Origin of the sequence: Pseudomonas sp. JUb52, from assembly GCF_004341115.1 — a bacterium.
Taxonomy (GTDB): domain Bacteria; phylum Pseudomonadota; class Gammaproteobacteria; order Pseudomonadales; family Pseudomonadaceae; genus Chryseomonas; species Chryseomonas oryzihabitans.
Genome location: NZ_SLYS01000004.1, coordinates 339324 through 395233, shown reverse-complemented (window position 1 = coordinate 395233; position 55910 = coordinate 339324). Strand labels below are relative to the sequence as shown.

At 66.7% G+C, this 55910-nt stretch carries 50 protein-coding genes and 1 pseudogene (2 of these 51 cut by a window edge); 23 read left to right on the top strand and 28 right to left on the bottom strand.

Annotated features, from left to right (window positions below; translation table 11 throughout):
• Window positions 1–561 carry the 5' portion of an MFS transporter gene (locus EC839_RS09700; protein WP_007161457.1) on the bottom strand. Its footprint begins 588 nt before the window's first position, so 561 of the gene's 1149 nt are visible here — the first part of the coding sequence; its start codon is at window positions 559–561; the stop codon falls past the left edge of the window.
• A 174-nt stretch (window positions 562–735) separates the two neighbouring features.
• Between EC839_RS09700 and EC839_RS09695 the strand changes: the two genes are divergently transcribed.
• Window positions 736–903 carry a rubredoxin gene (locus tag EC839_RS09695; RefSeq protein WP_007161456.1) on the top strand — a complete coding sequence of 56 codons (168 nt, stop codon included), beginning with the start codon at window positions 736–738 and terminating at the stop codon, window positions 901–903.
• 92 nt (window positions 904–995) lie between these two features.
• On the opposite strand, the gene EC839_RS09690 is transcribed toward EC839_RS09695, so the two are convergent.
• From EC839_RS09690 to EC839_RS09680, 3 genes are all read right to left on the bottom strand, one after another.
• Window positions 996–1271 carry an HU family DNA-binding protein gene (locus tag EC839_RS09690; protein ID WP_058791151.1) on the bottom strand — a complete coding sequence of 92 codons (276 nt, stop codon included), beginning with the start codon at window positions 1269–1271 and terminating at the stop codon, window positions 996–998.
• A gap of 406 nt (window positions 1272–1677) precedes the next feature.
• Window positions 1678–3237, bottom strand: coding sequence for a SulP family inorganic anion transporter (locus EC839_RS09685; RefSeq protein WP_132832523.1), 1560 nt, complete (start codon window positions 3235–3237; stop codon window positions 1678–1680).
• A gap of 211 nt (window positions 3238–3448) precedes the next feature.
• Window positions 3449–4156, bottom strand: coding sequence for a carbonic anhydrase (locus tag EC839_RS09680; RefSeq protein WP_007161453.1), 708 nt, complete (start codon window positions 4154–4156; stop codon window positions 3449–3451).
• A gap of 670 nt (window positions 4157–4826) precedes the next feature.
• Between EC839_RS09680 and EC839_RS24910 the strand changes: the two are divergent.
• Both EC839_RS24910 and EC839_RS24905 read left to right on the top strand, forming a co-directional pair.
• A pseudogene (locus EC839_RS24910) lies at window positions 4827–5597 on the top strand (MCP four helix bundle domain-containing protein); the annotation flags it as partial.
• Window positions 5580–6452 carry a methyl-accepting chemotaxis protein gene (locus EC839_RS24905; RefSeq protein WP_372237651.1) on the top strand — a complete coding sequence of 291 codons (873 nt, stop codon included), beginning with the start codon at window positions 5580–5582 and terminating at the stop codon, window positions 6450–6452. The pseudogene EC839_RS24910 and the gene EC839_RS24905, both read left to right, overlap by 18 nt.
• Before the next feature lie 42 nt (window positions 6453–6494).
• On the opposite strand, the gene EC839_RS24495 is transcribed toward EC839_RS24905, so the two are convergent.
• The 3 genes from EC839_RS24495 to gloA all read right to left on the bottom strand — a co-directional run bounded on the left by EC839_RS24495 (window position 6495) and on the right by gloA (window position 9125).
• The gene (locus EC839_RS24495; RefSeq protein ID WP_007161451.1) at window positions 6495–6617 is read right to left on the bottom strand and encodes a hypothetical protein; all 123 of its coding nucleotides are present in this window, start codon (window positions 6615–6617) and stop codon (window positions 6495–6497) included.
• Between the two features lie 158 nt (window positions 6618–6775).
• Window positions 6776–8404 (bottom strand): methyl-accepting chemotaxis protein, encoded by a 1629-nt coding sequence (locus tag EC839_RS09670; RefSeq protein WP_080568394.1) that lies wholly within the window; start codon window positions 8402–8404, stop codon window positions 6776–6778.
• Between the two features lie 196 nt (window positions 8405–8600).
• A complete protein-coding gene (gene gloA / locus EC839_RS09665; RefSeq protein ID WP_007161449.1) occupies window positions 8601–9125 on the bottom strand; it encodes a lactoylglutathione lyase in 525 nt (174 codons plus the stop codon).
• A gap of 246 nt (window positions 9126–9371) precedes the next feature.
• On the opposite strand from gloA, the gene EC839_RS09660 reads away from it, so the two are divergent.
• Window positions 9372–9563 (top strand): CsbD family protein, encoded by a 192-nt coding sequence (locus EC839_RS09660; protein WP_007161448.1) that lies wholly within the window; start codon window positions 9372–9374, stop codon window positions 9561–9563.
• Between the two features lie 50 nt (window positions 9564–9613).
• On the opposite strand, the gene EC839_RS09655 is transcribed toward EC839_RS09660, so the two are convergent.
• On the bottom strand, window positions 9614–10345 hold the full coding sequence (locus tag EC839_RS09655; protein ID WP_007161447.1) for a glutathione S-transferase: 732 nt from the start codon (window positions 10343–10345) through the stop codon (window positions 9614–9616).
• Window positions 10346–10529: 184 nt separating this feature from the next.
• On the opposite strand from EC839_RS09655, the gene EC839_RS09650 reads away from it, so the two are divergent.
• The 4 genes from EC839_RS09650 to EC839_RS09635 all read left to right on the top strand — a co-directional run bounded on the left by EC839_RS09650 (window position 10530) and on the right by EC839_RS09635 (window position 14597).
• Entirely contained in the window at window positions 10530–11606 is a 1077-nt protein-coding gene (locus EC839_RS09650; RefSeq protein WP_132832522.1) for a glycosyltransferase, read from the top strand.
• A complete protein-coding gene (locus tag EC839_RS09645) occupies window positions 11599–12651 on the top strand; it encodes a hypothetical protein (protein WP_237709564.1) in 1053 nt (350 codons plus the stop codon). The genes EC839_RS09650 and EC839_RS09645 overlap by 8 nt, the downstream gene beginning before the upstream one ends.
• Entirely contained in the window at window positions 12648–13490 is an 843-nt protein-coding gene (locus EC839_RS09640) for a galactosyltransferase-related protein (protein ID WP_007161444.1), read from the top strand. The genes EC839_RS09645 and EC839_RS09640 overlap by 4 nt, the downstream gene beginning before the upstream one ends.
• A gap of 126 nt (window positions 13491–13616) precedes the next feature.
• Window positions 13617–14597 carry a YihY/virulence factor BrkB family protein gene (locus EC839_RS09635; protein WP_007161443.1) on the top strand — a complete coding sequence of 327 codons (981 nt, stop codon included), beginning with the start codon at window positions 13617–13619 and terminating at the stop codon, window positions 14595–14597.
• Window positions 14598–14798: 201 nt separating this feature from the next.
• On the opposite strand, the gene gpmA is transcribed toward EC839_RS09635, so the two are convergent.
• The 3 genes from gpmA to EC839_RS09620 all read right to left on the bottom strand — a co-directional run bounded on the left by gpmA (window position 14799) and on the right by EC839_RS09620 (window position 17251).
• Window positions 14799–15545 (bottom strand): 2,3-diphosphoglycerate-dependent phosphoglycerate mutase, encoded by a 747-nt coding sequence (gpmA, locus tag EC839_RS09630; protein WP_007161442.1) that lies wholly within the window; start codon window positions 15543–15545, stop codon window positions 14799–14801.
• Between the two features lie 128 nt (window positions 15546–15673).
• Window positions 15674–15901 carry a hypothetical protein gene (locus EC839_RS09625; RefSeq protein ID WP_007161441.1) on the bottom strand — a complete coding sequence of 76 codons (228 nt, stop codon included), beginning with the start codon at window positions 15899–15901 and terminating at the stop codon, window positions 15674–15676.
• Window positions 15902–16261: 360 nt separating this feature from the next.
• Window positions 16262–17251, bottom strand: a complete 990-nt coding sequence (locus EC839_RS09620) for an aldo/keto reductase (protein ID WP_007161440.1) — start codon at window positions 17249–17251, stop codon at window positions 16262–16264.
• A 96-nt stretch (window positions 17252–17347) separates the two neighbouring features.
• Between EC839_RS09620 and EC839_RS09615 the strand changes: the two genes are divergently transcribed.
• Window positions 17348–18268, top strand: coding sequence for a LysR family transcriptional regulator (locus EC839_RS09615; RefSeq protein WP_007161439.1), 921 nt, complete (start codon window positions 17348–17350; stop codon window positions 18266–18268).
• Between the two features lie 2 nt (window positions 18269–18270).
• Here the strand turns inward: EC839_RS09615 and EC839_RS09610 are convergent, their stop codons facing one another.
• The 4 genes from EC839_RS09610 to EC839_RS09595 are packed head-to-tail and all read right to left on the bottom strand — an operon-like array spanning window position 18271 to window position 22822.
• Window positions 18271–18891 carry a DUF2268 domain-containing putative Zn-dependent protease gene (locus tag EC839_RS09610; protein WP_007161438.1) on the bottom strand — a complete coding sequence of 207 codons (621 nt, stop codon included), beginning with the start codon at window positions 18889–18891 and terminating at the stop codon, window positions 18271–18273.
• A 57-nt stretch (window positions 18892–18948) separates the two neighbouring features.
• A complete protein-coding gene (locus EC839_RS09605) occupies window positions 18949–20292 on the bottom strand; it encodes a cytochrome c (protein WP_007161437.1) in 1344 nt (447 codons plus the stop codon).
• Between the two features lie 11 nt (window positions 20293–20303).
• Complete coding sequence (locus tag EC839_RS09600; RefSeq protein WP_007161436.1) at window positions 20304–22091, bottom strand: GMC family oxidoreductase; 1788 nt, start codon at window positions 22089–22091, stop codon at window positions 20304–20306.
• A complete protein-coding gene (locus EC839_RS09595) occupies window positions 22091–22822 on the bottom strand; it encodes a gluconate 2-dehydrogenase subunit 3 family protein (RefSeq protein WP_132832521.1) in 732 nt (243 codons plus the stop codon). Before EC839_RS09595 ends, EC839_RS09600 begins: the two co-directional genes overlap by 1 nt.
• Window positions 22823–23390: 568 nt before the next feature.
• On the opposite strand from EC839_RS09595, the gene gabP reads away from it, so the two are divergent.
• The gene (gene gabP / locus EC839_RS09590) at window positions 23391–24779 is read left to right on the top strand and encodes a GABA permease (protein WP_007161434.1); all 1389 of its coding nucleotides are present in this window, start codon (window positions 23391–23393) and stop codon (window positions 24777–24779) included.
• 354 nt (window positions 24780–25133) lie between these two features.
• Window positions 25134–25343, top strand: a complete 210-nt coding sequence (locus tag EC839_RS09585; protein ID WP_007161433.1) for a DUF1127 domain-containing protein — start codon at window positions 25134–25136, stop codon at window positions 25341–25343.
• 125 nt (window positions 25344–25468) lie between these two features.
• Here EC839_RS09585 and EC839_RS09580 read toward each other — a convergent pair whose 3' ends face one another.
• On the bottom strand, window positions 25469–25696 hold the full coding sequence (locus EC839_RS09580; RefSeq protein WP_007161432.1) for a hypothetical protein: 228 nt from the start codon (window positions 25694–25696) through the stop codon (window positions 25469–25471).
• 306 nt (window positions 25697–26002) lie between these two features.
• Between EC839_RS09580 and EC839_RS09575 the strand changes: the two genes are divergently transcribed.
• The 10 genes from EC839_RS09575 to garD all read left to right on the top strand — a co-directional run bounded on the left by EC839_RS09575 (window position 26003) and on the right by garD (window position 40267).
• The gene (locus EC839_RS09575) at window positions 26003–27106 is read left to right on the top strand and encodes an efflux RND transporter periplasmic adaptor subunit (protein ID WP_132832520.1); all 1104 of its coding nucleotides are present in this window, start codon (window positions 26003–26005) and stop codon (window positions 27104–27106) included.
• Window positions 27103–28173, top strand: a complete 1071-nt coding sequence (locus EC839_RS09570; RefSeq protein ID WP_007161430.1) for an efflux RND transporter periplasmic adaptor subunit — start codon at window positions 27103–27105, stop codon at window positions 28171–28173. The genes EC839_RS09575 and EC839_RS09570 overlap by 4 nt, the downstream gene beginning before the upstream one ends.
• The gene (locus tag EC839_RS09565) at window positions 28170–31220 is read left to right on the top strand and encodes an efflux RND transporter permease subunit (RefSeq protein ID WP_007161429.1); all 3051 of its coding nucleotides are present in this window, start codon (window positions 28170–28172) and stop codon (window positions 31218–31220) included. The genes EC839_RS09570 and EC839_RS09565 overlap by 4 nt, the downstream gene beginning before the upstream one ends.
• A 231-nt stretch (window positions 31221–31451) precedes the next feature.
• Entirely contained in the window at window positions 31452–32393 is a 942-nt protein-coding gene (locus EC839_RS09560; RefSeq protein ID WP_039976008.1) for a LysR family transcriptional regulator, read from the top strand.
• Between the two features lie 118 nt (window positions 32394–32511).
• Window positions 32512–32682 (top strand): hypothetical protein, encoded by a 171-nt coding sequence (locus EC839_RS24145; RefSeq protein WP_007161427.1) that lies wholly within the window; start codon window positions 32512–32514, stop codon window positions 32680–32682.
• 120 nt (window positions 32683–32802) lie between these two features.
• Window positions 32803–34614, top strand: coding sequence for an aminopeptidase P family protein (locus EC839_RS09555; protein WP_007161426.1), 1812 nt, complete (start codon window positions 32803–32805; stop codon window positions 34612–34614).
• Window positions 34611–35651, top strand: a complete 1041-nt coding sequence (locus EC839_RS09550) for a low specificity L-threonine aldolase (protein ID WP_007161425.1) — start codon at window positions 34611–34613, stop codon at window positions 35649–35651. The genes EC839_RS09555 and EC839_RS09550 overlap by 4 nt, the downstream gene beginning before the upstream one ends.
• A gap of 476 nt (window positions 35652–36127) precedes the next feature.
• Complete coding sequence (locus tag EC839_RS09545) at window positions 36128–37165, top strand: LacI family DNA-binding transcriptional regulator (protein WP_007161424.1); 1038 nt, start codon at window positions 36128–36130, stop codon at window positions 37163–37165.
• A 165-nt stretch (window positions 37166–37330) separates the two neighbouring features.
• Window positions 37331–38689, top strand: a complete 1359-nt coding sequence (locus tag EC839_RS09540) for an MFS transporter (protein ID WP_007161423.1) — start codon at window positions 37331–37333, stop codon at window positions 38687–38689.
• Between the two features lie 21 nt (window positions 38690–38710).
• Window positions 38711–40267, top strand: a complete 1557-nt coding sequence (gene garD, locus EC839_RS09535) for a galactarate dehydratase (protein WP_007161422.1) — start codon at window positions 38711–38713, stop codon at window positions 40265–40267.
• A gap of 84 nt (window positions 40268–40351) precedes the next feature.
• Here the strand turns inward: garD and EC839_RS09530 are convergent, their stop codons facing one another.
• The 4 genes from EC839_RS09530 to rph form a co-directional block, all read right to left on the bottom strand.
• Complete coding sequence (locus EC839_RS09530; RefSeq protein ID WP_007161421.1) at window positions 40352–42256, bottom strand: acyltransferase family protein; 1905 nt, start codon at window positions 42254–42256, stop codon at window positions 40352–40354.
• 48 nt (window positions 42257–42304) lie between these two features.
• The gene (locus EC839_RS09525) at window positions 42305–43603 is read right to left on the bottom strand and encodes a hypothetical protein (protein ID WP_051119474.1); all 1299 of its coding nucleotides are present in this window, start codon (window positions 43601–43603) and stop codon (window positions 42305–42307) included.
• A gap of 306 nt (window positions 43604–43909) precedes the next feature.
• On the bottom strand, window positions 43910–44272 hold the full coding sequence (locus EC839_RS09520; RefSeq protein ID WP_007161419.1) for a DUF4870 domain-containing protein: 363 nt from the start codon (window positions 44270–44272) through the stop codon (window positions 43910–43912).
• 12 nt (window positions 44273–44284) lie between these two features.
• Complete coding sequence (gene rph, locus EC839_RS09515) at window positions 44285–45007, bottom strand: ribonuclease PH (protein WP_007161418.1); 723 nt, start codon at window positions 45005–45007, stop codon at window positions 44285–44287.
• A 172-nt stretch (window positions 45008–45179) separates the two neighbouring features.
• On the opposite strand from rph, the gene EC839_RS09510 reads away from it, so the two are divergent.
• A complete protein-coding gene (locus tag EC839_RS09510; protein WP_007161417.1) occupies window positions 45180–46040 on the top strand; it encodes a YicC/YloC family endoribonuclease in 861 nt (286 codons plus the stop codon).
• Window positions 46041–46050: 10 nt separating this feature from the next.
• On the top strand, window positions 46051–46671 hold the full coding sequence (gmk, locus tag EC839_RS09505; protein ID WP_007161416.1) for a guanylate kinase: 621 nt from the start codon (window positions 46051–46053) through the stop codon (window positions 46669–46671).
• Window positions 46672–46719: 48 nt separating this feature from the next.
• On the opposite strand, the gene EC839_RS09500 is transcribed toward gmk, so the two are convergent.
• The 8 genes from EC839_RS09500 to EC839_RS09465 form a co-directional block, all read right to left on the bottom strand.
• The gene (locus tag EC839_RS09500) at window positions 46720–48213 is read right to left on the bottom strand and encodes an aldehyde dehydrogenase (RefSeq protein ID WP_007161415.1); all 1494 of its coding nucleotides are present in this window, start codon (window positions 48211–48213) and stop codon (window positions 46720–46722) included.
• A 103-nt stretch (window positions 48214–48316) separates the two neighbouring features.
• Entirely contained in the window at window positions 48317–48928 is a 612-nt protein-coding gene (locus EC839_RS09495; RefSeq protein ID WP_007161414.1) for a hypothetical protein, read from the bottom strand.
• A gap of 80 nt (window positions 48929–49008) precedes the next feature.
• Complete coding sequence (gene pelG, locus EC839_RS09490; RefSeq protein WP_007161413.1) at window positions 49009–50379, bottom strand: exopolysaccharide Pel transporter PelG; 1371 nt, start codon at window positions 50377–50379, stop codon at window positions 49009–49011.
• A 1-nt stretch (window position 50380) separates the two neighbouring features.
• Window positions 50381–51904: a GT4 family glycosyltransferase PelF gene (pelF, locus tag EC839_RS09485; RefSeq protein ID WP_007161412.1), complete on the bottom strand. Its 1524-nt coding sequence runs from the start codon at window positions 51902–51904 to the stop codon at window positions 50381–50383.
• On the bottom strand, window positions 51901–52890 hold the full coding sequence (locus tag EC839_RS09480; RefSeq protein WP_007161411.1) for a hypothetical protein: 990 nt from the start codon (window positions 52888–52890) through the stop codon (window positions 51901–51903). Before EC839_RS09480 ends, pelF begins: the two co-directional genes overlap by 4 nt.
• A complete protein-coding gene (locus EC839_RS09475; RefSeq protein WP_007161410.1) occupies window positions 52868–54241 on the bottom strand; it encodes a PelD GGDEF domain-containing protein in 1374 nt (457 codons plus the stop codon). The genes EC839_RS09480 and EC839_RS09475 overlap by 23 nt, the downstream gene beginning before the upstream one ends.
• A complete protein-coding gene (locus tag EC839_RS09470) occupies window positions 54241–54756 on the bottom strand; it encodes a penicillin-binding protein activator LpoB (protein WP_132832519.1) in 516 nt (171 codons plus the stop codon). Before EC839_RS09470 ends, EC839_RS09475 begins: the two co-directional genes overlap by 1 nt.
• Window positions 54757–54778: 22 nt before the next feature.
• Window positions 54779–55910: the 3' end of a tetratricopeptide repeat protein gene (locus tag EC839_RS09465; protein WP_039976001.1), read on the bottom strand. The gene runs 2465 nt beyond the window's last position; only the last 1132 of its 3597 coding nucleotides appear in the window; its start codon lies off the right edge, out of view; the stop codon is at window positions 54779–54781.

The following is a 55910-nucleotide window of genomic DNA, read 5'->3' as shown; positions in this document are numbered from 1 at the left end:
CGCGGTGTGGCCGCCGGCGGCCGGCGCGCCCTGGCGACCGAGCAGCAGCGTGGCGCCGCCGAGCATGAGCAGGGCGCCGAGCCAGAAGCCCTGGTCGCCCTCGGTGCCCAGCACCCCCAGCAGCAGCGGACCGGCCAGCTGGCTCAGCGCATAGCTGCTGCCATAGAGGGCCACCAGGCGACCGCGCCAGCGATCGGTGATGACCTGGTTCATCCAGCTTTCGCCGAGCACGAAGACCAGGGTGAGGATGGCGCCCAGGGCCAGGCGCAGGAGCAGCCACAGGGGATAGCTGGGCAGCAGCGAGAGCAGGATCAGCGAGGCGGCGCCACTGATCAGGCACAGCCGCATCAGCCGTGGCGTGCCGATGCGCGCGGCCAGGCGCCCGGCCAGGCTGGCGCCGGTGAGGATACCGAGGGCCGGCGAGGCGGCCATGACGCCGATGGCGAAGCTGCCATAGCCCCAGCCTTCCAGGCGCAGCGAGACCAGCGGCATCGACAGGCCGATGGCCAGGCCCACGCTGATGACACTGCCCAGCACGGCGAAATAGATGGCCCAGGGCATGGGCGACGGCGAGGAATTCATGGACTCAGCCTAGCTGATAGGGGGGATGACGGGCAGTCGCCACGCGCAGCTTATGGAGCCCGCGGCATCCGTCGGGGTTCCGGCACGGTTGGCCTTTGCCGGGCTTTCGCGTAGCGTGCGCGCTACCTGAAGCCGGTTGAGAGATAACAGAAAATGCGGAAATGGCAGTGCATCGTGTGCGGCTATATCTACGACGAAGCCCTGGGCTGGCCGGATGACGGCATCGCGCCGGGAACGCGCTGGGAGGATGTGCCCGAGGATTGGCTGTGCCCGGACTGCGGTGTGGGCAAGGGCGACTTCGAGATGATCGCCATCGGCTGATCACCCCGCTCCGCGCCTTCCGCGCGGACACAAAAAAGGCATCGCACGGGCGATGCCTTTTGGCTGCAGCGGCGATCCGTGCCGCCTCATGCTCAGCCTTCGATGCTGTCCTTCAGCGCCTTGCCGGGCTTGAACGCTACCGTGTTGCTCGCACGAATCTTGACCGGCTCGCCCGTCTGGGGATTCTTCCCCATGCGAGCACCGCGATGACGCGGCAGGAAGGTACCGAAGCCGACCAGGGTCACGCTGTCCTTGCGGTGCAGCGCATTCGCGATCTCGTCCAACAGCGTGTTGAGCACGACGTTGGCCTGTTCTTTTGGAAGTCCGACTTTTTCAGCGATCACAGCCGCCAATTCAGGCTTGCGCATAGCTACCTCTCGTGGAGTCATTTTTAGCCGTGTGGGCGTCGCATGGCTTTCCTGGCAAAGCGATTACCCCCGAGATAGAGGGTGGCCCGACACAAAGATCGTTGGTGCGACAAAAGTCGAACCAGATAGCGTTATAAGGCAAAGCCGAGAAGAGCGAAAGTTAATTAGCAGACTATTAGGCGTTGGTAGGATGACTGATCCCAACTTGGACATTAATCAACCAATTCCGGCACCCTCTGTGGACACTTTGTCCACTTCATGGCCTGGTCCGAAGGGTCAAGTTGGGGCGAGGGGGGCTCTGGCAAGCCCGTATCGCGATCAGCGATGAGGCTAATGGCTTCTTGCCGGGCACAGCAGTGCCGAGGGGAAGGTGGCGAAGCGGCTACTGGCCGCTTCGCCCTAGGGATCAGGCCGGTGCCTGGGTCGGCATGACCGGTTGCCCGGCCGGCGCCTGGCCTTCCAGGCGCCGCTCCAGGGCCTTGGGCTCGATCACCAGGCGCATGCCATTGCTGGCCTGGGTGCGGCCCCAGTCCTCCAGCAGCTCCATGCAGGCGTGATCGATATAGGAGACGCGCTCCAGGGGCACGTGCAGGGTGGTGCCGGGCTTGACCTGTTCCAGCACCTTGGTCAGCTGGGGCACTCGCAGGAAGGTCGCGGCGCCCACCAGGCGCAGGTCGGCCTGGTCCGGCTGGTCCTCGCGATAGGTCAGGCTGATTTTGAGTTGCGCCGCCTTGACCGCCAGGAAGGCGATCGACAGGCCGAAGCCGACTAGCACCCCGGTCAGCAGGTCGGTGGCGACGATCATCAGGGCCGTCAGGGCATAGACTACCATGGGCGTCCGGCCATAGCGCTTGAGTCCGGTCAGCGACTTGGGATCGGCCAGTTTGACGCCGGTGAACACCAGTACGCCGGCCAGGCTCGCCACCGGCACCAGCTTGAGCACGAAGGGCAGGGCGGCGACGAAGGCCAGCAGCCAGAGGCCGTGGAAGATGGTGGAGGCGCGACTGGTGGCGCCGGCCTGGACATTGGCCGAGCTGCGCACGATGACCCCGGTCATGGGCAGGGCGCCAACGGCGCCACAGAGCAGATTGCCGACCCCCTGGGCGCCCAGTTCGCGGTCGAAGTGCGAGCGAGGCCCGTTGTGCATGCGATCCACCGCGGCGGCCGAGAGCAGGGTCTCGGCGCTGGCAATGAAGGCCAGGGCGAGGGCGGCCACCACCAGTTCGGCGTTGGCCAGCATGCCCAGATCGGCAAAGGTCACCCAGTCGATGGCATCGGCCAGGTTGTTGGGTACTTCCACGCGGCGGATGTCCAGCGCCAGCCAGAGACTGGCCAGGGTCGCCAGGGTCACGCCGATCAGGGCGCCGGGCAAAAAGCGCAGTGTCTGCGGGCGGAATTTCTCCCACAGCCACATGCTGGCGATGGTCAGCAGGCCGATCAGCGCTGCCTGGGCGCCGCTGCCACTGCCGTTCCACTGGCCTGCCGCGGTGAGGGCGGCGCCGGGGAAGGCCAGCAGGTTGGACAGGCCCGAAGCCGCCGGCTTGGCGTCCAGCATTACGTGCAGTTGCGAGAGCACGATGAGGATGCCGATGCCGGCGAGCATGCCGTAGACGACGGCGGGCGAGGTGACGCGGAACCAGGCGCCCAGCCGGGTGAAGCCGGCGACGAGTTGCAGCAGGCCGGCCAGCAGCAGCACCGGGCCCAGGGCCTCGATGCCGTGGCGATTGATCAGGTCGAACACCAGCACCACCAGGCCGGCGGCCGGACCGCTGACCTGCAGCGGCGAACCGGCGAGAAAGCCGACCACCAGGCCGCCGATGATGCCGGTGATGATGCCCTTGGCCGGTGGCATGCCGGAGGCGATGGCGATCCCCATGCACAGCGGCAGGGCGACCAGAAACACCACGACTGAGGCCAGGGCATCGCGCGACAGGCTGCGCCCCGGGGTCTGTTGATTGCCAAGCATGGTCCTGGTCCTCCAGCGACTAGGTAAAGGGGTGCCCGCGCGTCATATCACGTCATATGACACGGTTCGGGATTCAGGCGGCTAGTGGAAAGGGTGGACGGTCCCGATGGAGCCCCAAGGTGGGATCGCCCGGCGCGGTGCGCTGTTATGCGGACGGGTCGCTCGACCCGTCTCGGGGCGGCCAGCCGGTGAACCAGCTGGCCGCCATGGATCAGGCCTGTTGCAGCCGCGGCCGCGGAGTGGCGACCGGCATGTTCTCGCCGTCCAGGGGGAGGAAGCGCTCCTGCTGGGCGTCGTACGCCTTGATCTCGCTGGTCTCGATGGAATAGACCCAGCCATGGATCTGCAGTTGACCGCTGGCCAGACGCGAGGCCACCGAGGGGTGGGTGCGCAGGTGGACCAGCTGGGCCACCACGTTTTCCTCCGTCAAGAAGCCCAGGGTGCCGCCGTGGCCGCAGTCGCAATGACCATGGTCTTCGACCACGGTACGGGCGACCTCGGCATGGCGCAGCCAGACCTTTACCGTCGGCATCTTCTCCAGCGGATCGGGATTGAGCACCGCCTTCATGGCGCCGCAGTCGGAGTGGCCGCAGATGATGATGTGCTTCACGCCCAGGGCCACGACCGCGTATTCGATGGCGGTGGAGACGCCACCGTTCATCTGGCCGTAGGGGGGCACCACGTTGCCGACGTTACGGGTCACGAACAGATCGCCCGGCGAGCTCTGGGTGATGAGCTCCGGGACGATGCGCGAGTCGGCGCAGGTGATGAACATGGCCTTGGGTGACTGCGCACTGGCGAGTTTCTTGAACAGCGCTTCCTGTTCGGGAAAGACATCCTGGCGGAAACGCTTGAAACCATCGACCAACTGCAGGAGGGCCTCGTCGGGTGCGCCGAAGGTATCCGTGTTGTCGCTCATCTGTTTCTGACCTCTTCTCAAGTACGCAATGGCAGCGGCAAGCGCTGGTTAGTGGCTAGACGCCCCCTGGCATCGCCTCGATACGCCCCGGCCATCTCGGGCTCTGGTGGCTTCATTGTCTGGCGATCCATCGCGCACTCGGGCAGCGTCCTGGCACCCGGTCGTTCATCTTGGTGATCTCAACCTTAATCCACGCTGAAACAATCCCTCGTGACGGACAACGCAGAAGATATTTCAAACTTATACTGAGATCATCCCGCCATTATCGCGACACGATCAGTGCATTTCGCCCTTTTATCGGCACGAACCCGGAATTTCGCCGCCGAATCGCGCTTTTCCCCGTGAAGAAAACGTGAATCGCGATAGCCGAACAGATTTACTTGGCGATCAGTGGCTTGCGAGAGATGTGCAAAAATGTGAACGCAATGCCGCTGGTGAAGATTGCTCGCCTCTCGCCCGCTTTGCATCCAGGCTGTGACCTGCGGCACAGTGCCGCAGCCCAGACCTTTCGCCAGCCTTTCAATAGCTCCAATGCCCTATAGGACAGGGGTTTACGGATTTTGCTCGGCACTGACCTACGCCTGAAGCGAAATCTCCGCCGATATCCGGCCTCAGGATCTTCAGGCGGCGGTCGATAGCAGGAGCTTTCCAGGCTCAACGGAAACTCTCCATGTCCTTTCGCAACCTCTCCATCGCGCGGCGCGCCACGCTCGGCTTCGCCTTTATCGGTCTGCTCCTGCTGCTGCTCGGCGGCACCGCCCTGGTCAAGATGAACGACATCCGCGCCTCGGGCCTGGCCATCGAAGACCGCGCCATGCCCCGGGTGGCCGCGCTCGACGAGCTGACCGCCCTGACCCTGCGCCTGCGGGTCCTCTCCTATCGCCTGCTGCTCAACCGCGAGCCCGAAATCATCGCCAAGACCCAGGCGCTGTTCCAGCAGCGCAATGGCCAGATGCGCGCCGCCCAGCAGCGCTACGAGGCGCTGATCCAGTCCGATGAAGAACGCACCGCTTACAGCCGCTACGGCCAGCTGATCACCCAGTACGATGGCCTGCAGCAACGCATGCTGGCATTTTCCGCCGCCGATCAGCTGGAGCCCCTGCGCCGCCTGCTCAACGAAGACCTGCTGGCCAACTCCGATGCGGTCAACGGCGTGCTCAAGCAACTCACCGACCTGGTCGACCAGCAGACCGCTGCGGCCAACGGCCAGTCCGCTGCCGACTACCGTCATGCCATCCAGTGGCTGGTGCTGCTGCTGGCGGCTACCGCACTGCTGACCGTGGTCTTTGCCTGGCTGCTGATCCGCAGCATCACCCAGCCCATCGCCCGTGCCGTGCAGGCGGCCGAGGTGATCGCCACCGGCGACCTCAGCCAGGAGATCCACAGCGAAGGCCGCGACGAGGCCGCGCGCCTGCTGCAGGCCATGAAGACCATGCAGGGCCAGTTGCGCCAGACCCTGCAGGGCATTCTCGGCTCGGCCACCCAGCTGGCTTCGGCGGCGGAAGAACTCAATGCCGTGACCGATGAATCCAGTCGCGGCCTGCAGCGCCAGAACGCCGAGATCGAACAGGCCGCCACCGCGGTGAACCAGATGTCGTCGGCGGTGGACGAGGTGGCGCGCAACGCCGTCAACACCTCCCAGGCGTCCCAGGAATCGGCCGGCGTGGCCCGTGATGGCCGCGACCTGGTGCAGGAAACCGTGGGCGCCATCGCCACCATGAGCGAAGACGTCCAGCACGGCGCCACCCTTGTGGGTGATCTGGCGGTCCAGGTCAACGACATCGGCAAGGTGCTGGACGTGATCCGCAGCGTGGCCGAGCAGACCAATCTGCTGGCGCTCAATGCCGCCATCGAGGCGGCGCGCGCCGGGGAGGCCGGTCGCGGCTTCGCCGTGGTGGCCGACGAGGTGCGGGCCCTGGCCCATCGCACCCAAGAGTCGACCCGCGAGATCGAGACCTCCATCGGCACCATCCAGCAGGGTACCGATCAGGCGGTGGCGGCCATGCGCAGCAGCACCGAACGTGCCCAGTCCACCTTGGAGGTGGCCCGCGGCGCCGGCCATGCCCTGGAGCGCATCCATGGCGCCATCGGCGGCATCAACGAGCGCAATCTGGTCATCGCCAGTGCGGCGGAAGAGCAGGCCCAGGTGGCCCGCGAAGTGGATCGCAACCTGGTGAACATCCGCGAGTTGTCGGTCCAGACCGCTGCAGGCGCCGAGCAGTCCAGCGCCGCCAGTGCCGAGCTGTCGCGCCTGGCCGTCGACCTCAATGGCCTGGTGACGCGCTTCCGCCTGTGATCCTGGCGCGTCCGGTCGCCTTGGTGGCCGGACGCTGCGGCCCTAGCCGGGGCCGAGCAGTTGCAGCACGCCGGTCAGCACCACTAGCAGGCCCAGGGGCGAGGCGAGAAAGGACAGCAGCAGGCAGCGCAGGCGCGGGCCGCGCGGGGTAGGGCAGGTCGTCATGACGTCAGGCAGCTCCGTAGCGAAAACCGGCGCCACGCCTGGCGCCCGGAGCCAATTTTCGCCTGTCCCGGCAGCAACGTCATGCCAAGAAAACGTAAAGATGGGTAAAGCCGCCGCTCCCCCGGGAAGCCTGTCTCCGGGGGTGGCGATGCGCCGGGTCAGACGCGGAAGCGCGCGGCCAGGCTGTGGATCTCGTGGGTCAGCTCGGCGAGCTGGCGACTGGAGGTTTCGATCTGGTCGGCGCCGCGTTTGGACACGCCCGCCAGTTCGCGGATGTTGATCAGGTTGCGATCCACCTCGCGCGCCACCTGGGCCTGTTCCTCGGCGGCGCTGGCGATGACCAGGTTGCGCTCGTTGATGTCGCCGATGGCGACGAAGATGTGCTCCAGACTCTGGCCGGTGCGCTCGGTGGTTTCCAGGGTGGTGCCGGCCAGGGTATTGCTGCGCTGGATGGCGGTCACCGCCTGACCGGTGCCGGTCTGGATGTTGCCGATCATCTGCTCGATCTCCAGGGTCGACTGGCGGGTGCGCTGGGCCAGGCTGCGCACCTCGTCGGCCACCACGGCGAAGCCACGACCGGCATCGCCGGCGCGGGCCGCTTCGATGGCGGCGTTGAGCGCCAGCAGGTTGGTCTGCTCGGAGACGGCGCGGATCACGTCCAGCACCTTGCCGATCTGGTTGGCCTGCTGCGCCAGACTGGCGATGACAGTTTCGCTTTCCTTGACCGTGGTCTGCATGCTCTGCAATTCGCTGAGCACCTGGGCCACCTGGCCGCGACTGCCGGCGGCCAGGCGATCGGATTCGCGGGCGGTATCCGAGGTGGAGGCGGCGTTGCGCGCCACCTCTTCCACGGCGGCGGTCATCTCGGTCACCGCGGTCACGGCCTGTTCCAGCTCCTGTTGTTGCTGATTGAGGGTGCGGTTGCTCTGCGCTGTCACCTGGCCCAGTTCCCGGGCGGCGCCGTCGAGTCGTTCGGCGGTGCGATTGAGCTGGGCCAGGGTGTCGCGCTGGCGACTCTGCAGGGTGGCGAGACCGGCGAACAGCTGGCCGATCTCGTCATGGCTGCGCACCTCGATGCGGCGGGTCAGATCGCCTTCGCTCATGGCAGCGAAGTGCTCGCCGGCTTCGTTGAGCGGGGCCAGCACGCGACGGGCGATGAACCAGCCGGAGAGCACGGCCAGCAGCAGGGTCAGGCCGACCAGTAGCAGGCTGCCGATCTGGGCCTGGGACACGCGACTGTCGGAGGCGGCGAGCGTAGCCGCGATGCGGCTGGTGATCTCGTCGGTAAAGGCCTGGCGGGTGTCGGCGAAGGCCGTACTGGCCCCTTTGGCACCGTCGCTGATACGGATGTAGCCGGGCAGGTCGCCGGCGCGGCAGGCGGCGATCTGCCCTTCGACGATGGCCTTGTAGGCGTCGAAGGCCTTGAGCATGGCTTCGATCTGGCCGCTCAGCCTGGGATCGCTGACGTTGGCCTGCATGTCGGTGATCAGCGTGCGGGCGATGTCCAGCCGCTCCAGCGCCAGTTTCACCCCTTTCTCGGCCTTGGCCGCATCACCGTTGACCCGGTCGAGCATGGCGGTATGGGAATTGGCGCTGGCGCGACTGATCCAGGTGGCGGCGTTGTTGACCCGGTCCAGCTGCTCCATGGTCAGACTATCCAGGTCGCGGATCTGCTGGGCACTGGTGCGGGCGCTGATCCAGCCGTACAGGCAGGCGAGCAGCAGGCAGGCCACGAACAGGCTGAGGACGCTGTACATCCCAGTACGAATTCTTGTTGTTTTTTTCATGGTGGGCTCTCTGGCGACTTCGCTGGCTGGGGTGCGCAATACGACTTTGGTAAGGCTTTTCGCCAGCAGTACGCCAAGGCCCAGGCAGGCGTCGATGGCCTGGAGCCAGTCGGTATCAGTTAAGCGCTGAGAAGTCGTCGGATGTCTTCAGGAGAGCAGTAAAGCGTGGGCCCGACGAATGCCGGGCCCGAGAGGATCAGGACAGCGGGGTGAACTGGATGACTTCGACCCAGTAGCCGTCAGGGTCCTTGATGAAGGCGATTTCCTTCATGCTGCCGTCGGTCAGGCGCTTCTGGAAGGCAACGCCCAGCTGCTCGAACCGCTCGCAGGCGGCGCGGATGTCCGGGACCGCCACGCAGGTGTGGCCGAAGCCGCGGGGATCGCTGTTACCGTTGTGGTAGCTGAACTCGGCATCGTTCTCGGTACCGTGGTTGTGGGTCAGCTCGAGAATGCCCGGGGTCGACTTGCGCCAGCGCTGGCGGGCCTCCGGGTCTTCCGGCACCTGGTTGCGATCGACCAGGGCGAGAAAGGTCAGGCTGAACTTGGCCTCCGGGAAGTCCTTGTGATCGACCACGGTGAAACCCAGCACGCGGGTATAGAAATCCAGCGAGGTCTCCAGGTTCTTGACCCGCAGCATGGTGTGGTTGAAGACGAACTCGCGGGTGGCGGCGTCGGGCTGGGCGGTCACGCCCGGCAGGTTGTCGAATTGGCTCAGCGACATCAGGATTCTCCTGTGTAGGGTGTGGCAATTGGAGAGACGGCCCCTGCGCAACGTTCCCGCGAGGGGTGGCGCCTGGGCGGTCGCTCACGAAAAAGGGCGGGAAGTCTAAAGGCTTCCGGGGCCGCTGCCCAAAGCTTCCTGGCGCGGCTTGCCGCTGCGCTGTGCGACGAATGGTCGAAACCACCCGGTTAGAGCCGCAGTCGGATTTTACAAGCGCACTGCCTGTGCGATCCCAAGGAGACTGATATGAGCAGCACCAGCGACAAGATCAAGGGTACCGCCAAAGAAGTGGCCGGCAAGGTCAAGCAAGGCGTCGGCGAAGCCACCGACAATTCGCGCATGAAAGGCGAGGGTCGTGCCCAGGAAGCCGAAGGCAAACTGCAGAAGAACGTCGGCAAGGGCAAGGAAGCGGTCAAGAACACCATCGACCGCGCCTGAGTCCAGTCGTGATGAAAAGGCCGCCCCAGGGCGGCCTTTTCTTTTGCCCGTCAGGCCGGATCCAGCTCCGGATAGTGACGGAAGATGCCGTTCTCGCTGAACGGCAGGCGGCGGGGCGAGGCCAGATAGGCGGCGATGTTGGGTAGTGCCGCCACCCGTTCGGCCAGGGCCAGCACCCGTGGGATCTCCGGTGCCAGGCGCCGCATGGCATTGGGGAAGGCATAGGTCAGGCCGGCCACCACCTGAAACAGCGACAGGTCGACATAGGAGCGCCGGTCGCCCACCAGCCAATGGTCGCCCGCCGGGTTGTAGCCCAGCACCCGCTCGAAATAGCTCAGGTAGGTACGGATCCGTTCGCCGGCAAAGGCCTTGGCGCGGTGCCGGGCTTCGTCCTGCTGCTCTTCGTAGGTCAGGGAAATGGCCACCGGATGATGGACGTCATGGGCCTCGGCGGTGAGGTCGGTGATGGTCAGCTGCAGGCCGTGCACCCAGAAGCGGGCTTCCTCGTCGGCCGGTACCAGGTCCAGTCGCGGCCCGAGGAACTGGAGGATGTTGGCGACATGGGAGACGACCTCGTCGCCGGCCTTGAGAAAGGGCGGGGCGAAGGGCGGGCGGCGGGTCTTCTTGCCTTGTAGGTAGTCTTCCATGGCGGGTACACCCAGGCCTTCGCCTTCCGGGGCGTTGCCGACATCGAGATAGCTGGCGCCGGCTTCTTCGAGCGCCAGGCGGACGAATTCGCCGCGGCCCTGGATGCTGGGCCAGTAGTGCAGTTCATAACGCATGGAAACCTCCGTCTGCTGGGAATACGGGTCCAGAAAGGCTGACCCCCGGCAGGGTTCCGAGGTTTGCCCGCCGTGCGGCTTTCACGACGAAGCGCACAACCAATTCCCGTCGCTGAGACTCCTATCAACCAGCGGCTCGCGATAAGGACGGTGGGATGACAGGCAACAGCAGGCGGACGGTTCCATGCGCATAGGCATTCTTACCCACGTGAAACACCCGGTACGCCAGCCGTTCGCCGGCGGTCTCGAAGCCTTCACCTACGACATCACCCTGCAGCTACGCGAGCGTGGCCATGCGGTGACGCTGTTCGCCAGTTCGGCCTCGGCGCCGGAGCTGGAGGTGGTGCCCATCCTCGACGACGGCAACTACGGCGCGGACGGCTGCCGACGCAAGCGCAACGTGCTCAGCTCCGAATACCTCGACGAGCACCACGGCTATCTGGACTGCATGCAGCGCATCGATGGCTACGGCTTCGACGTCATCTTCAACAACGCCCTGCACTATGTGCCGATCACCATGTCCGGCTTGATCCGCACGCCCATGCTCACGGTGCTGCACACCCCGCCGTTCTTCGAATTGATCAACGCCATCGGCGAACTGCACAAGCGCGGTGGCGGCCATTACTGCACGGTGTCCCAGGCCAATGCCGACAACTGGGCGCACCTCGCGCCGGCCTGTCACGTGATTCCCAATGGCATCGACCTCGATGCCTGGCGCCCGCGCGATATGCCAAACGGCGATCATGCCCTCTGGTTCGGCCGCCTGGTGCCGGACAAGGGGCCGCACCTGGCGCTGGATGCCGCACGCGAGGCCGGTGTGGCTCTGCGCCTGGCCGGCCAGGCCACCGACGAGCGCTATTTCCGACAGGAGATCGAACCCCGCCTGGGGGACGGCGCCGTCTACCTCGGTCACCTGGACCGTACCGCCCTGGTAGCCGAAGTCGCTCAGGCCCGCGCCTGCCTGGTCACGCCCTGCTGGGACGAACCCTTTGGCCTGATCGTCGCCGAGGCCCTGGCCTGTGGCACGCCGGTCGCCGCCTTTGCCCGCGGCGCCCTGCCGGAGCTGCTTACCGCCGAGACCGGCGCCCTGGCCCCGCCGGGCGATGTCCCGGCCCTGGCGGCGGCCCTGCGCGAAGCCCTGTCGCTGTCCCGCAAGGCCTGCCGGGCTCGGGCCGAGGCCCAGTGGAGTCACCAGTTGATGATCGACCGCTACGAGCGTCTGCTCGCCGATGTCGCTGCCGGCCGAGTCGCCCGTGGCTAGACTGCCCGTGACTGAGCTGAACGTCGGCTACTACGCCCATCACCATGGCGCTGGTCACGTGACCCGCGCCCTGGCCATTGTCGCGGCCTTCGACGGTCCCCTGACCCTGTTCGGCAGTCGACTGCCCGAACGGGTGGCGCTGCCCAACGTGCAGCTCTGCCCGCTACCGCCCGACGTGGCCCCGGGCGTCGAAGGCGAAGCCTTCGCCTGCCTGCACTATGCGCCGCTGGGGGTGGCAGGGTTGCGCGAGCGCATGGGCCTGCTGGTGGACTGGTTTCGCCGCGCCTGGCCCTGCCTGCTGGTGGTCGACGTCTCGGTGGAGGTAGCGCTGTTGGCCCGGTTGTGCGGCGTGCCGACGATCTATCTGCGCCAGCGCGGCAGTCGCTTCGATGCCGCCCACGAACTGGCCTACGCCAGTGCCAGTCGCCTGCTGGCACCCTATCCGGACTGCCTGGAAGAGCCTGATACCCCGGCCGCCTGGCGGGCCAAGACCTGCTATGCCGGCAGCCTGTCGCGCTATGCCGGGCAAGGGCCCGACCGCGGGCGCGAGCCCGGCACGATCACCGTCATCGCCGGCCATGGCGGCACCGCCTTCAGCCGCGCGCGCCTGGTAGCGGCCGCCCGCGCCTGTCCCGCCTGGCACTGGACGGTGCTGGGTCCGGTGCTGGACGACGCCACCGAGGCACCGGCCAATCTGAGCTTCTTGGGCAGCGTGGCCGATCCTGCACCCTGGCTGACCCGCGCCGAGCTGGTGGTCGGCTCGGCGGGTGACAGCCTGGTGGCGGAACTGGCCGACCTGCGCTGCCGCTTCCTCTGCCTGCCGGACGCCCGGCCCTTCGACGAGCAACTGTCCACCGGGCGCCTGCTGGCCGCCCAGGACCTGGCGATCACCTGCGAAAGCTGGCCTGGCGACGACGCCTGGCCGGGGCTGCTGGCCAGGGCGCGCGAACTCGATCCCGAGCGCTGGGCGGCGGTAAGCGATGGCGAGGGCGCCCGGCGCGCCGCTGCCTGTATTCGACAGGTCGCCCAGGAGGTGCTGGCATGATCGTCCTGACCCTGGTCCATGGCCGCGAGCGGCAACTGGCCAATCTCATCCGCGGCCTGGAGCGGGCGCTGACCCCGCCTGCGGCCCTGGTGGTGGTGCAGATGAACGAGGCACCGCGCGCCTGGCACAGCCCGCGCTTTCCGATCCAGGTGCACGGGGTCGAGGGCGACGGCATCCTGCCCCTGGCTGCCGCGCGCAATGCCGCGGTGGCCGCCGCGCCAGGCGAGGAACTGGTGTTTCTCGACGTGGACTGCATCCCCGCACCGGAATTGCTCGACGCCTACCGGGAGGCGCTGGCGGCCCACCCTGAAGCCCTGCACCAGGGCTTCGTCCACTACCTGCCGGCGGGCGTCGCGGAAGGCGACTGGACGCCGGAAGAGCTGCGCGCCAGCGGCGTCGTCCATCCCCTGCACCGGGATCGTCCGCCTGGCGAGGCGATTCCCCATCCGCTGTTCTGGTCGCTCAACTTCGCCTGCACCCGTGCCACCTTCGGCCGCATCGGCGGCTTCGATGAGGGTTATCGCGGCTATGGCGGCGAGGACACCGACTTCGCCTTTCGCGCCCGCGCGGCAGGGGTGCCGGTCTACCAGGCCGAGGCGCGGGCCTTCCACCAGTACCATCCGACCTATCACCCACCGCTCAACCATTTCGCCAGCATCCTGGAGAACGCCCGGCGCTTCCAGGCGCGCTGGGGACTCTGGCCCATGGATGGCTGGCTGCGCGAATTCGCCGCCGCCGGCTACATCGAATTCGACGAAAGCCGCGGGATAGAGGAAATTCGCACGCCTACCGCCGCCGAGGTCGCCGCCTGCCGGGATGCCTCGGGGTCCGGCTTCTGACGTCAGGGCGCAACCAACCCGGCTCCTGCCACTCTGAAGGTAGGGCGGACCTGCAAAGCCGCCGGGCGCAGGCCGTGCAGGCCCGCCCTAGGAATCCTTCGTGAGGAACGTTCGTCAGGAGCCGTTATGTCCTTGTTTGCCTTCAGCCTGCGCGGCGTTTCGCCGTTCACCCTCATCAAGCGTGCCGTCCAGGAATTCGTGGCCGACGACATGCCCACCTATGCCGCAGCGCTGGCCTACCAGATGCTGTTTTCGCTGTTTCCCTTCCTGCTGTTCCTGATCGCCCTGATCGGCTTCCTGCACCTGCCGGACTTCTTTACCTTCCTGCGCGAACAGGCCGCCTATCTGCTGCCGGTCACGGCACTGGATACGGTCAATCCCATCATCGACCAGTTGCAAACGCAGAAGGGAGGACTGCTGTCCTTCAGTATCATCGTCGCCCTCTGGTCCGCCTCCGGTGGCTTCCGCTCGCTGATGACCGCCATGAACAGCGCCTATGACGTGGTGGAAAGCCGCCCGGCCTGGAAGCGCATTCCCCTGTCGGTGCTGCACACCATCGGCCTCGCCGGGCTGCTGCTCAGCGCCGCCGCCCTCATGGTGCTGGGACCCCAGGTGATGAACTGGCTGGCCGCCTACGTGGGGCTGGAAGACTACATGGTGACCGTCTGGGCGCTGATTCGCTGGCCGCTAGCGGTGTTCCTGCTGATGATTGCCGTGGCGGCGCTCTACTACGTCACCCCGGACGTGAAGCAGAGTTTCCGCTTCATCACCCCCGGCTCAATGCTGGCGGTGGTGGTCTGGATCCTGGCGTCCCTGGGCTTCGGCTACTACGTGCAGAACTTCGCCAACTACAACGCCACCTACGGCAGCATCGGCGCCATCATCGTGCTGTTGCTGTACTTCTATCTGTCGTCCGCAGTCCTGCTGTTCGGCGCGGAGATCAATGCGGTGATCGAGCACCACAGCGACGACGGCAAGGAAAAGGGCGAGAAGACCCCGGGTGATGGCGGGGTGGAAGGTGACGAGGACATCCAGGCGGCCCAGGCGGAAGAAGAGGGCGTGCTGGGTGAGGCGCGGGTGGTGCAGCGCCCGGAGCGTCGCACCTGAGGCCGTAGGGTGGATAACGGCGCCAGCCTTATCCACCGCTCACCGGCGACCTTGGTTGTGGAAAACGCTAAGCGGTTTTCCACGCTACAGGTCTCGTCTTGAAAACGATCCGGTTTTCTCGCTAAGAAAATCGCGGCCATGGGCCGCTCCTACAGGCTCCTAGGTAACCGTAGGAGCGGCCCATGGCCGCGATGAAACGCCTTACTTCGCCTTGCCCTGGTTGGCCACCGCGGCCATCTTGGCGGCGACCTCGTCCGGGTCGGCCAGGTAGTAGTGCTTGGTGGGCTTGAGGTCTTCGTCGAACTCGTACACCAGCGGCACGCCGTTGGGGATATTGAGGCTGACGATGTCGTTGTCGGAGATGTTGTCCAGGTACTTGATCAGGGCGCGCATGGAGTTGCCATGGGCGACCACCAGTACGCGCTGGCCGCTGCGGATGGCCGGCGCCAGGACTTCGTTCCAGTAGGACAGGACGCGCTCGACGCAATCCTTGAGGCATTCGGTGCGCGGCACCTGATCCAGCGACAGACCGGCATAGCGCGGGTCGGCGGCCAGGGCCTGCTGCTCCTCGACACTCTGCTCGGGCGGCGGCACGTCGTAGCTGCGACGCCAGACCAGCACCTGGTCTTCACCGTACTGAGCCGCGGTCTCGGACTTGTTCAAGCCGGTCAGGCCGCCGTAGTGACGCTCGTTGAGGCGCCAGTCGCTCACTACCGGCAACCACATCTGGTCCATGCCTTCCTGCACGTGCCAGAGGGTGCGCACGGCGCGCTTGAGTACCGACACATGGGCCACGTCGAAGAGGAAGCCGGCGTCCTTGAGTGCCTTGCCGCCCTCGTGGGCCTCGCGGATCCCCTGCTCGGTCAGATCCACATCCGCCCAGCCACTGAAGCGGTTTTCCAGGTTCCACGCCGACTGGCCATGGCGGATGAATACGACTTGCGACATGCGACCTCCATCTTGGGATTCATTGTTTGGCTCACGCCTACGCGAAGCTGTGCCAAACATACCGCAGATGGAGGCGACCGGCATGGGCATCACGGAAACCGTGATGCGTCCGGCACTCGGGAAGAGCCTTAGGCCGCCAGGGCGCGGCGGGTACGGGCGATGACCCGTTCCAGGCTGTCGGCCGCGTTGTATTGCTCGGGGTAGAGGCGCTCGCTGCGACAGGCCACGCCACGCTCGTCGACCACGGTGAAGCTGAAGCCGCCCTTGCGCGAAGCCGGGGTGGTGATGCAGTGGAACGGCGCAAAGGCCGCCTGGAGATGTTGCATGGCCGCGATGGCCTGATTTTGAATGTTCATATGACTATCCTTGGGATCCACGCTCAGTCGGCGCGGTGAAATAACTCCAGCAACCTCGTACCCATAACGGCCGACGGCTGAATCTCTGGCTGGAGGAAGGCAGCGTGTGGGCGAAACGCCCAGGCATGCAGGTAAGTACTTGGGAAGGCAGGCAACCGGCCGGGCACGAGATTCAGAGGCCGCGGCGGCAGATCCTGAGCAATCGAGGGATCAGTCGATCCGGATGACGCTGATTTCGCGCTGCTACAACGAGCGGAAAGGCGTCCAGCGATTGGGGTCAGCTTGGTACTAACCCGATCAAGCTAGCAGGATAGATGCCAGCCGCGCAAGCCCGTCGGTCGGTGACGGGCTCGGTGGTCACTAGCGCTCGACGAGCTGCATCCAGGCGGCGGGATAGCGCGTACCGGCCACCTGTTCCGGCGTGAAAAGTCGCTCCAGCTCGGCGTTTTCGTCTGCGCTCAAGTGCACCTCGAGCGCGGCGAGATTCTCCTGCAGATAACGCCGCCGACGAGTGCCCGGGATGGGGATGACGTCCTCGCCCTGGGCCAGCACCCAGGCCAGGGCCACCTGGCCCGCGGTCACGCCCTTGGCCTCGGCCAGCGCCCGTACCCGGTCCACCAGTGCCAGGTTGCGCTGGAAGTTCTCGCCCTGGAAGCGGGGACTCAGGCGGCGGTAGTCGTCCGCGGCGAAGTCCTCCGGCGAGTTCAGGGCGCCGGTAAGAAAGCCGCGGCCGAGCGGGCTGTAGGCCACCAGCGCCACCCCCAGTTCGCGGCAGGTGGCGAGGACCCCGTGTTCGTGCGGATCGCGCGACCACAGCGAGAATTCGCTCTGCAGGGCGGAGATGGGATGGACCCGGTGAGCACGTCTCAGGGTCTCGCTGGAGGCCTCGCTCAGCCCCAGGTAACGGACCTTGCCGGCCTGCACCAGCTCGGCCATGGCGCCCACCGTCTCCTCGATTGCCACCTCGGGATCGACCCGGTGCTGGTAGTAGAGATCAAGCTGCTCGACGCCCAGCCGGCGCAGGCTGCCGTCCACCGCCTGGCGCACGTACTCGGGCCGGCCATTCACGCCGCGGGCGGTGGGATCGGCACTACGCACCAGGCCGAACTTGGTGGCGAGGAATACCCGCTCGCGGCGGCCACGCAGGGCGCGGCCGAGCAGCTCTTCGTTATGGTGCGGTCCATAGGCATCGGCGGTATCCAGCAGGGTCACGCCGCGTTCCAGGGCCAGGTCCAGGGTGGCCAGGGCCTCGGTCTCGTCGGTGGTGCCATAGAATTCACTCATGCCCATGCAGCCCAGCCCCAGGGCGGATACCAGCGGGCCAGCGCGGCCCAGTCGTCGTTGCAGCATGACATTCGCTCCTCTCGTGAAAGACGGGATCAGTCTCGCTATTGAGCCAGGCTGAACAAAGCTGCTATCACGACAGACAGTATTCGACAGGAATGAATGATCTTGGATCGATTGGCAGCCATGCGCGGTTTCGTGCGCATCGTCGAGCGTCGCTCCTTCAGCCGGGCGGCCGCCGATCTCGGCCTGTCGCCAGCGATGGCGACGCTGCTGGTGCAGCAGCTGGAAGCCCACCTGGGGGTGACGTTGCTGCACCGGACCACCCGCCGCGTCAGCCCGACCCTGGACGGCGCCGCCTACTACGAGCGCTGCGTCAGCTGGCTGGCCGAGCTGGACGATATCGAAGGGGTCTTCAGCCAGCGGCGGCGCCAGCCACGCGGTCGATTGCGGGTGGATCTGCCGGGGTCCCTCGGGCGCGCCCTGCTGATTCCGGCGCTGCCGGACTTCTACCAGCGCTATCCTGATCTGGAGCTGGTGATCAGCGCCGATGACCGGTCGGTGGACGTCATCGGCGAGGGCATCGATTGTGTCCTGCGCAGCGGGCCGTTGCTCGACGAAGGCCTGGCCGCCCAGCCCCTGGGCGAGCTGGTACAGGTGACCTGTGCCAGTCCGAGCTATCTAGCCCGTCAGGGCCAGCCGGACGACCTCGCGGACCTCGCCCAGCACCAGCTGGTGCACTACCGCTCCCAGCGCAGCGGCCGCCGGCTGCCCTTCGAATTCCTCTGCGAGGGTGAGCTGCACGGTCTGGATCAACCCGGACGCCTGACCCTCAGCGGCGCCGACGTCTATGTCGGTGCCGCCCTGGCCGGGCTGGGCCTGATCCAGGCGCCGCGCTATCACGTGGCCGCGGATCTGGCCGCCGGCCGGCTGTGCGAAGTCCTGCCCGGCCTGCCACCGCCGGGCTTACCGCTGGCGGCGGTCTACCCCCTGGCCAGCCAGACCTCACCGCGGGTACGCGCCTGGGTCGAGTGGCTGCAGGAGGTGTTCGCCGCCGTGGATCCGGCCTGGCTAAGGCAGTGAGATCACTCCACGAGGAAGATGGCCGCCGAGAGCTGTCCGCAGGCGGCAGCCGTCAGGCCGTGCCGCTGCAGGTAGCGCTCGACTCGCCAGCGGCCCAGGGCATAGCCAAGATGGCGAGGCAGATCGCCACTGCCGAAGAACCAGCGGGCGTGGTCGTACGGTTGCTGCAAAGCAGCGTTCAGGGTGTCCCAGTATCCAGCCATTTCTTGGTGCGCGGCCTGGGCGTAGAAGGGCAGCTGGCCTGTCAGTTCGTGTTCGAATTGGCAGGCCAGGCCTTCACTGACCAGGACTTCCCCCAGCGTGGTGCCGTAACCGGGGCCGGCATGCCGTAGGCAATGGTGCAGTTCATGGCCGAGCAACGCGGTGAAGGTGTCGGGCAAGGCGCGCTGCAGGTGGGGACTGTCGGGATCCAGGGTCAGAAACACCCGCTCGGCGTCCGGACTGTAGCCATTCAGGCCGAGCTCCGGGATCACCCAGGCGCCTGCCTGTACCACCACGTCGACCCGCTGTTCCGGCAGGTACGCGGCAATCCGCGTCAAGGCGTGGGCAAATGTCTCTTCCAGGACCGAGCACCAGGGATCCAGGCGCCCGCTGGCGTTGAGCAGGTGTAGTACGCAAGGCATCCTGGCGTCTCCGGGGCACGGCCCGTCCTTATAGACGAGGTCGCGCCCCTTTGTCCGCTACTTGCCCGCCTCGCGCGGCTCCGGCTGGCTGTGGCCAAAGGCCTGGCCCAGGTCATCGCCGGAGGTGGTGCGGTTGTCATCGGTGCGCCATTTGGCGACGTCGGCGGCGCTGACCGGGGCGGTGGCGTTGCCCCAGCTGGCGCGGATGAAGCTGACCACGTCGGCCACCTGGGCATCGTTCAGCCGCCAGCCGAAGGGCGGCATGACGATGGTCGACGGCGCGGTGTGCAGGCCGGGCAGGGTGCCGCCCTTGAGCACGATGTTGATCAGCGAACTGGCGTCGGCCGTGCGCAGCACCGGATTGCCGGCCAGTGCCGGGAACACCCGGTCGTAGCCCTGGCCATCGGTGCGGTGACAGGCGGCGCAGTTGTCCACATAGACCTGGGCGCCACGGGCGCTGTCGTCACCGCGCCAGAGCGCCGCGGCGGCGCGCCCGTCGGTCTGGAAGGGCGCGTCCTGCGGATCCTTGGCCGGCAGGGTCTTGAGGTAGCGGGCGATGGCCTGCAGGTCGGCGTCGCTCAGGTACTGCAGGCTGTGCTGCACCACCTCGGTCATGCCGCCGAACACCGCGCTGTCGGCGGAGCGCCCGGTCTTGAGGAATTGCACCAGCTGCGCTTCGCTCCAGCTGCCCAGGCCGTCGCGGTGATCACCGCGCAGGTTCTTGGCGATCCAGCCTTCCAGGGGCGCGCTGCCGGCCAGGAAGTCCTTGCCGTCGGCGGGGGAGAGCGCCTTCTCCTGCATGGTGAAGGCGCGCGGGGTGTGGCAGGCGCCACAGTGGCCGAGGCCTTCGACCAGGTAGGCGCCGCGGGCCACCACCGGATCCTGATCGGGCGCGGGCTGGAATTGCACCACCTCGGGGGCGAACAGCTGGCGCCAGATCGCCAGCGGCCAGCGCATGGACAGCGGCCAGGGGATGTCGCTGTCGCGATTGGCCTGCTCGACCGGCGTTACGCCGTGCATGAAGTAGGCATAGAGGGCGCGCATGTCGCCCTCGCTGACCCGGGCATAGGAGGGGTAGGGCATGGCCGGATAGAGGGTATGGCCCTCCTTGGCGATGCCCTGGCGGATGGCGGCGTCGAAGTCGACATAGCTGTAGTCGCCGATGCCGGTCTGCCGATCCGGGGTGATGTTGGTGGAATAGAGGGTGCCGATGGGCGTCTGCATGGGCAGGCCGCCGGCGAAGGGCTGGCCGCCCGGCGCCGTGTGGCAGGCCACGCAATCGCCGGCGCGGGCCAGGTATTCGCCCTTCTTGACCAGCGCCGGGTTGGTGTCTTCGGCGGCCTGGGCCGCCAGCGCCAGGCCGCTGCCCAGGAGCAGGGTCGCGAGGGTACGAAGGATCATGGGCGCGCCTCTCATGCCTGCACCAGCGGGCCGGGATTTTTCAGGTACTGCTCGCGGATGGCCCGCGCCGACCAGTAGGTCAGGGCCGCCACCAGGCCGGTGGGGTTGTAGCCCAGGCCCTGGGGAAAGGCCGAGGCGCCCGGCACGAAGACGTTGTGCACGTCCCAGCTCTGCAGGTAGCGATTGACTGCGCTGGTCTTGGGGTCGGTGCCCATGATGGCGCCACCGTTCAAGTGGGTGGTCTGGTAGCTGGCGGTGTTGAAGTGACCGCCGAAATCCTTGACCGACACGCTGATGTGCTCGGGATTCATGGCCTCGGCGATCTTCTTCATCTTGGCCGCCATGAAGCGGGTCATGCGGATGTCGTTGTCCTTCCAGTCGAAGGTCATGCGCAGCAGCGGCTGCCCATAGGCGTCGCGGTAGGTGGGATCCAGATCCAGGTAGTTGTCGCGATAGGACTGGTGCGCGCCGTGGGCGTCCATCGACAGCTGGTGGTTGTAGTAGCCGGCCTGGGCCTTTTTCCAGGCGCTGCCCCATTGCGGCGTGCCGGGCGGATTGGCCGCGCCGGCAATGGGCCGGGTGCCGGCCTGGTTGACCCACATGGGCGAGCCACCAACGAAGCCGTGGGGGCCGTGGTCGAAGTTGTCGGCGTTGAAGTCGTCCACCGCCACGCCATTGCCACCGGCGCCGATGAAGGGGTTGGTGTGGTGCTGATCCTGGCGGAAGAAGGCCTTGATGGTGGCCATGTTCTGGTAGGCGAAGTTGCGTCCGACCACGCCTTCGCCGGTCCTTGGATCATAGGGCTGGCCGATGCCCGACAACAGCATGAGGCGCACGTTGTTGAACTGGAAGGCGGCGAGGATGACGATGTCGGCCGGCTGCTCCAGCTCCTGGCCCTGGGCGTCCAGGTAGGTCACTCCGGTGGCCTTCTTGCCAGTGCTGTCCAGGTTCACCTTGAGCACATGGGCCTGGCTGCGCAACTCGAAGCGCGGTTCCTGCTTGAGCGCCGGCAGGATGTTCAGGTTCGGCGAGGCCTTGGAATACATGTAGCAGACGTAGCCGCTGCAGTAGCCGCAGAAGTTGCAGGGCCCCATCTGGCAACCGTAGGGGTTGGTGTAGGGACCCGAGGTGTTGGCCGAGGGCAGGTTGTAGGGGTGATAGCCCACCTCCCGCGCGGCCTTCTCGAACAGCTGCGCCGAGACGGTGTTCTTTTGCGCCGGCAGCGGGAAGTCGCTGGAGCGATCCGGCGCATAGGGATTGCCACCCTTGCCGTCGCCCACCACCTGGCCCTTGATGCTCCAGGCGGTGCCCGAGGTACCAAAGACCTTTTCCGCGAAATCGAAGTAGGGCTCCAGCTCGGCGTAGCTGACGCCGAAATCCTGGATGGTCATGCCGTCGGGGATGAATTTCTTGCCGTAGCGCTCTTCATAATGACTGCGCAGGCGCAACTCCGCCGGGTCGACGCGGAAATGCACCCCCGACCAGTGCAGACCGGCGCCGCCCACGCCATCGCCGGGCAGGAAGACGCCGAGCTGGCGATTGGGCAGGGCGACGTCGTTGACGCTGTGGCGGATGGTGACGGTTTCCTTGGAGACATCGACGAACAGCTTCTTGCGGATGCTGTAGGTGAGTTCGTCGATCACCTGGGGATAGGAGCCGTCGGGATAGGTGTCGCGGTAGCTGCCACGTTCCAGGGCCACCACGTCCAGGCCGGCCTCGGTCAGTTCCTTGGCCATGATGGCCCCCGTCCAGCCGAAGCCGACGATCACTACCTGCTTGCTGGGCAATACCTTGGCCATCAACCGCGCTCCCCGCGAATGGAGACCGGGGGCAGCGGATAGCGCTCGTCGCGCTCCACCCAGTCCATGAAGTCGGCGCGGGCCCCGGGGAAATTCACCAGTTTCCAGCCGACCAGTTCCTTGTTGCCGCCATGCAGCGGGTCGCAATAGAAGCCTTCCCGGGTGTTCTGCAGCAGCTGGGCGAAGAACAGCTTGGCCGGTACGCCGTCCAGGCTGGCGTCACCGCTTTCCAGGGCCTTGAGGGCCGCGTCCTGCTCAGCGGGTGCCAGCTCGGCGAAGACCTTACCGTGCTGCTGGCGGATCCAGCGATCCACCGCGGCGATGCCCAGGCGATAGAGGTCCTGGGGTACCAGGCGACTCTGGTAACCCATCTCGGGTGCGGCATCGGTGGCGAAGGGGCCCTGCATGTACCAGAGGCCGCCACAGGCATAGGGGGTCTGCATCTGCCGGTCGATGAATTCCGATGCGCCGGCTTCCAGCGCGCCCGGGCCGAGGTCGTCCGCCGGAATCAGCCGGGCCACCGCGGCCTGCACGAAGGCCCATTCCTCGGCGGTAAAGAACACCGGTTGATAGTGGTCGGCGCGCGGACTGCTGCCCGGCTTGCTCTCCGGGGAGGGCGCGGCGAGGGCCAGGCCCGAGGAGGCACCGCCCGCCAGGGCGACCACGGGAATCAGGCTCAGGGACTTGCGCAGGAAGTCGCGGCGGGCCGGGACGGAATCGTCTGCGGACATGGTCAGGGTCTCATCAGGTGCCCGACGTGGAACCGCAGGGCTTATGGTTAGCTAGCTAATATGTTGGAATATTACCAACATCTGCCGATCGCGGTTACATTTTGTCGCAGGTGTGCAGAGCCCTGGCGGTCCGGCAAGTTCCCACTGCTGCAGCATCGGCATGGAAAAGCGCCCAAGCCGCGGCCGTGGGCGGTTCCTGCTACCCGGGCGAGCCGGCGGCGGACGCCAGGCAAGGCGGTCCTTTCCGTCGTGTCCAGGTTTTCCGGTCAGGTAGCGGAGGGCGTGGCGCCCAGCTCCAGGCCTGGGGTTACCTAAGGTTCCACCTGCGTAAGCACCATAAGAGTGCAAGTTGCACAAGGTGATACCTAACGAAGCAAGCCGAACGGGCACTCATACCTGAAAGAAATCGCTTTGCACATCAGATGGTTAGCGCGATAGCGCGGTGGAACGCCGCTTTTTCACCGCTTTCCGCGAGGCATTGCACCCTTTGCGTTCATTTTGTGCCGATTTCAGCCCGGCTGGCGCGCAAGTTGCACTTGGGAGGCTTTCCGTTGTCAGGTAACACCTTATGTCCAACGTAGAATGCAACCTCTCTCCGGCGCTCAAACCGCGCCACGTGACCATGTTGTCCATCGCCGGGGTAATCGGTGCCGGTCTGTTTGTCGGCTCCGGTCATGCCATCGCCGCGGCCGGTCCTGCCGTACTGCTGGCCTATGCCCTGGCCGGTACCCTGGTGGTGCTGGTCATGCGTATGCTGGGTGAAATGGCCGTCGCCTCGCCCGATACCGGTTCCTTCTCTTCCTATGCGCAGCAGGGCATCGGCCGCTGGGCCGGCTTCACCATCGGCTGGCTGTACTGGTGGTTCTGGGTGCTGGTGATCCCGCTGGAGGCCGTGGCAGCCGCCGCCATCCTCAATGCCTGGTTCCCGGCGATCGCCACCTGGCAGTTCGCCCTGATCATCACCGGCATCCTGACCGTGACCAACCTGTTCAGCGTCGCCAAGTACGGCGAGTTCGAATTCTGGTTCGCCCTGCTCAAGGTCATCGCCATCGTCGCCTTCATCGCCCTTGGCGCGGCCGCCCTGGTCGGCGCCCTGCCGGGTCGCGAGGTCAGCGGCCTGAGCAATCTGATGGCCCATACCGGCGGCTTCATGCCCAATGGCTTCGGCGCGGTGCTGGGTGCCCTGCTGACCACCATGTTCAGCTTCATGGGGACCGAGATCGTCACCATCGCCGCTGCCGAGTCCAAGGACCCGTCGCGGCAGATCAGCAAGGCCACCAACTCGGTGATCTGGCGGATCGCGCTGTTCTACTTGGTCTCCATCTTTCTGGTGGTGTCCATGGTGCCTTGGAACGATGCCCAGCTGCCGATCGTGGGTTCCTACCAGCGCGCCCTCGAGGTGCTGTCGATTCCCAATGCCAAGCTGATCGTCGACTGCGTGGTGCTGGTCGCCGTGGCGAGCTGCCTGAACTCGGCGCTCTATACCGCTTCGCGCATGCTTTATTCCCTGGCCCGCCGTGGCGACGCCCCGGCCAAGATGGGTCGTGCCTCCAGCAGCGGCGTGCCGCGCGCTGCCGTGCTGGCCAGTACCGCCGTGGGCTTCCTGACCACCATCGCCAACTACACCATGCCCGAGGCGGTATTCAGCTTCCTGCTGTCCACCTCCGGCGCCGTGGCCCTGCTGGTCTATCTGGTGATCGCCGTGACCCAGCTGCGCCTGAGACGCAAGCTGATCGCCCGTGGCGAAACCCTGGAGTTCCGTATGTGGCTGTTCCCCTGGCTGACCTGGGCGGTGATCGTCTTCATTGTCGGCGCCCTGACCGTGATGCTGTTCAGCGAAGCCCATCGCTTCGAGATCCTGGCGACTGGTCTGCTGGCGCTGCTGGTCGTGGCCATCGGCACCTGGGTAGGCCGGCGTCAGCCCGCCACCCCGAGCCTGGCCGCTGCCGCGCGCTGATGACCAGAGGCTTCCGGCACCACCGGGCGTCGGAAGCGCTCCTTTCTGGAGCACAGAGTTCCTTCCAGGCTGGACAGCGGCTGCGGTAACAGGTAGAACAGCACTCCTGTTTGCTGGCCTTCTGGCCAACTGTACAGCTCAAATTCCCGCGGTGTTCCCTCTGGTAACCAAATTTTGCACTGCAATGGTGCAATACGTTACAGAATGACCCAAATTGCAGCAGTACAGTTGCAGTTGTGTGCTGAGTGATCCGCGAACCTTTCCCTGGACTGTTACTGGTGGTAGCACTCGCCTGGCGAGACAATGGCGCCATTCGATGACCAGTACCCGTCACAAGCGGGAAGGAAAGCCACCATGGAACGCACCTTCAGTTCCTCGCTGTACAACGCCAAGCCCAGCAACCGTGTGCCCGCTGCCCTGCGCGTTATCTCCACCCTGTCCACCTGGCAGCGTCGCATCGCCAGCCGTAACGAACTGGCCCGCCTGGACGCCCGTATGCTGGCCGACGCCGGTATCACCGAGGCCCAGCGCTACCAGGAAATGCACAAGCCCTTCTGGCGCTAAGCCCGGCTGCTGCATCCTTTCCACAGACCCCGCTTCGGCGGGGTTTGTCTTGTCTGCAGGCTGAACGGCAGACAGCAAAAAGCCCCGGCATGCCGGGGCTTTCTATTACCGCTGGGAAAGGGCGGTTACTGCATGTTGTTCTGATTACGGGCGTCGACCTTGTTGGGCTTCTCGGTCTTGAAGGGCACATCGGTGCCACCGTCCGCGCCGCCCTTGACGGTGGTCTTGCCGGGTACGGCTTCGGTAGCCGAGCCGTTGACGGCCGTGGCGCTCTTGGAGGTTTCGGCCGCGAAGACACCCGTGGCCATCGACAGCATCACAGCAGCAGTAGAGGTGATCAGCAGCTTTTTCATGAGTTCGGCCTCGTCAAATGAACCTGTGAATCTGATGGGGCCCGCGCCATCAGGGTCGCGGGCATCAGCTGCAGACGGGCAGGTCCACAGCGCACGTCTCAGTTGACTGCGGCCCGGAATGCCGGGTTCCAGGGCATTTGTGAACATTTGTGGGCGAATGACCGCTCCGCTGTCGGGCCTGCGCCGCGCGTCCTCGCCGTAGCGCTTCCCAAGCGGCGCCCGGCGCCTGACAATTCGTCAGACGAACCCCCTGCGCCGCCTGTGGTCAGTTCGCAGATCGCGCCTCTTCCACCGATAAGGACAATCATGAGGGCTCTCCGCCTTGCTCGCCTCTGCCAGGTAACGGCTGCTCTGACCCTGGTAACGCTGTTACCGGGCTGCTCCCAGGAGCAACCGCCCACCGAGGAACTGGCGCGGGTGGTGGTGGTGCAGCTGAGTCCGATAAAGGACAGTCAGCGCATCCCCTTCACCGGGGATATCCAGGCGCGGGTGCAGGCGCCGCTCGGTTTCCGCGTGAGTGGCAAGATCAGCGAGCGGCTGGCGGATGTCGGCGATCGCGTGCGCGAGGGTCAGGTCCTGGCCCGGCTAGATCCCCAGGATCTGCGCAACAACCTGGCCGCCGCCCAGGCCCAGGTGGAAGCCCAGGAAGCCCGCACCCGGCTGGCGCGGGTCGATTTCGAGCGCCAGGCCGCCCTGCTGCCCAAGGGCTATACCAGTCGCAGCCAGTACGACCAGGCCCAGGCCACCCTCGACGGCGCCCGCAGCGCCCTGCAGACCGCCGCCGCCCAGCGCGACGATGCGCGCAAGCAACTGGGCTATACCGAATTGCGCGCCAGCGCCGCCGGGGTGCTGACCGCCCGCCACGCCGAAGCCGGGCAGGTGGTGCAGGCCGGCACGGCGATCTTCGACCTGGCGGTGAGCGGCGACCTCGACGCCGTCTTCGATCTCTACGAATCCCTCGCCCGCGAACTCAAGGTCGGCCAGACCCTGCCCGTCGCCCTGCAGGCGCAACCGGCCGTCACGACCCGGGGCACCCTGCGCGAGATCGCCCCGACCGTGGCGAGCAGTGGCACGGTGCGCGTCAAGGTACAACTCGATCGACCCCCGGCGGCCATGACCCTGGGGGCGGTGGTCAATGCCCAGCTCGAGGGCGCGACCGAGCAGGGCTTCGCCTTGCCCTGGACGGCGCTGAACGGCACCACCGAGCAGCCCGCCGCCTGGCGCCTCGGCGACGACGGGCGGGTCAGCCTGCAGCCGCTGCGCATCGAACGCTTTACCCGCGACAGCATCATCGTCAGCGAGGGCCTCAAGGCCGGCGACCGCATCGTCGTCGCCGGCGGTCAGGCGCTGAGTCCCGGGCAGAGGGTCGAAGTCGCCGAGCGCTCCGCCTTCAATGAGGTGCGCCCATGAAGCCGCTGCTGCCGCTGTGCCTGCTGCTGGTCCTGGCGGGCTGCTCCGATGACGAGGCCCCGCCACCGCCGATCCGGCCGGTGGCGACGCTGACCTTGAGTGCCCCGCCGCCCGGGCGCGAGGTCTTTGCCGGCAGCATCCAGGCGCGCTACGAGAGCGTGCTGGGCTTTCGCGTCGGCGGCCGCATGACCCGCCGGCTGCTGGACGTGGGTCAGCCGGTGCGCCGTGGCCAATTGCTGGCGGCGCTGGACCCCACCGATCAGGACAATGCCCTGCGCAGTCGCCAGGGCCAGACCGCCGACGCCGAGGCCCAGTGGCGCGACGCGCGCAACGATGCCCGGCGCCAGCAGCAGCTGTTCGACCAGGGCGTCGGCTCACGCTCCCAGCTGGATCAGGCGCTGACCCGCCTGCATACCCTGGAAGCCGCCCGCGAGCAGGCCCAGAGCGCCGAGCGCCAGGCCCGCGATCAGCGCGACTATGCCGAGCTCTACAGCGATTTCGACGGCGTGATCACCGCCTGGCAGGCCGAGGTCGGCCAGGTGGTGTCCGCCGGTCAGCCGGTGGTGCGGGTCGCCCGCCCGGACGTCCGCGAGGCGGTGCTGGACCTGCCGGCCCAGGCCATCGGTCAGCTGACCCCAGGCCGTGTGCTGACGGTGCGCATGGCGCTGGATCCGGCCGTGGCGGTCGCGGGCCGGGTGCGCGAGATCGAGCCCCAGGCCGATGCCACCACCCGCACCCGCCGGGTGCGCCTGACCCTGGACGAGCCGCCGGCCGCGCTGCGTATCGGCAGCCTGGTGCAGGGCGAGCTGGAGTCACCGCCGGCGGCCGGCCTGGCCCTGCCAGCGCAGGCGCTGCGGCGCCAGAATGGCCAGACCGCGGTCTGGGTGGTGGAAGGCCGGGGCGAGCAGGCCCAGGTGCGCCAGCGCCCGGTCGAGGTGCTGCGCGAGGCCGATGGCCTGGCGTGGATCGGCAAGGGCCTGAAGGTGGGTGAGCGAGTGGTGACGGCAGGGGTGAACAGTCTCGAGGAGGGACAGCGGGTGAAGGATCAGGAGGGCGCTCGGCCATGAAAGGCTTCAACCTGTCGGACTGGGCGCTGCGCCACCAATCCTTCGTCTGGTACCTGATGTTCGTCGCCCTGCTGATGGGTGTCTTCTCCTACATGAAGCTGGGACGCGAGGAAGATCCGTCCTTTGCCATCAAGACCATGGTCATCCAGACCCGCTGGCCGGGGGCGACCACCGAGGAGACCCTGCGCCAGGTCACCGAGCGGGTGGAAAAGAAGCTCGAAGAGCTGGATTCCCTCGACTACACCAAGAGTTTCACCCGGCCGGGGCAGTCCACGGTATTCGTCTACCTGCGCGACACCACGCCGGCCAAGGCGATTCCCGACATCTGGTACCAGGTGCGCAAGAAGGTCTCGGACATCCAGGGCGAATTCCCCCAGGGCATCCAGGGCCCGGCCTTCAACGACGAATTCGGCGACGTCTTCGGCAGCATCTATGCCTTCACCGGCGACGGCTTCAGCATGCGCCAGCTGCGCGACCAGGTGGAGCAGGTCCGCCGCGAGATCCGCAGCGTGCCGGGCATCGGCAAGGTGCAGCTGATCGGCGCGGAGAACGAGGTCATCTACCTGGACTTCTCCACCCGCAAGCTGGCCGCCCTGGGGCTGGACCAGCGCCAGGTGATGCAAAGCCTGCAACAGCAGAATGCGGTGACCCCCTCGGGCACCATCGAATCCGGCGCCGAGCGCATCAGCGTGCGCACCAGTGGCGAATTCCGCTCCACCGCCGATCTGGCCGCGGTCAATCTGCGCATCGACGACCGCTTCTACCGCCTCACCGACCTGGCCGACATCCGCAGCGGCTACGCCGATCCGCCCAGTTCGCTGTTCCGCTACAACGGCCAGCCGGCGATCGGCCTGGCCATCGCCATGAGCAGCGGCGGCAACATCCAGACCTTTGGCAAGGCGCTCACCGAAAAGATGCGGGAGCTGACGGCCGACCTGCCGGTGGGCATCGGCGTGCACGTGGTCTCCAACCAGGCGCAGGTGGTGGAAAAGGCCGTCGGCGGCTTTACCCAGGCGCTGTTCGAGGCGGTCATCATCGTGCTGGTGGTGAGCTTCATCAGCCTCGGCGTGCGCGCTGGCCTGGTGGTGGCGCTGTCGATTCCCCTGACCCTGGCGCTGGTGTTCGTCTTCATGGAATACAGCGGCATCACCATGCAGCGGATTTCCCTGGGCGCCCTGATCATCGCCCTGGGCCTGCTGGTGGACGACGCCATGATCACCGTGGAGATGATGGTGACCAAGCGCGAGGAGGGCGAGTCGCTGCACCGCTCGGCGACCTATGCCTACGAGTCGACCGCCTTTCCCATGCTCACCGGCACCCTGGTGACGGTGGCCGGCTTCGTGCCCATCGGCCTCAACTCCAGCAGCGCGGGCCAGTACACCTTCACCCTGTTCGCGGTGATCGCCGTGGCGCTGCTCTTGTCCTGGATCGTCGCGGTGTTCTTTTCCCCGGTAATCGGCGTGCACATCCTGCCGAAGAAGGTGAAGCCCAAGGATCATGACCAGCCCGGCCGCTTGGCGCGCTGGTCCGACGGCCTCTTGCTGGGCGCCATGCGCCACCGCTGGCTGACTATCATCCTCACGGTGCTGCTGTTCGCCGCGGCGCTGTTCTCGATGAAGTTCGTGCAGAACCAGTTCTTCCCCTCCTCGGATCGACCCGAACTGCTGATCGACTTCAACCTGCCGCAGAACGCCTCCCTCGACGCCACCCGGGCGCAGATGGACAGATTCGAGAAGACCCTGGCCGACGATCCGGACGTGGCCCACTGGAGTTCCTATGTCGGCCAGGGCGCGGTGCGCTTCTACCTGCCGCTGGACCAGCAGCTGGAGAATCCCTTCTATGGCCAGGTGATCCTGGTCGCCAAGGACCTGGAGGCGCGCAATCGCCTCCTGCCCAAGCTCAAGCAGCGGCTGCGCCAGGACTTCGTCGGCCTGTCCGGCTACGTCCAGCCGCTGGAGATGGGACCGCCGGTGGGCCGGCCGATCCAGTACCGCATCAGCGGTCCGGACGTCGCCGAGGTACGCCGCCAGGCACTGGCGCTGGCCAGCGTGCTGGGCAAGAGTCCGCAACTGGGCGACTTCCTCTACGACTGGAACGAGCCGGCGCGGATGCTCAAGGTCGAGGTCAATCAGGACAAGGCGCGGCAGCTGGGCTTCTCGTCCCAGGACGTGGCGCAGATCCTCAATGGCGTGGTGACGGGGACCCCGGTGACCCAGGTGCGCGACGACATCTACCTGGTCAATGTGGTGGCCCGCGCCAGCGAGGCCGAACGGCGCTCGGTGGAGACCCTGGAGAATCTGCAGATCATGACGCCCCAGGGCGTCGCGGTGCCGCTCAAGGCCTTCGCCCGTATCGACTACGCCCTGGAGCAGCCGCTGGTGTGGCGTCGCGATCGGCTGCCCACCATCACCCTCAAGGCCTCGATCCTCAGCGAGATCCAGGCGCCGGATCTGGTCAAGCAGCTGCAGCCGGAGGTGGATGCCTTCATCGCCAAGCTGCCGCCGCGCTACCAGGTGGCGGTGGGCGGCACGGTGGAGGAGAGCAGCAAGGCCCAGGGGCCCATCGCCGAGGTGGTGCCGCTGATGCTGTTCCTCATGGCCACCTTCCTGATGATCCAGCTGCACAGCATCCGCAAGCTGTTCCTGGTGGCGAGCGTGGCGCCCCTCGGCCTGATCGGGGTGGTGCTGGGGCTGATCCCCTTCGGCCAGCCGCTGGGCTTCGTCGCCATCCTCGGGGTGCTGGCGCTGATCGGCATCATCATCCGCAACTCGGTGATCCTGGTGACCCAGATCGATGCCTTCGAGCAGGCCGGTCGCTCGCCCTGGGACGCCGTGGTGGAAGCCACCCGGCACCGCCGCCGGCCGATCCTGTTGACCGCCGCCGCGGCCAGCCTGGGCATGATTCCCATCGCCCGCGAGGTGTTCTGGGGGCCCATGGCCTATGCCATGATCGGCGGGATCGTCGCGGCGACGCTGCTGACGCTGCTGTTCCTGCCGGCGCTCTACATCGCCAGCTATCGCATTCGCGAGCCGGAGCACCGGGGCTGATGGCCGGGGCCTGGTCGGAACGCCAGGCAAAAAAACGGCCCTCCGGCTGAGGTCTCCAAGGGAGACGTCTGCCGGAAGGCCGCAAGGAGCTATCCAAGGAGCCACTGCCGGAGGGAAGGATTCGCGCGGTCAGCAAGTCGAATCCACAGCAGCTCACTGCACCACTATCGGGCGTCCGACTTTTTCAATAAAGTGACGACTTGACGAAACTCCATTGCGAAAAAGGCAATAATGGATATTTTCCAAGGCATGCGCATCTTCGTCCGGGTGGTGGATCTGGGCAGTCTCACGGCTGCTGCCCACACCCTCGACCTGTCCACCGCCCAGGTGTCGCGCCTGCTGGCGGAACTGGAAAGCCATCTGCAGACCCGCCTGCTGCACCGCACCACCCGGCGGCTGGCGCTGACCGAGGCGGGCGAGCGCTATCTCGAACGCTGCCGGCGCATCCTGCAGGACGTCGGCGAGGCCGAAGCCGAGGCCAGCGGCGCTCACCTAAAGCCCCATGGCCATCTGCGCCTGCATTCCATGACCGGCCTGGGCACCCAGTTGCTGGCACCGCTGGTGTCGCGCTTCTGCGCGCGCTATCCCCATGTCGAGATCGTCATGAATCTCTCGCAGAACCATCCGGCGCTGCTGGAGGATGGGCACGACATCGCCATCACCCTGGACACCGAACTGGCCGATTCGGATTTCGTCGCCCAGCGCCTGGGTGGCGTCTACAGCGTGGTCTGCGCGGCGCCCAGCTATCTGGCGCAGCGCCCGGCCCCCAAGGTGCCGGCGGATCTCGCCGAGCACGACTGCCTGCGCCTGCTGGATCCGAATTTCTCCGAACGCTGGGTCTTCGCCGGTGAAGACGGCGAGCAGCAGGTGGCGCCGCGCTACGTCTTCCAGGTCAATGTCGCCGAGGCCCTGGCCAGCGTGGCCCGCCAGGGCATGGGCATCTGCCTGCTGCCCAGCTACATCGCAGTCAACTACCTGCGCGATGGCAGCCTGGTGCGCTTGCTGCCCAACTTCCGCCTGCGCGAACGCAATATCCACGCGCTCTATCCCTCGCGGCGCTTTCTCGATGCCAAGATCAAGACCTGGATCGATTTCCTCAAGGAAGAGCTGCCCGAACGTCTGCAACTGGAGAATCGGGTTTTGGAGGACCAGCGCTACTGGGCCAAGGACTAGGCCAGGGCTTGTTGCAATCTTTGCAACAGTCATTTAATTAGCATGCTATTTATTAGGCGGCGTTCTTTTCCTAGAATGGTCCTGTACCCCGATGAACACGATCTTTGAGGAGTTCGCCATGAAACGTTCTCTGTCCGCCCTGTTGCTGACCCTTGCCGCCCTGACCGCCACCCAGTTCGCCGCTGCCGACGACAATCCCAGCCTGAGATACAAGCTGGTCGATCAGAATCATGCTGCCATGCAGCACTACGGCGATCAGGCCGCTCCCGCCGCCGACGCGCGTCGCTGAGCCGCTCCGCTTTCGAAAGACCACCCCTCTTTGCTCCTTTGGTCTTTCTCCGCCGCACCCTTTGGGTGCGGCTTTTTTATATCTGCGGCACACTGAGCCCCTGACCTTGTCGAGGTGCTCATGACCGCCACTTCCGCTCAACGACTTGCCGACCTGCGCGCCTTCCTGGCCGAGCAGGGCGCCGATGCCTGCCTGATCCCCAGCGCCGATCCCCATCTGTCCGAATACCTGCCGGAACACTGGCAGGGCCGTGCCTGGCTGTCCGGTTTCACCGGCTCCGCCGGGTTGCTGCTGGTGACCCGCGAGGCCGCCGGCGTCTGGACGGACAGCCGCTACTGGGAGCAGGCCACCCAGGAGCTGGCGGGCAGCGGCATCGACCTGATGAAGCAGGTCGCCAGCCAGCCCCAGGCCCACCTGCAGTGGCTGGCCGACCAGGTGCCAGCGGGCGGCACGGTACTGGTGGACGGCCAGGTGCTGTCGCTCGGCGCAGCGGCGGCCCTGCGCCGCGCGCTGGAGCCCAAGGGTATCCAGCTGCGGACCGATCTCGACCCGCTGGCGGCGATCTGGCGCGAGCGCCCCGCTCTGCCGGCGGCGCCGGTCTATGCCCATGCCGCCCCCCAGGCCCCCCAGCCGCGCAGCGCCAAGCTCGCCCAGGTACGCGAGAAGCTGAAGGACGCCAAGGCCGACTGGCATTTCATCTCCTCGCTGGACGACATCGCCTGGCTGCTCAACCTGCGCGGCGCCGACGTGCCCTACAACCCGGTATTCCTCGCCCATGTGCTGCTGGGTAGCGACAGCTGCCAGCTGTTCATCGACCCGGCCAAGGTGCCGGCCGAGATCCGCACGGCCCTGGTGGCGGACGGCGTGACCCTGGCCGACTACCACCAGGCGGCCGCCGAGCTGGCTCGGCTGCCGGCCGGCAGTCGCCTGCTGGTGGACCCGGCGCGGGTCACCCTCGGGCTGGCCGAGGCCGCGCCCCAGGGGGTCGAGCGGCACGAGCAGATCAATCCCTCGACCCTGCTCAAGGCCTGCAAGACCGCCGAGGAGGTGGCCCAGGTGCGCATGGCGATGGAAGAGGACGGCGCCGCGCTGTGCGTCTTCTTCGCCCGTTTCGAGGCGGCCCTGGCCCGTGGCGAGCGCCTCACCGAGCTGACCGTGGACGACTGGCTGAGCGAGGCCCGCGCGGCGCGCCCCAACTTCGTCTCCCTGAGCTTCGCCACCATCGCCGGCTTCAACGCCGGTGGCGCCCTGCCGCACTACCGGGCGACCGAAGAGGCCCATGCCGAACTCCAGGGCGACGGCCTGCTGCTGATCGACAGTGGCGGCCAGTACCTGGGCGGCACCACCGACATCACCCGGGTGGTGCCCATCGGCACCCCCAACGCCGCCCAGAAGCGCGATTTCACCCTGGTGCTCAAGGGCATGCTGGCGCTGTCGCGGGCGCGCTTTCCGGCCGGCGTCGCCGCGCCCATGCTCGACGCCCTGGCGCGCGAGCCGATCTGGGCCGCCGGCATCGACTACGGCCACGGCACCGGCCATGGCGTGGGTTACTTCCTCAATGTGCACGAGGGGCCGCAATCGATTTCCTTCTATGCCACGGTCACCCCGCACCATGTCCTGCGCGAGGGCATGATCACCTCCAACGAACCGGGTATCTATCGCCCCGGCCAGTGGGGCGTGCGGCTGGAGAACCTGCTCCTGTGCACCCGCGCGGAAACCACCGAATTCGGCGATTTCCTGGCCTTCGAGACCCTGACCCTCTGTCCGCTGGACACCCGCTGCCTGGATCTGGCCCTGCTGCGCAGCGACGAGCTGGACTGGCTGGATGGCTATCACGCCGAGGTCCGCCGCCGCGTGTTGCCGCTGGTCGAGGGCGCCGCGCGCGACTGGCTGCTGGCCCGCACCGAACCCGTCGCGAGGACTGCCCGATGAGCAGCAACGCCCAGCAATTCGCCAGTGACAACTATTCCGGCATCTGCCCGGAAGCCTGGGCCGCCATGGCCGCGGCCAACGTCGGCCACGAGACCGCCTACGGCAACGACACCTGGACGGCGCGCGCCGCCGATCGCTTTCGCCAGCTGTTCGAGACCGACTGCGAGGTGTTCTTCGCCTTCAATGGCACCGCGGCCAATTCCCTGGCCCTGGCGGCTCTGTGCCAGAGCTACCACAGCGTGATCTGCTCCGACACCGCCCACGTCGAGACCGACGAATGCGGCGCGCCGGAATTCTTTTCCAACGGCTCCAAGTTGCTGCTGGCGCCGGCGCACCAGGGCAAGCTGACCCCAGGCGCCATCCAGCAGATCGCCACCAAGCGCGCCGATATCCACTTTCCCAAGCCGCGGGCGGTGACCGTCACCCAGGCCACCGAGGTGGGCACCCTCTATGGCCTCAATGAATTGCAGGCCATCAGCGCCACCTGCCGCGACCTCGGCCTGCACCTGCACATGGACGGCTCGCGCTTTTCCAACGCCGTGGCCGGCCTGGGCTGCACTCCGGCCGAGGTGACCTGGAAGGCCGGTGTCGACGTGCTCTGCTTTGGCGGCACCAAGAGCGGCATGGCGGTGGGGGAGGCGATCCTCTTCTTCAACCGCGAGCTGGCCGAGGACTTCGAATACCGCTGCAAGCAGGCCGGCCAGCTGGCGTCCAAGATGAGATTCCTCTCCGCGCCCTGGCTTGGCGTGCTGGAAAACGACACCTGGCTACGCCACGCCCGCCACGCCAACGCCATGGCCCAGCTGCTCGCCGAGCGGGTGCGCGGGGTGCCCGGCGTGGACTTCATGTTCCCGGTGGAAGCCAACTCGGTGTTCCTGCAGCTCTCCGAACCGGCGCTGGAATTCCTGCGCGCCCGCGGCTGGCGCTTCTACACCTTCATCGGCAGCGGCGGGGCGCGTTTCATGTGCTCCTGGGATACCGAAGAGGCGCGGGTGCTGGAGCTGGCGGCGGATATTCGGACCGCGATGGGGGGTTAGGCTGTACGGCCATGACGGTCCGCCGCTGAAGCGCACCTGATTCTGTAGGAGCGGCCCATGGCCGCGATCAGACCTGGCAGGGGACTATCACAGCCATGGCGGTGCGCCGATGGGACGGGCCCCGACGGTCGATCGCGCTTTGGCCAGGGCGGATGACGATGAACGCCTGCTCGGCTGACCCTCTCTCCCTCTGGGAGAGGACTGGGGTGAGGGTGTCCCTCGCCACGCTGTTCCAGTGGAAAAGGCTACGCCGTTTTCCACGCTACTGCGGCCTATAGGTTGGGTTGAGACGGCGCTACCGTCGAAGCCCAACATGGGTGGCTCCCGAGGTGATGGCGGGCTTCGCTGCGCTCAACCCAACCTACGTGGCTCCATGTGGAAAACGCTGCGCGGTTTTCCACGCTACGGTGTTCTCCGGGGACGCCGCCCGCACCAACCGTTACCATGGCCGATCTCTTCCTCGTCTCCAGCGATTCATGGCCAAGAAGTCCAGCAAAGCCCTCTCTACCGCGGTCAATTCCGCTGCCCCCACGCTCATCGACGTGGCGCGGGTCGCCGGGGTGTCGCCGATCACCGTCTCCCGGGCGCTGAATCGGCCGGAGATCGTCAGCGAGGCGGCGCGGGAGAAGGTGCTGGCGGCGGTGCAGGCCACCGGGTACGTGCCCAATCTGCTGGCCGGCGGCCTGGCCTCCAACCGCAGTCGCCTGGTGGCGCTGTTCGTGCCGACCATCGTCCACTCCATCTTCGCCGAGACCGTCCAGGCGCTGATGGCGCGGTTGTCCCAGGCCGGCTACCAGACCCTGCTGGGCCTGACCGGCTACAGCGCCGAACAGGAAGAACAGCTGCTGGCCGCGGTGCTGGGGCGCAAGCCCGATGGCATCGTGCTGACCGGTACCCTGCACACCGCCGCCAGCCGTCAGCGCCTGGCCCAGGCTGGCATCCCGGTGGTGGAGTCCTGGGACCTGGGCGAAGACCCCCTAGACATGCAGGTGGGCTTTTCCCACGAGGCCGTGGGGCGCGCTCAGGCCGAGCATCTGCACGCCCGCGGCTATCGGCGCTTCGCCGTGGTCTCAGTGGACGACCCCCGCGCCCTGCGACGCTGTCGCAGCCTGGTCGCGCGGCTGGCCGAGCTGGGCTTGGCTGAGCCGCCGCTGGAGATCCTGCCAGCCCCCGCGCTGGTGGAATCCGGTCGGGCTGGCCTGCGCCAACTGCTGGCCCGTGACGAGGCCTTCGACGTGGTGGTCTGCAGCTCGGACACCGTCGCCCAGGGGGTGATGGCGGAGGCCGCCAGTCGCGGACTGCGCCTGCCCGAGGACCTGGCGGTACTGGGCTTCGGCAATCTCTCCAGCGCCGCCCAGATGCATCCGGCGCTGTCTTCGGTGAGCGTCGAAGGCGACCGCATGGGCACCCTGGCGGCAGAGGCACTGCTGCAGCGTTTCAACGAGGGTGTGCGTGCCCGGGAAGCGGTGCGCATCGATACCGGCTTCCATATCATCGACCGCGCCACGACCTGACCATCGGGCCTTATCTCGTTAGACATCGTACTTGTATGGTTGCGCAATCATGGCTTAGTCTTGGGCAACACAAGGGCTGAGGCCGATTGTCGCATTGAGTTATGATTGCGCAATCATCCGACAGTCCGAGCCTTCAATAAAAATAATCACGCAAGAGGGATCCCCATGGATGCCACAAGACCCACCCGGGTGCGCTACCTGATCCTGTTGATGCTGTTCGTGGTGACCACCATCAACTACGCCGACCGCGCCACCATTGCCATCGCCGGTTCCAGTCTGCAGAAAGACCTCGGCATCAGCGCCGTCACCCTCGGCTATATTTTCTCCGCCTTCGGCTGGGCCTACGTGGCCGGGCAGATTCCCGGCGGCTGGCTGCTGGATCGCTTCGGTTCGAAGAAGGTCTATGCCGGTAGCATCTTCTTCTGGTCGCTGTTCACCCTGCTGCAGGGGCTGGTCGGCGGCCTGCCGGTGGCCTGGGCGGTGACCACCCTGTTCATGCTGAGATTTCTGGTCGGCCTGGCCGAGGCGCCGTCCTTTCCGGGCAATGCGCGCATCGTCGCCGCCTGGTTCCCCACCGCCGAACGCGGTACCGCCTCGGCGATCTTCAATTCGGCTCAGTATTTCGCCACCGCGCTGTTCGCGCCGATCATGGGCGGCATCGTCTTCCACTTCGGCTGGGAGCACGTCTTCGTCATCATGGGCGCCCTGGGCATCCTCTTCTCCGGCGTCTGGCTGAAGTACATCCACAACCCCAAGGAGCATCCGCGCATCAACGCCGCGGAGCTGGCGCACATCCGTGACAACGGCGGCCTGGTGGACATGGACAACGGCGCCCGCCAGCAGGGCGGCGGCCCCAAGTGGCACTACATCACCCAGCTGCTGACCAATCGCATGATGCTCGGCGTCTACCTCGGCCAGTACTGCATCAACGCCATCACCTATTTCTTCCTGACCTGGTTCCCGGTGTACCTGGTGCAGGAGCGCGGCATGACCATCCTCAAGGCCGGCTTCATCGCCTCGCTGCCGGCGATCTGCGGCTTCATTGGCGGGGTTCTGGGCGGGGTGATCTCCGACTACCTGCTGCGGCGCGGCCATTCCCTGACCTTCGCCCGCAAGCTGCCCATCGTCTGCGGCCTGCTGCTCTCCACCAGCATGATCTTCTGCAACTACGTCGACGCCGACTGGATGGTGGTGGGCTTCATGACCCTGGCCTTCTTTGGCAAGGGCATCGGCGCCCTCGGCTGGGCGGTTGTGGCGGACACCTCGCCCAAGCAGATCGCCGGGCTCTCAGGTGGCCTGTTCAACACCTTCGGCAACCTGGCCTCCATCACCACCCCCATCGTCATCGGCTATCTCATCGCCGCCACCGGCTCCTTCAAGTGGGCGCTGGTCTATGTCGGCGCCAATGCCCTGGTGGCGGTGTTCAGCTACCTGTTCATCGTCGGTCGCATCCAGCGCGTCGAGCTGCGTACCGCCGATGGCGAGATCCTGGGCGCGACCCAGCCTGACCCGGCCCGGGCCTGAGCCCCGGCAGAGGATAAGAACATGAACCTGATCGATCACCGTGATTCGCCGCGCTACATCAAGCTCCACCCCCAGGACAACGTCGGGGTGGTGGTCAACGAACCCGGCGTGGCCGCCGGCACCGCCTTCGCCGATGGCCTGACCACGGTCGAGGCCATTCCTCAGAGCCACAAGGTCTCCCTGGTGGACCTCAGGGAAGGTGCCGAGGTGGTGCGCTATGGCGAGGTCATCGGCTACGCACTGCAGGACGTTCCCGCCGGCAGCTGGATCACCGAAGCCCTGCTGCGCATGCCGGAGCCGCCGGCGCTGGACAACCTGCCCAAGGCCACCGCGCCCGGTCAGGTCGGCGAACCTCTGGAAGGCTACACCTTCGAGGGCTTTCGCAATCCGGACGGCAGCGTCGGCACCCGCAACATCCTGGCGGTGACCACCACCGTGCAGTGCGTGGTGGGGGTGCTGGACCACTGTGTGGAGCGGGTGCGCAAGGAGATCCTGCCGCGCTACCCCAATGTCGACGACGTGGTGCCTCTGTCCCACAGCTACGGTTGCGGGGTGGCCATCAATGCCCCGGATGCGGTGATCCCCATCCGTACCCTGCACAACATCAGCCGCAACCCCAACTTCGGCGGCCAGGCGCTGGTCATCGGCCTGGGTTGCGAGAAGCTGCAGGCCAGCCAGCTGATGCCGGGCGATGACCTCACCGCCGGACAGAACGAAGAAGACTGGCTGTTCCGCCTGCAGGACTCGGCCAATGGCTTCGCCGGCATGGTCGAGCAGATCATGGGGCTGATCGAAGCGCGTCTGGAGGTGCTCGATCAGCGCCGCCGTGAAACGGTACCAGCGTCCGAACTGGTGGTGGGCATGCAGTGCGGCGGCAGCGACGCCTTCTCCGGCATCACCGCTAATCCGGCCCTGGGCGTGGCCGCCGATCTGCTGGTGCGGGCCGGCGCCACCGTGATGTTTTCCGAGAATACCGAGGTGCGCGACGGCATCCACCTGCTGACCCCGCGCGCCGCCACCCCGGAGGTGGCCGACGCCCTGATCCGCGAGATGGACTGGTACGACCGCTACCTGGAGCGGGGCATGGCCGATCGCAGTGCCAATACCACCCCTGGCAACAAGAAGGGCGGGTTGAACAACATCGTCGAAAAGGCCATGGGGTCCATCGCCAAGTCGGGTACCAGCCCCATCGCCGGGGTCATAGCGCCCGGCGAACGGATCCGCGGCAAGGGCCTGTACTTCGCCGCCACCCCGGCCAGCGACTTCATCTGCGGCACCCTGCAACTGGCCGCGGGCATGAACCTGCACATCTTCACCACCGGTCGCGGCACCCCCTATGGACTGTCCATGGTGCCGGTGATCAAGGTCTCGACCCGCACCCAGCTGGCCGAGCGCTGGCCGGACCTGATCGACATCGATGCCGGTCGGGTGGTGAGCGGGCGGCTGTCGCTGGAGGAGATGGGCTGGGAGATCTTCCAGTGCTACCTGGACGTGGCCAGCGGCCGCCGCCAGACCTGGGCCGAGCGCCATCGCCTGCACAACGACCTGGCGCTGTTCAATCCGGCGCCGGTGACCTGATCCTACCACGGCAATAAAAAAGGCCGACCCCGATGGGGTCGGCCTTTTTTCATGGAGCCAGGAAGCTGGCGTGCGGTCGGCGCCCTAGCGCTGGGCAGTGGCCGCCGTCAGTTGCAGACTGGGCAGCAGGTAATGACCGACGATGAACAGCGAGCCCTTGTCGCTCAGGTGACCATCGTCGATCTGCAGCAGGGTCCGGCCATCCGCAGCCCGTACCCGGCAGGCATCCTCGACGCAGAGTCGTTGCACCAAGGAGATGTACTCCAGTCCTGCCGGGAGCCTGGCCTGGCGCATGGCCTGGTCGGTGGCGAGGACGTGGCGATCCAGGGCGGAGTCGGCGATGTGGTCATCGGTGCTGCCCCAGTGGCGGATGGCGATGACGCTGGGCAGCGACGGACTCCACTGGGGAACGGGGCCGAGCAGCACGATGCGCTTGACGCCATAGCTGTGCAGACGCTCGGTGATGGCGTTCCAGTCGGTCTTTTCGTGGTCGGCCTTCTGCGCCATGACCACCACCTCCGGACGCAGGCGCTGAATGGCTTCCAGGGCGGTGCGATTGGAGTAGTTGCAGGTCACTCGCGTCTCGGTTTGCCGACCCATGTCGTCGGTGAGGCGCGGCTTGCAGCTCGCCGAGGCCACCTGGTAGTAGGGCAGGCCGGCCGGCAGCAGGCTGCGCAAGCCGAAGGACAGGGCCTGGGCATGGGAATCGCCCCAGACGAAGAGACCACCCTTGCCCTGGCTGTGGGTGCAGCTGGGGTCGATGGCGTCCTGGTGGCGTTGGGTAAAGGCCGAATAGGCGTCGCACTTGAGCCAGTAGAGGTCGTGGAGATTCTTCTGGCGATCCAGGTATTCCTGCACGAATTGCGCGCGGTCCGACTGGCTGATGCTGCGCAGCGGCGTGATGGCACCGTCGGTGGCGTTTACCGCGCCCGCACTGAGGAACAGGGTGGCGAGCAGGCCGGTGCCGGTGGCCAGGGCCGCACCGCTCTGGCCCTTGCGGCGCGAGGCACGGGTCTCCACCAGGGTATAGGAGGCCCAGCCCAGCGCGAAGGAAGCGGCGATGCCCAGCAGCAGGTGTGGCGTCTGATCGAGCAGACCGGCATAGCTCATGAACACGACTACCGGCCAGTGCCAAAGATAGAGCGAGTAGGAGAGGGTACCGGTCCACTGGGAGAAGCCGTTGCCGGTGACCAGCGAATCCTGGCGGGCGGCCAGGATGATGGCGGCGGTGCCAAGCACCGGGATCAGCGCCAGATAGCCCGGCCAGACATCGCCTTCGGCGAGCGTCAGGAAACCCACTGCCAAGGCGATCAGCCCGGCGCCTTCCAGCAGCCGGCGCGAGCGGGCGGCGAGTTGCAGCGGGAAGAGATAGGCGACGCCGCCCACCATCAGCTCCCAGGCACGGGTCGGCAGCAGATAGAAGGCCGCTTCCGGCCAGAGCAGGGAGGCGGTGACGGCGAAGGCGAAGCCGGCCGCGGTGGCGAGCAGGATCAGCACCCGCAGGGTCTTGAGCGACACCAGCTTGGACACCAGCACCAAGATCAGCGGATAGATCAGGTAGAACTGCCATTCCACCGACAGCGACCAGGTGTGCAGCAGCCATTTCTCATGGGCCGCGGCGGTGAAGTAGCCGGCTTCCTTCCAGTAGACCAGGTTGGAAACGAAACCCAGGCTGCTCGCCACGTGCTTGCCCAGTTCGCCATAGGCGTTGGGCAGCAGGAAGAACCACCCGGCGATCAACAGCACGGCGCAGAGTACCGCCAGCGCCGGCACGATGCGGCGGACGCGGGACAGATAGAAGCCAGACAGGCGGAAGCGCTGCTGTTCGAGGGCGCGAAAGATGATCCCGGTGATCAGGAAGCCGGAGATGACGAAGAAGACGTCGACCCCGGCGAAACCGCCCGGTAGCCAGTCGGCATTGAAGTGGAAGAGGACGACGGCGATCACGGCGATCGCGCGCAGCCCATTGATATCTTTCCTGAAGTCCATGAGCGGCATCCGGGCAGCAAGGGGAAGGCGAGAGAAGGAGGCGTCGGGCTAGGCGTGGGGGGCCAGGGTTTCCGGTGCCGGGCGGACCAGGTGCAGGCCGGGGTCGGTCTTGGGCTTGAGCAGCAGATAGCCCAGGGTGATGCCGATGAACAGGTTGGCCACGCCGATCTCGAAGAGGTCGGTGGTCCAGCCGATCAGGCAGAGACAGAAGGCGATGGCCAGCAGAGTGTGGCTTTCACGGTCGCGATTGAGGTACAGACGGATGAACAGCGGCAGCTGCAGGCAGTATAGAGCGATGCCGATCACGCCGAACACGCACCACAGATAGACCACGCTGCTGTCGCAGTTGACCATCAGGTCCAGGCCCGGCACCGGGAAGGCGGCCATGGTGCTGCCGAACATGCCGAAGCCGGCGCCGGTCAGGGTCCAGCCGGGTTCGCTCATGACCTCGACCACGTTGGGCCAGGTGTTGACCAGGCGGTCGTAGAAGGAGGCCAGGCCGCTGTCGCTGGTGACCACATGGGGATCGAAGTCGCGGATCAGGCTCAGGATCGGCAGCAGCAGGCCGCCCACCACGCCGAGCAGCAACAGCAGGTAGGTGGACCACTGGAAGCGCCGGCCCAGCATCAGTATCAGGGTGAAGGCGAAGGCCGCAGCCGGGGCCTTGCTGGTGGTCAGCAGGATGCCGAACAGGCCGGTCAGGGCCATCAGCAGCCAGAGCGTGTAGGAGCGCGCGAAATAGGAGAGATAGAGGCAGTAGACGGCGATCAGGGCGGCCAGGACGTTGGACACGCGGGCGAAACCGGCGATGCGGTCGGCCTCGCCGGCCATCCAGTTGGTGTTGCCGGCGATGTCGTTGCCACCCAGGGTGTAGCTGTAGCCCTTCCAGGGGACGGAGGTGTACTTGTCCAGCAGGATGCCGATGAGCGAGGCGATCAGCAGACCCAGCACCATCCGACCGAGCAGGCGTCGCTGCTCCAGCAGCTCGCGGCCGCAGAGCAGGCCGAACAGCAGTGGGCTGTAGACGAACAGCGAGAAGAAGACGTTGTTGATGCTGGCGCCATGCAGCAACGCCAGGGCCGCATAGGCCGGGATGCTGAGCAGGGCCACCCAGAGGATGCGCGGTAGCTTGGCGGTGGCCAGTTGCAGGGCGAAGAGCGCCAGGCAGGCGATCTTGGGCAGGTAGATCAGCGCCGAGGCGCCGGCCATGTCGAGGTAGTAGCGCAGGGCGCCGGAAAAGGTTTCGACGAACAGCAGCGAGATGGCGGTCCAGACCGCGAGGGTCGAATAGCGCCAGGACAAAGCCTGCTGGAACGCCGATTGCGGGGGGGCGACTACGGCCGACATGATCATCATCCCTGGGTTGATGCCGAGGCAGCGGGCCTTGGGCGGCCGCTGCGCTGACGTGAAAGGCGCGAAAGCGATAACCAGCGCGAGGGCTCGCCACCTTGGCGTTGTCCCTGGGCTGGATGAGGTCTGCAAGCGAAAGGCAGGCACGCTACCGCCCATGGCGGTCAGAAACGGCCACGGGCGATAGGTGGAAAAAGTACGACGCGAAGGATGATAGCGGAGGGCTTGCGGCGCCTGTCAAACGACGCCGGGCCGACCGGAAATCCTCAACGCGGATATCAGAAGCAGGCCACAAAAAGCCCGCTATTTCACCATCCGCCAGGTCAGGGGATAGCGGTAATCGCGGCCCTGGTTGGCCTTGATGCCGGCGATCACCGTCAGCACGAAGGCCACGCAGGCCACCAGCAGCATCAGCGGAAAGCCGATCAGCACCCACACCAGCAGCCAGCAGATCATGTGCAGCAGGGTGACGGTGAGCTGGAAGTTCAACGCCTCCTTGCCCTGGCGGTCGATGAAGGGGTCGTCCTCGCGCTTGAACTGCCAGACCACCAGCGGACCTATGACGTTGCCGATGAAGGGCACCACGAAGCCCAGGAAGGCGGCGTAGTGGCAGAGCATGGCCCAGCGCCGGGCTTCGGCGCTGGGGGCGGGGACGAGATCGTGCATGAGCGGGCTTCCTTACTCGCCGCGCAGGGCGGCTTGCTGGAGCTCGAACAGGTCGCGCAGGCCACCCTGGGCCAGTTCGAGCATGGCGTTGAGTTCGGCCGGCTGGAAGGGCGCGCCTTCGGCGGTGCCCTGCACCTCGATGAAGCCACCGGCGCCGGTCATGATCACGTTGAGATCGGTCTCGGCGGCGGAGTCTTCCAGGTAGTCCAAGTCGAGCACCGGGGTGCCCTGGTAGATGCCCACGGAGATGGCGGCCACCATCTGCTTGAGCGGATTGCCCTTGAGGTTGCCGCGGCGCTTGAGCGCGCCCAGGGCATCGACCAGAGCCACGCAGGCACCGGTCACCGAGGCGGTGCGGGTACCGCCGTCGGCCTGGATCACGTCGCAGTCGATATAGATGGTGTTCTCGCCCAGCTTGGACAGGTCGACGGCGGCGCGCAGCGAACGACCGATCAGCCGCTGGATCTCCAGGGTCCGACCGCCCTGCTTGCCCTTGGCGGCTTCCCGCTGGTTCCGCTCGCCGGTTGCGCGCGGCAGCATGCCGTACTCGGCGGTGAGCCAGCCCTGGCCCTTGCCCTTGAGAAAGCGCGGCACCCCGGCCTCGACGCTGGCGGTGCAGATCACCTTGGTATCGCCGAATTCCACCAGGACCGAACCCTCGGCGTGCTTGGTGTACTGACGGGTGATGCGGATGGGGCGCAGCTGATCGGCGGCGCGGCCACTGGGACGCTTCATTGCGGGCTTCCTGTAAGGCGTAGATATCAGGTCCATAGTATAGGGAGCGTCCGGCTCATGCGACACGGATGCATTGGGTCGCTCCGATCAGGTGCGCTAGAATCGTGCGTTTTACATGCGTGGTCGCTCGGGATCGCCCCAGATCCACGCATCGTCAGACGAGGATCCTGCCATGGTGCACAGCATGACGGCGTTCGCCCGGGTCGAGCGGCCGGGGCCCCAGGGCACCCTGAGCTGGGAGTTGCGCTCGGTCAATCACCGCTATCTGGAGCCCCACCTGCGGCTGCCGGAGACCTTTCGCGATCTGGAGTCCGGCGTGCGCGAAGCGCTGCGCCGGCGCCTCTCGCGGGGCAAGCTGGAGTGCGTGCTGCGCGAGGAGCGTGACGAGAGCGTGGCCCTGCGCGTCGATGCCCGCCGCGCCGCGCAGCTGGTGGCCGCCGCCGAAGACGTCGCCGCGCTGATCGCGCGCCCGGCCAAGCTCGATCCCCTGGCCGTGCTGGCCTGGCCCGGGGTGCTGGCGGGCGCCGAGGTGGATGGCGCCGAACTCAAGGCCCAGACCCTGGCGCTGTTCGAGGCGGCGCTGGATGAATTGCTCGACGGCCGGCAGCGCGAGGGCCGCGAACTGGCGCGACTGATCGAGGAACGCCTGGACCAGGTGCTGGCGGAGGTGGCGACCCTGCGCGCGCTGCTGCCCGAGCTGCTGGCCCTGCAACGGCGCCGTATCCTCGAGCGCTGCGCCGAGGCGGGCGTCGAGTTCGAACCGGCGCGGCTGGAGCAGGAACTGGTGCTGCTGGCGCAGAAGAGCGACGTGGCCGAAGAGCTGGATCGTCTGGAGACTCATGTGGCCGAGGTGCGGCGGGTCCTGGCGGGCAGCGGCGCGGCCGGCCGGCGGCTGGATTTCCTCATGCAGGAACTCAATCGCGAGGCCAATACCCTGGGTTCCAAGGCCATCGACGCCCGGGCCTCCCAGGCGGCCATCAATCTCAAGGTGCTCATCGAACAGATGCGTGAGCAAGTGCAGAACATCGAATAGGCGGACCTTCATGACAGCCCTTCCCGGCACCCTCTACATCGTTTCCGCGCCTTCCGGCGCCGGCAAGACCAGCCTGGTCAAGGCCCTGCTGGATGCCCTGCCCGACATCCGCGTGTCGGTCTCCCACACCACCCGCGCCATGCGCCCGGGTGAAGCCGACGGGGTGAACTACCACTTCGTCGATTGCGCGACCTTTACCAACCTGCTCGAACACGGCGACTTCCTCGAGCACGCCGAGGTGTTCGGCAACTACTACGGCACCTCCCAGGCCGCCCTGGAGCGCACCCTCGCCGAAGGCCACGACCTGATCCTGGAAATCGACTGGCAGGGCGCGCAGCAGGTGCGCCGCAAGCTGCCTCATGCCCAATCGATCTTTATCCTGCCGCCGAGCCAGGCCGCCTTGCGCCAGCGTCTGGACAATCGCGGCCAGGACAGCGCCGAGATCATCGAACGCCGCATGCGCGAGGCGGTGAGCGAGATGAGTCACTATGTCGAGTATGACTATCTGATCATCAACGACGATTTCGCCAGCGCCCTGGAAGACCTTAAGTCGATCTTCCGCACCCGCCAGCTGCGTCTGGATCGCCAGCAACGCCGCCACGACGACCTGCTGGTGGATCTGCTGGGCTGAGTGTGAGGGTTGGCGGTGCCTGCCGGGCACCGCCAGGAAGGCATCGCCTTACAGCTTGATCCAGGTCGCCTTGAGCTCGGTGTACTTGTCGAAGGCGTGCAGCGACTTGTCGCGACCGTTGCCGGATTGCTTGAAGCCGCCGAAGGGTGCGGTCATGTCGCCGCCGTCGTACTGGTTGACCCAGACGCTGCCGGCGCGCAGGGCACGGGCGGTCTTGTGGGCCTTGGAGATGTCGCGGGTCCAGACCGCGGCGGCCAGGCCGTACTGGGTGTCGTTGGCGATCTGCACGGCTTCCTCGGCGGTGTCGAAGGTGATCACCGAGAGTACCGGGCCAAAGATCTCTTCCTGGGCGATCTTCATGGCATTGCTCACGCCGTCGAAGATGGTCGGCTCGACATAGACGCCACCGGTCTCTTCTAGGGTGCGCTTGCCACCGGCCACCAGGGTGGCGCCTTCGGCATGACCGGCTTCGATGTAGCGCAGCACGGTGTCCAGCTGGGTAGTGTCCACCAAGGCGCCGACGTTGGTCTCGGGGTCCAGTGCATGACCGGGCTTCCAACCCTTGAGGGCCTCGACCACCAGCGGCAGGAATTCATCCTTGATGGAGCGCTCCACCAGCAGGCGCGAGCCGGCGGTGCAGACCTCGCCCTGGTTGAAGGCGATGCCGCTGGCGGCCGCCGCGGCGGCGTCCTTGAGGTCGGGGGCGTCGGCGAAGACGATGTTGGGGCTCTTGCCTCCCGCCTCCAGCCAGACACGCTTCATGTTGGATTCGCCGGAATAGGCCAGCAGCTGCTTGGCGACCCGGGTGGAACCGGTGAAGACGATGGTGTCGACGTCCGCGTGCAGGCCCAGGGCCTTGCCGACGGTATGGCCGTAACCCGGCAGCACGTTGAACACCCCGGCCGGGATACCCGCCTGCTGGGCCAGCTGGGCGACGCGGATGGCCGTCAGCGGCGACTTCTCCGAGGGCTTGAGCACCACCGAGTTGCCGGTGGCGAGCGCCGGGCCGAGTTTCCAGCAGGCCATCATCAACGGGAAATTCCAGGGCACCACGGCGGCGACCACGCCGACCGGCTCGCGGGTGACCAGGCCGAGCTGGTCATGGGGCGTGGGCGCGACCTCGTCGTAGAGCTTGTCGATGGCCTCGGCGCTCCAGCGGATGGCGTTGGCCGAGGCCGGCACGTCGATGGTGAGGGAGTCGGCGATGGGCTTGCCCATGTCCAGGGTTTCCAGCAGCGCCAGCTCTTCGGCGTTGGCCAGCAGCAGGTCGGCGAAGCGGATCAGCACACGCTTGCGCTGGGCCGGCGCCAGGTGCGCCCAGGTACCCTTCTGGAAGGCGGCGCGGGCGGCGGCCACGGCCAGGTCGGCATCGGCGGCGTCACAGCTGGCGACCTTGGCGAGGAAACGTCCGTCCACCGGACTCAGGCAGTCGAAGGTGGCGCCGGCGGTGGCGTCGACATAGGCGCCGTCAATGAAGGCGCGACCTTCCAGGGTGAGACCTTGGAAGCGCTGCTCCCACTCGGCGCGGCTGGGCAAGCTCATGGGTGACTCCTCGCTAATGGCGGTGAGCAGCCACCCTAAACCGGCCCGGAAGGGTTATCAATATATTTGACACTCGGCCGCCAAAGGCGCCGAAACGTGCGTTTTATCGAACGCTGCGCTGGCGTTGACGACTCAGGGTCAGGGCCGGGCGAGCCGTGGTCAGGGCGCCACGCCGTTGCCGCGGCTGGAAGCACTGCTGGGTGAGCGGCGCCTCGACGCTGGCGTCCAGGTCATCCAGCCAGCCCTCCACGGCGTCTTCCAGGGCGGCGACGGTGAGCTGGCCCAGTACCTGGTGGGCGATGAGATTGCCCAGGCTGGGCGCCGCCGGCGCGCGGGTGTCGCCCCACCAGGCGGCCAGGCGCTCCTGCAGGCCTTCGAGCAGGCGATGGAGGCGATAGGCCGCGGCCAGCAGGGCCAGGCTGGCCGAGGGTGCCTGGGCCAGCGCCGCCGGGGCGAAGCCGGCCAGGGCGCGTTCCAGCACCCCGGTCAGGGGCGCCTCGAAGGCCACCGCCCGCGCCTGCAGCAGCAGGGCCTCGAGGGCATCGGGCACCTTGTCGACATAGGCACTGGCGAAGCGCTCCAGGGCCGGCCCGCGGGTGGCGTCGGCGCTGGCGGTACGCGCCGCCTGGTCGGCAAAGGTACGGCTGGCCTCGCCACTGTCCCGAGCGCGCCCCTGGGTGGTCTGGATCACGAGGCGCAAGGCGGCGGTATTCATGGCAGGGTCCTGCAGGGATGAGCTGTGTTGGACGCCTCCAGAGGGAGCGGGTCACACCGTTCGTCCGGTGCCGGCGGCCTTCAGTGCCGGAGCATGAAGGTGTCGTATTCCAGGTCGTCCAGCACCCGGTCCAGGCGGTGCAGACCCAGCAGCACGCAACAGGCCAGGGAGACGGTGAAGCCGTAGCCGAAGAAGCTCGGACCCAGCTCGATGCTGAGCAGGGTCAGCGCCAGGTTGAGGCCGAGAAACAGGGTGCAGAGCATCAGCACGGTGTCGCGCCGGTCCAGGTAGAAGAAGACGTTGAGCAGCGCCATGAACACCACCTGGATGCTCACCCCCACCACGTCGATGTAGAACAGTGGCAGGTAGTAGTGCGACATGCCGAGCCAGGCCAGCAACTGGGGCGCCAGGAGGAACACCAGCACCAGGGTCAGGCCCTGGACCTTGCAGATCTCCAGCAGCCCCTGGCGGATGGCCAGGATCATCTGCTCCTTGAGCTGGCTGATGTGCTGCAGGGTCTCACCGCCGCGCACGGCATTGAACACCCGCTCGTACCACTCGGCGAAGTCGGTCTCGATGCGCACCAGGAACACCGCCATGCCGGGGATGATGGCCAGGTAGGCGAGAAAGATCGGCAGGTCGTAGAGGATGGAGGCGCGCAGCGGACCGATGACGGCATCGGAGGTCAGCGGATTGAACCAGAAGACGAATTTGTCGACCCAGATGCCCAGGTTGTAGAACAGCCCGGTGACCAGCAGGCTGATGAAGATCTGCTTGCGGTCGAGGAAGTCGAAGGCCACCAGACGCTCGGCCGGGTATTCGCGGATGATGTCGTAGAGAAACATGAACAGCAGGGCGGCGTGGCCCAGCAGCAGCGCCATCAGCAGGCCGTCCATGCCGAGGAAGCGCAGCACGAAGGCGGCGGCGATCATGATGGCGTAGCCCAGCGTCATCACCACCAGGATGCGGTTGTAGGCCTTCATCCCCGACAGGAAGATGATCACCAGCCAGAGATCGCAGAGGGTGACGAAGTTGGCCAGCACCAGCAGCCGGTAGGCGAAGGGCTGGTCGAACAGGGTGGCCAGCAGCAAGAAGCCCAGGCCGCCGGCGACCAGGGTCACCAGGAGCAGGATGCCCACCAGATTGGGCAGGATGCTGGTCTGTTTCTCCTCGAACAGCCGGTCCGAGACGAAGCGGGTGAAATACAGCTGCAGGCCGCCGGTGAGGATCAGCGAGCTGGCCATGAGGTAGGTCACCGTGACCAGGAACTGGCGGATCAGCACGCTGGGGGTGACGATGCCGGTGGCCAGCACGCCGATCAGCATGACGCTGATGATCGATAGTACCCAGGGGCCGGAACTGATCAGGCCGGCATAGACATAGGCGCGCAGGGTGGCGGTGTAGGAGTCGCGCGCGAGGATCTTGCGCAGTTCGAAGCCGATGCCGGCCATGTCAGACGACCCTCCCGATGGCGTCCTGGTAGAGCTCGCGATAGCGTTCCAGCATCAGCGGCTCGGTGTAGTAGCGATTGACCCGGGCGAGGCCGGTGCGCTGCGCGGCCTGCCAGCGACCGGGATTGCGCAGCAGGGCGAGGATGGCGCGGGCGGTGGCCTGGGGATCGGCGATGGCGACCACGCTGCCGCCGGTGCCCAGGGCGCGGTCCTCGGGGATAGAACCCTCGATCAGCTCGCGGCAGGAGCCCACGTCGCTGCTCACCACCGGCACCCCGGCGGCCCAGCCTTCGAGGATCACCAGCGGCTGGGCCTCGCTGATGGAGGTCAGCACCATGAGGCCGAGCTTGGGCAGGATGTCGCCGATCTTCTGGAAGCCGAGGAATTTCACCTTGCCCTCCAGGCCCAGGCTGGTGACCAGGCTGTGGCATTCGGCGGCGTATTCCTCGTCTTCGTCTTCCGGGCCGACCACCCAGGCCTCGGCCTCGGGCATGGCGCTGATCACCCCGCGCATGGCGCGGATGAAGGTCTTGACGTCCTTGATCGGCACCACCCGGCCGAGCAGCCCGACCACCGGCGGCACCCCTTCCGGGCGGCGCTCCAGGGCGTCCTGCCACTGGGTGAGGCTGATGCCGTTGGGGATCACCCGGCAGCGCGCGGGATCGGCGCCGTCCTGGATCTGCCGGCGGCGGTTGCCGTCATAGAGCGAGATGATCGGATCGGCGGCCTTGTAGGTGAGCAGGCCGATACGCTCGAAGAAGCGGATCCACAGCCGGCGGATGTAGCTGACGTCCACGTCCAGGCCAGTACGCAGGGCTTCATCGGGCCCTTCGGCGATCCACTTGGCCTGGGCCAGGTCGATCTTGCGTTCCTTGGTGTAGATGCCGTGCTCGCTGAGCAGGAAGTTGCAGCCCCAGCGCCGCTGCAGGATGGCGCCGAGCATGCCGGCGTAACCGGTGGAGATGGAGTGGATCATCCGCGGACGCGGCAGGCGGCGCGCGGCCTCGGCCAGCATCAGCAAGGGCGCCTGCATGGCGCGCAGGGTCCAGAGGTAGTCGACGAAGGAGGGATCGGTGCAATAGCGCTCGTAGCCCTCGGTGATGGCCTCCCAGCTGGCGCGGCTGTACATGAAGTCGTCCAGGGTCACGCTGCCCTGGGCGAAGGCGTCCACCAGGGCATCGCCCTGGGCGGCGCTGGGTTCGTCGGGGTGGTGCAGGAAGGCGTGCAGGTCGCGCAGCAGCTGCACCGGCGCCTGGCGTCTTGGACTGATGGGCGCCGCCTTGGGCACCCAGGACCCGGCGAGAAAGTGTTCCTCGATGTGCACCACGTTGGGCGGGATGGCGTAGTGGCGCTTCTCGTAGTTCTCGCGCTGGCCGCCGATGAAGAACACCGAGAAGGTCAGCTCCGGCAGGCCGAGGATCAACTGGTTGACCCAGCTCGACACCCCGCCGCGCACATAGGGCCAGGTGCCCTCCAAGAGCAGGCAGACATCGGGGGTGACGGTCGCGGCGGGGGCGTCTTTCATAACCAGTACTTCACCAGGGCGGCGAACGGCGGCCGCTTCTTCAGATCCGCCGGCAGGCTGTCGAGCAGCGCCGGGATGACCGCGTAATCGCGGCGCAGAAAGGCGATTTCGGCGCGAAAGGGCGCCAGTTGCGCCAGGGGTACGCCCGCCGCTTCCGCGGCCTGAAAGAATTCCAGGGCGCGCTCGGGCTCGCCCTGCTCCAGGGCGATGCGGCCGGCGAGGATGCGCAATTCTTCGTTTTCTTCCCCGGCCAGGGCTAGCTCGATGTGTTCGCGGGCCTGGCCGAGCACGTGACGCAGGACGCTGCCCTGGGCCAGACCCAGATAGGCCAGCTCCCAGTAGCCGCGGGCCAGGGTGCCGTGCAGCGCCGGCTGGCGCTCGGCGGGGGTGCTGGCCAGTTCGCCGAGCTGGGTCTCGATGCGCTGGTTGATCTGGCTTTCCTGCTGGTCGAGCATCGAATAGGCGAGCAGCCGCACGTCGTCGGCCGGATCGCGCAGGGCCAGCTTGAGGATGGGGATGGCGTCGCGTCCGGGCATGCGGCGGGTGGCGAAGAGTGCGGTCAGGCGCTTGTCGGTGCTGGGCGCGTGGCGCAGGACGTCCTGCAGGCCGCCGTCGCTGAACAGCATCTCCTCGCGCCGTTCCAGCGGGCGGAACGGCAGATTGGGCACGCTGCGCGCCTCCCAGGCGATCTCGCGATGTTTGCGCGGCAGATAGAGCGCTGGAAACACCGCGGCGATCACCCCGGCTGCGCCCAGCAGCGGAATGAAGAAGGCCAGGGCAAAGAGAAACAGCGGACTCCAGGGCAGTGGGCGCTGGTAGCGCCGGGGCAGCAGCAGCCAGGCGCCCCCTGCCAGCAGGGCGCTGCCGGCGGCATGGGCGGCGGCGAAGGCCAGGGCCGCCGCCGCCACCGGCAGGTTGGCAAACAGCAGCGTCCAGCTGCTGGCCTCGAAGGCGAAGGCGCCGCTAAACAGCCACTTGCTGTTCATGTAGGCCACACTCGTTGAACAGGAAGACGCGCAGCTCCTGGGCGCGGGTCTTGGGCAGCAGCTCGTGCTCATGGCTGCGCACGCCCAGGCTTTCCAGGGTGCTGTCCTGGCCATGGCGCTCGGCCAGCAGCTGGCGCAGCCGGCGGCGATAGCCTTCCAGGCCGTCGGAGGAGGTCAGCGGCAGCAGGACCAGCAGGCAGGGGTGACCGGCCTGATTGGTCAGGCGCAGTTGCAGGTCGAGACCGCGGCGACTGCCTTCCAGCAGCGCCAGGGCGCGTTCGCCACCGTCGGCCTCGGTCATCTCGAAGCAGAACAGACAGGCGGGCAGGGCGTGCTGCTGGGCGTCGCGCAGCGAGCGCTTGAGGTGCTGGGAGAATTGCTGGGCGTCATCGTCGGCCAGGGCCAGCGCCTGGGGATCGCTGCCCAGCAGGTCCGCGATGTGGCCGGCGAGGATGGTCAGCAGATTGAGGGTGCGTTCGTTGAAGGAAAAGAACGGCATCTGCTCGATGGCCAGCACCGCCAGCAGTCGTTCCTCGGTATCGAGCAGGGGCACGCAGGCCTGCAACGCCGAGTGCTGGGTTTCGCCGCGCTCCAGCAGCGCCTGGCGGATGCTCAGGGTCTCGCCGCGCTCCAGGGTCAGGCGCACCAACAGGTCGTCGGGATCTATGCCGGGCATCTCGCCCTGGCTGGCGAGGGCGCGACGATCCACCCGGCCGTTGCCGTCGACCCGGTACAGCCCCGCTACCCGCAGCGAACCGTACTGGGTCAGCAGACCGACGATGGGTTCGGCCAGAGCCTGCAGGGCATCCTGCTCGCGCGGCACCTCGCGCAGCTGGCGACGCAGGTCCAGCAGGGAGCTGCGCAGGCTGAGATCGTTGCCGGCGACGCGCTGCTCCAGGCGATCGTGGGAGATGCGCAGCAGGTGGTGGGCGCGCGTGAATTCATCCAGCCGTAGCTGGCGATAGTCGTTGGCCAGGTCCAGCCGTTCCAGGCGCCGATCCCAGAGGTCGCGGAATTCGCCTACCAGCATGGCGCAGAGCAACACGCCGACGATAAAGGACGGCGGGATCTCCTCGTAGGCCGGATAGCCCTGGCGGTGCAGATAGAGCAGGGCCACAACCAAGAGGCTGGCACTCACCAGGCCGCGCATGAAGCCATAGCGCACGCCCATGAGGATGGGCGCGAACACCACCCAGGGAAAGGCCAGGCCGACCATCAGGGGATCTTCCGGCACCAGCCAGAAACCCAGCCCCAGGGCGGCCGCCGTGACCAGCAGGGTTTCCAGCCAGGACAGGCGGCCACTGGCGCGGGGCGCCAGGGTGTAGTCCTTGTGGACGGATTGCAGGGCCATCAGCGCAGCTGCAGTTCTTGCGTGGTACCGCGCAGGACCTTTTGCGCGGTGGCGGCCAGGCTCTCGCGCGACCAGCCGGAGCGGGCGCCGCTGTTGCTCCAGACCACCCGGCCGCTGGCCGGCTCGATGACCTGCAGGGTCACGCCCACCGCCGGTTCGCCGTCCAGGCCGTTCTTGTACTGCCACTCGTCGACACTGCCGGTGAGCACGTATTGCAGATTCTGTTGCCGCGCCCAGTCCAGGGCCGCGCGCTGGCGGGCCTTCTCGTCGTCGGTGGGATTGCCGCCCTGGCTGTCGTCATAGACCTGCGGACGGATGCCGCGCTCGCCGAGCACGCTGACCAGGATCTGCGCCGCGCGATCGCCGGCCATGGGCGCCTGGGCATAGTTGGCCAGGGGCACCAGGCCCCAGCGGGCATCCTTGGGCAGGGCTTCGCCACTGGGTCGGGTAAAGCTCGAGCAGCCGGCCAGCAGCACGGTGGCGACACTGGCGACGAGCAGACGCGTGATGTTCATGAGGTCTCTCCCTTGAAGCGGCCTAGCGACCGATTCGATTGCTGTATTGAATGCCCAGGGTGCTGCCGGCCTGACCGCCGCTGCCCTGGGGCGCGGACTGGTAGCCGGCGGTGAACGCCAGTTCGTCGTCGCCGAGCACTACCATGCCCAGGCCGACATTCAAACCGTAGTTGAATTCGCGCTCGGTCCACTGCCAGCCGACCAGGGTGTCCACCAGCCAGCTGTATTGGGGATGGGTGCGGTTGAGCGAACCGGGAATGCCGCGTCGCCAGCTGCTGCCGACATAGAGCTGGCCATAGCGATCCTGCAACAGTTGGGTGCCGCCCAGGGCTTCCAGGTCGGCCACGGTGACCTCGCCGTTCTCGCCACTACCGGCCAGCGGCTGCAGGTAGCGGGTGACGCTGGCGGGCAGGGTGCTGCGCGCATTGTTCTGCTGGTAGGTGATGCCGCTGCGCACCTGCCAGGTGGGACCTTCGAAGAAGATCATGTGGCTCAGCTCCAGGTTGAAGGCGAAGCCGCTGCCCAGGGCATCGCCGTCCCGACTGGAATAGCGATTGTGCGCCGCTCGCCAGCTCAGCTGGTCGCGTGGCGTGAGGTTGTGGCGCCCGGCCAGGCTGACGCTGTCACGCCGGCCGAGGGCGCGCAGATAGCCGCTCTCGTCGGGTTGCCGGTGCCAGTCCAGGGCCGCCTCGATCTCGGTGTTGCCATCGATACGCCAGGTGCGGGCGACGCCCAGGCCCAGGCGATTGCTGTCCGAACGCTGGCTGGCGTCGACGGTGGTTTCCAGACCGCCATCGGCCAAGTTCTTCAGCACCTTGAGCAGCATCTGGTGTTCGTTGCCCAGGGCATCGGACTTGAGGCCGCTGCTCTCCACGCGATTCTGCTTGAGCTGGACATCGGCATAGATGTCATCGCTGAGTCGCCGGGCGGCGCGCACCTCGGTGCCCTGTTCGATCAGACCGCCATAGTCGCGGCGTTCCCAGCCGGCCTGGACGCCGTTGGGGGTGCGCTCGGCCTGCTCGGTGGCCTGGCGCAGCAGCTGCCGCTGGATGACCTCCGGCGGCTCGTCACCGGCGGCCGTTAGCGCCGCGGCCTGGGCGTCGCCGGCATGGCCGAGGCGCTGCAGCACCTCGACGCGCTGCGCCGGATCCAGG

Coding starts and splice junctions, on each gene's coding strand:
- EC839_RS09555 (WP_007161426.1), top strand. CDS start 32,803: ATGACCGCCACTTCCGCTCAACGACTTGCCGACCTGCGCGCCTTCCTG.
- EC839_RS09650 (WP_132832522.1), top strand. CDS start 10,530: ATGCGCATAGGCATTCTTACCCACGTGAAACACCCGGTACGCCAGCCG.
- EC839_RS09500 (WP_007161415.1), bottom strand. CDS start 48,213: ATGAGCTTGCCCAGCCGCGCCGAGTGGGAGCAGCGCTTCCAAGGTCTC.
- EC839_RS09525 (WP_051119474.1), bottom strand. CDS start 43,603: ATGTCGGCCGTAGTCGCCCCCCCGCAATCGGCGTTCCAGCAGGCTTTG.
- EC839_RS09530 (WP_007161421.1), bottom strand. CDS start 42,256: ATGGACTTCAGGAAAGATATCAATGGGCTGCGCGCGATCGCCGTGATC.
- EC839_RS09680 (WP_007161453.1), bottom strand. CDS start 4,156: ATGAGCGACAACACGGATACCTTCGGCGCACCCGACGAGGCCCTCCTG.
- gloA (WP_007161449.1), bottom strand. CDS start 9,125: ATGTCGCTGAGCCAATTCGACAACCTGCCGGGCGTGACCGCCCAGCCC.
- EC839_RS09580 (WP_007161432.1), bottom strand. CDS start 25,696: ATGAAAAAGCTGCTGATCACCTCTACTGCTGCTGTGATGCTGTCGATG.
- EC839_RS09560 (WP_039976008.1), top strand. CDS start 31,452: ATGGATATTTTCCAAGGCATGCGCATCTTCGTCCGGGTGGTGGATCTG.
- EC839_RS09620 (WP_007161440.1), bottom strand. CDS start 17,251: ATGCTGCAACGACGACTGGGCCGCGCTGGCCCGCTGGTATCCGCCCTG.
- EC839_RS09565 (WP_007161429.1), top strand. CDS start 28,170: ATGAAAGGCTTCAACCTGTCGGACTGGGCGCTGCGCCACCAATCCTTC.
- EC839_RS09600 (WP_007161436.1), bottom strand. CDS start 22,091: ATGGCCAAGGTATTGCCCAGCAAGCAGGTAGTGATCGTCGGCTTCGGC.
- EC839_RS09495 (WP_007161414.1), bottom strand. CDS start 48,928: ATGAATACCGCCGCCTTGCGCCTCGTGATCCAGACCACCCAGGGGCGC.
- EC839_RS09475 (WP_007161410.1), bottom strand. CDS start 54,241: ATGGCCCTGCAATCCGTCCACAAGGACTACACCCTGGCGCCCCGCGCC.
- EC839_RS09690 (WP_058791151.1), bottom strand. CDS start 1,271: ATGCGCAAGCCTGAATTGGCGGCTGTGATCGCTGAAAAAGTCGGACTT.
- EC839_RS09575 (WP_132832520.1), top strand. CDS start 26,003: ATGAGGGCTCTCCGCCTTGCTCGCCTCTGCCAGGTAACGGCTGCTCTG.
- EC839_RS09540 (WP_007161423.1), top strand. CDS start 37,331: ATGGATGCCACAAGACCCACCCGGGTGCGCTACCTGATCCTGTTGATG.
- EC839_RS09660 (WP_007161448.1), top strand. CDS start 9,372: ATGAGCAGCACCAGCGACAAGATCAAGGGTACCGCCAAAGAAGTGGCC.
- EC839_RS09570 (WP_007161430.1), top strand. CDS start 27,103: ATGAAGCCGCTGCTGCCGCTGTGCCTGCTGCTGGTCCTGGCGGGCTGC.
- gabP (WP_007161434.1), top strand. CDS start 23,391: ATGTCCAACGTAGAATGCAACCTCTCTCCGGCGCTCAAACCGCGCCAC.
- EC839_RS09510 (WP_007161417.1), top strand. CDS start 45,180: ATGGTGCACAGCATGACGGCGTTCGCCCGGGTCGAGCGGCCGGGGCCC.
- EC839_RS09670 (WP_080568394.1), bottom strand. CDS start 8,404: ATGAAAAAAACAACAAGAATTCGTACTGGGATGTACAGCGTCCTCAGC.
- EC839_RS09520 (WP_007161419.1), bottom strand. CDS start 44,272: ATGCACGATCTCGTCCCCGCCCCCAGCGCCGAAGCCCGGCGCTGGGCC.
- EC839_RS09625 (WP_007161441.1), bottom strand. CDS start 15,901: ATGAACATTCAAAATCAGGCCATCGCGGCCATGCAACATCTCCAGGCG.
- EC839_RS24495 (WP_007161451.1), bottom strand. CDS start 6,617: ATGACGACCTGCCCTACCCCGCGCGGCCCGCGCCTGCGCTGCCTGCTG.
- pelF (WP_007161412.1), bottom strand. CDS start 51,904: ATGAAAGACGCCCCCGCCGCGACCGTCACCCCCGATGTCTGCCTGCTC.
- EC839_RS09655 (WP_007161447.1), bottom strand. CDS start 10,345: ATGCGTTATGAACTGCACTACTGGCCCAGCATCCAGGGCCGCGGCGAA.
- gpmA (WP_007161442.1), bottom strand. CDS start 15,545: ATGTCGCAAGTCGTATTCATCCGCCATGGCCAGTCGGCGTGGAACCTG.
- EC839_RS24905 (WP_372237651.1), top strand. CDS start 5,580: ATGAAGACCATGCAGGGCCAGTTGCGCCAGACCCTGCAGGGCATTCTC.
- garD (WP_007161422.1), top strand. CDS start 38,711: ATGAACCTGATCGATCACCGTGATTCGCCGCGCTACATCAAGCTCCAC.
- EC839_RS09640 (WP_007161444.1), top strand. CDS start 12,648: ATGATCGTCCTGACCCTGGTCCATGGCCGCGAGCGGCAACTGGCCAAT.
- EC839_RS09635 (WP_007161443.1), top strand. CDS start 13,617: ATGTCCTTGTTTGCCTTCAGCCTGCGCGGCGTTTCGCCGTTCACCCTC.
- EC839_RS09595 (WP_132832521.1), bottom strand. CDS start 22,822: ATGTCCGCAGACGATTCCGTCCCGGCCCGCCGCGACTTCCTGCGCAAG.
- EC839_RS09615 (WP_007161439.1), top strand. CDS start 17,348: ATGATCTTGGATCGATTGGCAGCCATGCGCGGTTTCGTGCGCATCGTC.
- EC839_RS09470 (WP_132832519.1), bottom strand. CDS start 54,756: ATGAACATCACGCGTCTGCTCGTCGCCAGTGTCGCCACCGTGCTGCTG.
- pelG (WP_007161413.1), bottom strand. CDS start 50,379: ATGGCCGGCATCGGCTTCGAACTGCGCAAGATCCTCGCGCGCGACTCC.
- rph (WP_007161418.1), bottom strand. CDS start 45,007: ATGAAGCGTCCCAGTGGCCGCGCCGCCGATCAGCTGCGCCCCATCCGC.
- gmk (WP_007161416.1), top strand. CDS start 46,051: ATGACAGCCCTTCCCGGCACCCTCTACATCGTTTCCGCGCCTTCCGGC.
- EC839_RS09480 (WP_007161411.1), bottom strand. CDS start 52,890: ATGAACAGCAAGTGGCTGTTTAGCGGCGCCTTCGCCTTCGAGGCCAGC.
- EC839_RS09685 (WP_132832523.1), bottom strand. CDS start 3,237: ATGCTTGGCAATCAACAGACCCCGGGGCGCAGCCTGTCGCGCGATGCC.
- EC839_RS09545 (WP_007161424.1), top strand. CDS start 36,128: ATGGCCAAGAAGTCCAGCAAAGCCCTCTCTACCGCGGTCAATTCCGCT.
- EC839_RS24145 (WP_007161427.1), top strand. CDS start 32,512: ATGAAACGTTCTCTGTCCGCCCTGTTGCTGACCCTTGCCGCCCTGACC.
- EC839_RS09610 (WP_007161438.1), bottom strand. CDS start 18,891: ATGCCTTGCGTACTACACCTGCTCAACGCCAGCGGGCGCCTGGATCCC.
- EC839_RS09550 (WP_007161425.1), top strand. CDS start 34,611: ATGAGCAGCAACGCCCAGCAATTCGCCAGTGACAACTATTCCGGCATC.
- EC839_RS09585 (WP_007161433.1), top strand. CDS start 25,134: ATGGAACGCACCTTCAGTTCCTCGCTGTACAACGCCAAGCCCAGCAAC.
- EC839_RS09695 (WP_007161456.1), top strand. CDS start 736: ATGCGGAAATGGCAGTGCATCGTGTGCGGCTATATCTACGACGAAGCC.
- EC839_RS09605 (WP_007161437.1), bottom strand. CDS start 20,292: ATGATCCTTCGTACCCTCGCGACCCTGCTCCTGGGCAGCGGCCTGGCG.